This is a genomic window from Azospirillum sp. NS33, from assembly GCF_059703765.1.
On record NZ_BAAKJB010000014.1, the window covers coordinates 1 to 55,816 of the forward strand.

The 55,816-nt window shown below is 72.3% G+C and carries 51 protein-coding genes (1 of these 51 cut by a window edge); 23 read left to right on the forward strand and 28 right to left on the reverse strand.

The features are described 5' to 3' along the window. Positions 1-641: 641 nt before the first annotated feature. Complete coding sequence (locus tag AC6H2I_RS13870) at positions 642-2,390, forward strand: methyl-accepting chemotaxis protein (protein WP_497501242.1); 1,749 nt, start codon at positions 642-644, stop codon at positions 2,388-2,390. Between the two features lie 283 nt (positions 2,391-2,673). On the opposite strand, the gene AC6H2I_RS13875 is transcribed toward AC6H2I_RS13870, so the two are convergent. Beyond that, on the reverse strand, positions 2,674-2,865 hold the full coding sequence (locus tag AC6H2I_RS13875) for a hypothetical protein (RefSeq protein WP_497501243.1): 192 nt from the start codon (positions 2,863-2,865) through the stop codon (positions 2,674-2,676). Between the two features lie 314 nt (positions 2,866-3,179). Here AC6H2I_RS13875 and AC6H2I_RS13880 point away from each other — a divergent pair, with 314 nt between their 5' ends. Next, positions 3,180-4,604, forward strand: coding sequence for a sigma-54 interaction domain-containing protein (locus AC6H2I_RS13880; protein ID WP_497501244.1), 1,425 nt, complete (start codon positions 3,180-3,182; stop codon positions 4,602-4,604). Between the two features lie 123 nt (positions 4,605-4,727). On the opposite strand, the gene AC6H2I_RS13885 is transcribed toward AC6H2I_RS13880, so the two are convergent. The 14 genes from AC6H2I_RS13885 to budA all read right to left on the reverse strand — a co-directional run bounded on the left by AC6H2I_RS13885 (position 4,728) and on the right by budA (position 22,037). Continuing rightward, on the reverse strand, positions 4,728-5,903 hold the full coding sequence (locus AC6H2I_RS13885) for an acetyl-CoA C-acetyltransferase (protein WP_497501245.1): 1,176 nt from the start codon (positions 5,901-5,903) through the stop codon (positions 4,728-4,730). A 13-nt stretch (positions 5,904-5,916) separates the two neighbouring features. Further along, positions 5,917-6,174: a hypothetical protein gene (locus tag AC6H2I_RS13890; RefSeq protein ID WP_497501246.1), complete on the reverse strand. Its 258-nt coding sequence runs from the start codon at positions 6,172-6,174 to the stop codon at positions 5,917-5,919. 45 nt (positions 6,175-6,219) lie between these two features. Next, the gene (locus AC6H2I_RS13895; RefSeq protein ID WP_497501247.1) at positions 6,220-6,873 is read right to left on the reverse strand and encodes a 3-oxoacid CoA-transferase subunit B; all 654 of its coding nucleotides are present in this window, start codon (positions 6,871-6,873) and stop codon (positions 6,220-6,222) included. Then, on the reverse strand, positions 6,866-7,528 hold the full coding sequence (locus AC6H2I_RS13900) for a CoA transferase subunit A (protein ID WP_497501248.1): 663 nt from the start codon (positions 7,526-7,528) through the stop codon (positions 6,866-6,868). Before AC6H2I_RS13900 ends, AC6H2I_RS13895 begins: the two co-directional genes overlap by 8 nt. Before the next feature lie 134 nt (positions 7,529-7,662). Further along, positions 7,663-8,601, reverse strand: a complete 939-nt coding sequence (locus AC6H2I_RS13905) for a beta-keto acid cleavage family enzyme (RefSeq protein WP_497501249.1) — start codon at positions 8,599-8,601, stop codon at positions 7,663-7,665. Between the two features lie 36 nt (positions 8,602-8,637). Beyond that, positions 8,638-10,035, reverse strand: a complete 1,398-nt coding sequence (locus AC6H2I_RS13910) for a GntP family permease (RefSeq protein WP_497501250.1) — start codon at positions 10,033-10,035, stop codon at positions 8,638-8,640. A 99-nt stretch (positions 10,036-10,134) separates the two neighbouring features. Continuing rightward, entirely contained in the window at positions 10,135-10,914 is a 780-nt protein-coding gene (locus AC6H2I_RS13915) for a 3-hydroxybutyrate dehydrogenase (RefSeq protein WP_497501251.1), read from the reverse strand. Positions 10,915-11,509: 595 nt separating this feature from the next. After that, positions 11,510-12,316, reverse strand: coding sequence for an enoyl-ACP reductase FabI (gene fabI / locus AC6H2I_RS13920; protein WP_497501252.1), 807 nt, complete (start codon positions 12,314-12,316; stop codon positions 11,510-11,512). A gap of 91 nt (positions 12,317-12,407) precedes the next feature. Beyond that, complete coding sequence (locus AC6H2I_RS13925) at positions 12,408-14,264, reverse strand: bifunctional enoyl-CoA hydratase/phosphate acetyltransferase (protein WP_497501253.1); 1,857 nt, start codon at positions 14,262-14,264, stop codon at positions 12,408-12,410. A gap of 546 nt (positions 14,265-14,810) precedes the next feature. Continuing rightward, positions 14,811-17,471: a tetratricopeptide repeat protein gene (locus AC6H2I_RS13930; RefSeq protein ID WP_497501254.1), complete on the reverse strand. Its 2,661-nt coding sequence runs from the start codon at positions 17,469-17,471 to the stop codon at positions 14,811-14,813. A 34-nt stretch (positions 17,472-17,505) separates the two neighbouring features. Then, positions 17,506-19,071, reverse strand: a complete 1,566-nt coding sequence (locus tag AC6H2I_RS13935) for a tetratricopeptide repeat protein (RefSeq protein WP_497501255.1) — start codon at positions 19,069-19,071, stop codon at positions 17,506-17,508. A 145-nt stretch (positions 19,072-19,216) separates the two neighbouring features. Beyond that, positions 19,217-20,230: a DUF6352 family protein gene (locus tag AC6H2I_RS13940; RefSeq protein WP_497501256.1), complete on the reverse strand. Its 1,014-nt coding sequence runs from the start codon at positions 20,228-20,230 to the stop codon at positions 19,217-19,219. A gap of 7 nt (positions 20,231-20,237) precedes the next feature. Next, a complete protein-coding gene (locus AC6H2I_RS13945; protein ID WP_497501257.1) occupies positions 20,238-21,218 on the reverse strand; it encodes an alpha/beta fold hydrolase in 981 nt (326 codons plus the stop codon). Positions 21,219-21,308: 90 nt separating this feature from the next. Continuing rightward, a complete protein-coding gene (gene budA / locus AC6H2I_RS13950; protein ID WP_497501258.1) occupies positions 21,309-22,037 on the reverse strand; it encodes an acetolactate decarboxylase in 729 nt (242 codons plus the stop codon). A 188-nt stretch (positions 22,038-22,225) separates the two neighbouring features. Between budA and AC6H2I_RS13955 the strand changes: the two genes are divergently transcribed. Continuing rightward, the gene (locus AC6H2I_RS13955) at positions 22,226-25,549 is read left to right on the forward strand and encodes a hybrid sensor histidine kinase/response regulator (protein WP_497501259.1); all 3,324 of its coding nucleotides are present in this window, start codon (positions 22,226-22,228) and stop codon (positions 25,547-25,549) included. Between the two features lie 9 nt (positions 25,550-25,558). On the opposite strand, the gene AC6H2I_RS13960 is transcribed toward AC6H2I_RS13955, so the two are convergent. Further along, positions 25,559-26,419, reverse strand: a complete 861-nt coding sequence (locus tag AC6H2I_RS13960; RefSeq protein ID WP_497501260.1) for a branched-chain amino acid aminotransferase — start codon at positions 26,417-26,419, stop codon at positions 25,559-25,561. Between the two features lie 132 nt (positions 26,420-26,551). Between AC6H2I_RS13960 and AC6H2I_RS13965 the strand changes: the two genes are divergently transcribed. Beyond that, a complete protein-coding gene (locus AC6H2I_RS13965) occupies positions 26,552-26,725 on the forward strand; it encodes a hypothetical protein (protein WP_497501261.1) in 174 nt (57 codons plus the stop codon). Positions 26,726-26,749: 24 nt separating this feature from the next. On the opposite strand, the gene AC6H2I_RS13970 is transcribed toward AC6H2I_RS13965, so the two are convergent. After that, a complete protein-coding gene (locus AC6H2I_RS13970) occupies positions 26,750-27,379 on the reverse strand; it encodes a trimeric intracellular cation channel family protein (RefSeq protein WP_497501262.1) in 630 nt (209 codons plus the stop codon). A gap of 138 nt (positions 27,380-27,517) precedes the next feature. On the opposite strand from AC6H2I_RS13970, the gene AC6H2I_RS13975 reads away from it, so the two are divergent. From AC6H2I_RS13975 to AC6H2I_RS14005, 7 genes are all read left to right on the forward strand, one after another. Beyond that, positions 27,518-28,231 (forward strand): class I SAM-dependent methyltransferase, encoded by a 714-nt coding sequence (locus AC6H2I_RS13975; protein ID WP_497501263.1) that lies wholly within the window; start codon positions 27,518-27,520, stop codon positions 28,229-28,231. 63 nt (positions 28,232-28,294) lie between these two features. Further along, a complete protein-coding gene (locus AC6H2I_RS13980; protein WP_497501264.1) occupies positions 28,295-29,143 on the forward strand; it encodes an alpha/beta hydrolase in 849 nt (282 codons plus the stop codon). 82 nt (positions 29,144-29,225) lie between these two features. Further along, a complete protein-coding gene (def, locus tag AC6H2I_RS13985) occupies positions 29,226-29,744 on the forward strand; it encodes a peptide deformylase (RefSeq protein ID WP_497501265.1) in 519 nt (172 codons plus the stop codon). Positions 29,745-29,767: 23 nt separating this feature from the next. After that, the gene (gene fmt, locus AC6H2I_RS13990) at positions 29,768-30,745 is read left to right on the forward strand and encodes a methionyl-tRNA formyltransferase (RefSeq protein ID WP_497501266.1); all 978 of its coding nucleotides are present in this window, start codon (positions 29,768-29,770) and stop codon (positions 30,743-30,745) included. Further along, positions 30,727-31,464, forward strand: a complete 738-nt coding sequence (truA, locus tag AC6H2I_RS13995; RefSeq protein WP_497501267.1) for a tRNA pseudouridine(38-40) synthase TruA — start codon at positions 30,727-30,729, stop codon at positions 31,462-31,464. The genes fmt and truA overlap by 19 nt, the downstream gene beginning before the upstream one ends. A gap of 341 nt (positions 31,465-31,805) precedes the next feature. Continuing rightward, positions 31,806-32,192 (forward strand): EF-hand domain-containing protein, encoded by a 387-nt coding sequence (locus AC6H2I_RS14000; protein ID WP_497501268.1) that lies wholly within the window; start codon positions 31,806-31,808, stop codon positions 32,190-32,192. A gap of 96 nt (positions 32,193-32,288) precedes the next feature. Then, the gene (locus tag AC6H2I_RS14005; protein ID WP_497501269.1) at positions 32,289-33,620 is read left to right on the forward strand and encodes a branched-chain amino acid ABC transporter permease; all 1,332 of its coding nucleotides are present in this window, start codon (positions 32,289-32,291) and stop codon (positions 33,618-33,620) included. A gap of 28 nt (positions 33,621-33,648) precedes the next feature. On the opposite strand, the gene leuC is transcribed toward AC6H2I_RS14005, so the two are convergent. Then, positions 33,649-35,052 (reverse strand): 3-isopropylmalate dehydratase large subunit, encoded by a 1,404-nt coding sequence (gene leuC / locus AC6H2I_RS14010; protein WP_497501270.1) that lies wholly within the window; start codon positions 35,050-35,052, stop codon positions 33,649-33,651. Positions 35,053-35,304: 252 nt separating this feature from the next. Between leuC and AC6H2I_RS14015 the strand changes: the two genes are divergently transcribed. Next, a complete protein-coding gene (locus tag AC6H2I_RS14015) occupies positions 35,305-36,036 on the forward strand; it encodes a GntR family transcriptional regulator (protein WP_497501271.1) in 732 nt (243 codons plus the stop codon). Between the two features lie 10 nt (positions 36,037-36,046). Here AC6H2I_RS14015 and AC6H2I_RS14020 read toward each other — a convergent pair whose 3' ends face one another. Beyond that, positions 36,047-36,520 carry a nuclear transport factor 2 family protein gene (locus AC6H2I_RS14020; RefSeq protein ID WP_497501272.1) on the reverse strand — a complete coding sequence of 158 codons (474 nt, stop codon included), beginning with the start codon at positions 36,518-36,520 and terminating at the stop codon, positions 36,047-36,049. A 241-nt stretch (positions 36,521-36,761) separates the two neighbouring features. Between AC6H2I_RS14020 and AC6H2I_RS14025 the strand changes: the two genes are divergently transcribed. From AC6H2I_RS14025 to AC6H2I_RS14045, 5 genes are all read left to right on the forward strand, one after another. Continuing rightward, positions 36,762-37,967, forward strand: coding sequence for an ABC transporter substrate-binding protein (locus tag AC6H2I_RS14025; RefSeq protein WP_497501273.1), 1,206 nt, complete (start codon positions 36,762-36,764; stop codon positions 37,965-37,967). 16 nt (positions 37,968-37,983) lie between these two features. Then, positions 37,984-38,856 carry a branched-chain amino acid ABC transporter permease gene (locus AC6H2I_RS14030; RefSeq protein ID WP_497501274.1) on the forward strand — a complete coding sequence of 291 codons (873 nt, stop codon included), beginning with the start codon at positions 37,984-37,986 and terminating at the stop codon, positions 38,854-38,856. Between the two features lie 4 nt (positions 38,857-38,860). Beyond that, the gene (locus tag AC6H2I_RS14035) at positions 38,861-41,386 is read left to right on the forward strand and encodes a branched-chain amino acid ABC transporter ATP-binding protein/permease (RefSeq protein ID WP_497501275.1); all 2,526 of its coding nucleotides are present in this window, start codon (positions 38,861-38,863) and stop codon (positions 41,384-41,386) included. Between the two features lie 29 nt (positions 41,387-41,415). After that, positions 41,416-42,660 (forward strand): amidohydrolase family protein, encoded by a 1,245-nt coding sequence (locus AC6H2I_RS14040; RefSeq protein ID WP_497501276.1) that lies wholly within the window; start codon positions 41,416-41,418, stop codon positions 42,658-42,660. Positions 42,661-42,764: 104 nt separating this feature from the next. Further along, complete coding sequence (locus tag AC6H2I_RS14045; protein WP_497501277.1) at positions 42,765-43,532, forward strand: TrmH family RNA methyltransferase; 768 nt, start codon at positions 42,765-42,767, stop codon at positions 43,530-43,532. A 49-nt stretch (positions 43,533-43,581) separates the two neighbouring features. On the opposite strand, the gene AC6H2I_RS14050 is transcribed toward AC6H2I_RS14045, so the two are convergent. From AC6H2I_RS14050 to AC6H2I_RS14080, 7 genes are all read right to left on the reverse strand, one after another. Continuing rightward, positions 43,582-44,799: an amino acid aminotransferase gene (locus AC6H2I_RS14050; protein ID WP_497501278.1), complete on the reverse strand. Its 1,218-nt coding sequence runs from the start codon at positions 44,797-44,799 to the stop codon at positions 43,582-43,584. Between the two features lie 194 nt (positions 44,800-44,993). Further along, complete coding sequence (locus tag AC6H2I_RS14055) at positions 44,994-45,527, reverse strand: hypothetical protein (protein ID WP_497501279.1); 534 nt, start codon at positions 45,525-45,527, stop codon at positions 44,994-44,996. A gap of 130 nt (positions 45,528-45,657) precedes the next feature. Continuing rightward, positions 45,658-46,419 carry a helix-turn-helix domain-containing protein gene (locus AC6H2I_RS14060; protein WP_497501280.1) on the reverse strand — a complete coding sequence of 254 codons (762 nt, stop codon included), beginning with the start codon at positions 46,417-46,419 and terminating at the stop codon, positions 45,658-45,660. A gap of 178 nt (positions 46,420-46,597) precedes the next feature. After that, positions 46,598-46,984: a response regulator transcription factor gene (locus AC6H2I_RS14065; protein WP_497501281.1), complete on the reverse strand. Its 387-nt coding sequence runs from the start codon at positions 46,982-46,984 to the stop codon at positions 46,598-46,600. A gap of 167 nt (positions 46,985-47,151) precedes the next feature. After that, a complete protein-coding gene (locus AC6H2I_RS14070; RefSeq protein ID WP_497501282.1) occupies positions 47,152-47,604 on the reverse strand; it encodes a hypothetical protein in 453 nt (150 codons plus the stop codon). Next, positions 47,601-48,041: a hypothetical protein gene (locus AC6H2I_RS14075; protein ID WP_497501283.1), complete on the reverse strand. Its 441-nt coding sequence runs from the start codon at positions 48,039-48,041 to the stop codon at positions 47,601-47,603. The genes AC6H2I_RS14070 and AC6H2I_RS14075 overlap by 4 nt, the downstream gene beginning before the upstream one ends. A 146-nt stretch (positions 48,042-48,187) precedes the next feature. Then, on the reverse strand, positions 48,188-48,586 hold the full coding sequence (locus AC6H2I_RS14080) for a RidA family protein (RefSeq protein ID WP_497501284.1): 399 nt from the start codon (positions 48,584-48,586) through the stop codon (positions 48,188-48,190). A 137-nt stretch (positions 48,587-48,723) separates the two neighbouring features. On the opposite strand from AC6H2I_RS14080, the gene AC6H2I_RS14085 reads away from it, so the two are divergent. After that, a complete protein-coding gene (locus AC6H2I_RS14085; RefSeq protein ID WP_497501285.1) occupies positions 48,724-49,314 on the forward strand; it encodes a TetR/AcrR family transcriptional regulator in 591 nt (196 codons plus the stop codon). An 18-nt stretch (positions 49,315-49,332) separates the two neighbouring features. On the opposite strand, the gene fixJ is transcribed toward AC6H2I_RS14085, so the two are convergent. Next, the gene (gene fixJ / locus AC6H2I_RS14090) at positions 49,333-49,980 is read right to left on the reverse strand and encodes a response regulator FixJ (protein WP_497501286.1); all 648 of its coding nucleotides are present in this window, start codon (positions 49,978-49,980) and stop codon (positions 49,333-49,335) included. Next, positions 49,970-51,547: a PAS domain-containing sensor histidine kinase gene (locus AC6H2I_RS14095; protein WP_497501287.1), complete on the reverse strand. Its 1,578-nt coding sequence runs from the start codon at positions 51,545-51,547 to the stop codon at positions 49,970-49,972. The genes fixJ and AC6H2I_RS14095 overlap by 11 nt, the downstream gene beginning before the upstream one ends. Positions 51,548-51,764: 217 nt before the next feature. Between AC6H2I_RS14095 and AC6H2I_RS14100 the strand changes: the two genes are divergently transcribed. The 5 genes from AC6H2I_RS14100 to napH form a co-directional block, all read left to right on the forward strand. Next, complete coding sequence (locus AC6H2I_RS14100) at positions 51,765-52,097, forward strand: 4Fe-4S binding protein (RefSeq protein WP_497501288.1); 333 nt, start codon at positions 51,765-51,767, stop codon at positions 52,095-52,097. Beyond that, positions 52,088-52,411: a chaperone NapD gene (locus AC6H2I_RS14105; RefSeq protein WP_497501289.1), complete on the forward strand. Its 324-nt coding sequence runs from the start codon at positions 52,088-52,090 to the stop codon at positions 52,409-52,411. The genes AC6H2I_RS14100 and AC6H2I_RS14105 overlap by 10 nt, the downstream gene beginning before the upstream one ends. Beyond that, entirely contained in the window at positions 52,408-54,903 is a 2,496-nt protein-coding gene (napA, locus tag AC6H2I_RS14110; protein WP_497501290.1) for a nitrate reductase catalytic subunit NapA, read from the forward strand. Before AC6H2I_RS14105 ends, napA begins: the two co-directional genes overlap by 4 nt. 61 nt (positions 54,904-54,964) lie before the next feature. Continuing rightward, positions 54,965-55,741 carry a ferredoxin-type protein NapG gene (gene napG / locus AC6H2I_RS14115; RefSeq protein ID WP_497501291.1) on the forward strand — a complete coding sequence of 259 codons (777 nt, stop codon included), beginning with the start codon at positions 54,965-54,967 and terminating at the stop codon, positions 55,739-55,741. After that, positions 55,738-55,816, forward strand: the 5' portion of a protein-coding gene (gene napH / locus AC6H2I_RS14120; RefSeq protein WP_497501292.1) for a quinol dehydrogenase ferredoxin subunit NapH. 836 nt of this gene lie beyond the right edge of the window; only the first 79 of its 915 coding nucleotides appear in the window; it begins with the start codon at positions 55,738-55,740; its stop codon lies off the right edge, out of view. The genes napG and napH overlap by 4 nt, the downstream gene beginning before the upstream one ends.

The following is a 55,816-nucleotide window of genomic DNA, read 5'->3' on the forward strand; positions in this document are numbered from 1 at the left end:
CCATCCTGCTCGAGCAAAACGATGAATGGGCCGTCCAGCGCGCCCGCTACATGACCCTGGAAACCATCGCTCCACTGGGCGATGATCCCGCCATCATGCTGCCCGCCGTGGCCGTATGAGCAACCCGGCCAGATCAGCCGGAGACCTCGCCGACAAAGCGCGAGCTACACCACTCAGCGGGACACGACCCCGGCGCCACGTCTCATCAGGCTGAGACACCTCCGTCCCCGTCACCGGGGCACCAACCGCAAGATCCTTGAACAGAACCCGAGGAACGTTCGTTCGGCCGCCCGCCAGCGTCGTGCTCAGACGCGCGTGCGCACAAGAACGACGTCGTCCCGCAAATAATCCATCGAGTCTTGATTCCACCCGATGCGACCAAACGCTTCGGACAACCGCATGGCTGGCGACGCGCCGCCGCGATATCGGATACCGCGCAAACACGACATTCGAAAAGCGGCATTCCCTCCGATTCAATTCATGAATCGGCAAATATTTATCTTTCTAATTCCGACACTTATGCGTCAAACCGTCGCATCAATGGCGATCCAGCAGGATGTGAACAATTCCATGACTGAATCGCCAACGATATGCCGTATAAGATACGCGTCACTTACTCCAAGCGGAAGGTGATTTGTGTCATGAATATTCTGTCCTGTCTTAGACTTCGAACCAAGCTTGCGTTGCTGCTTGGCCTGTCGATCGCCGCGGTCGCCACCATCGGCGCTCTCGGGGGCATGACGCTGCACAAGCGCATGCTGGACGACCGCATGGACAAGTTCCGCGCCATTGTTGCGTCCACGATTTCGATCGCCACCAGCCTCGAAACGAGAGTCGGCACGAACGAAATGTCGCGGCAGGAGGCGGCCGACCTCTTTCGGCGGAACATTCACGCCATCCGCTTCGATGGTGGGACCGGGTATCTGTCGGTCATCGATGCGGGCACCGGCGAGGTGCTCATCCACGGCGTCAACCCGCAGTTGGAGGGAAAGCCGTCGGCCGTCGACACCGCGACGAAGCGGCCCATCTCCCGGCTGGTCATGGAGGCCGTGCAGGCCTCCGACGAAGGCATGGCGAGCTACATGTTCCCGAGGCCGGGCGAGGCCGAGCCGATTCGCAAGATCGTCGCGGTCGGCAAGTTCTCGCCGTGGAACATGGCGGTCTATGGCGGCGCCTACATCGACGACCTGGAAGCGTCGTTCACCGCGTCCCTTTTGAACATGGGCGCCGCCGGTGGAACCATCCTGTCGGTCACGCTGCTGGCCGCATGGCTGATCAACCGCGATATCACGGGGTCGCTCGGCAGGCTGAAGACGGCGATGGATCGGCTCGCGAAAGGTGATCTGGCGGCCGCCGTCCCCGGCACGGCGCGGCGCGACGAGGTCGGCGGCATGGCGGCCGCGGTGGTCGTGTTCAAGAACAGCCTCATCGAAACGGGACGGCTCCGCGCCGAGCAGGAGCAGGCCAAGCGTCGGGCGGACGCCGACAAAAAGGCTGTGCTGAGCAAGCTGGCCGACGATTTCGAGACCGGCGTGCGCGGTTCGCTCGATGCGCTCGCGGCGGCATCCACCGAGATGCGGGCGATCTCGCAGAGCATGTCGGCGACGGCGAGGGGAACCAGCGCGCAGGCGACCACCGTCGCGGCCGCGGCAGAGCAGGCGTCGACCAACGTGCAGACCGTCGCCGGGACGACCGAGGAGCTTTCCTCCTCGATCTCCGAAATCGGCCGTCAGGTCGACGAAGCAGCCAGGATCGCCGGACGGGCGGTCGATGAGGCCGGACACACCAACACAACCGTGCAAGGACTCTCCGCCGCCGCACACAAGATCGGCGACGTCGTCAAGCTGATCAGCGACATCGCCAGCCAGACCAATCTCCTCGCCTTGAACGCGACGATCGAGGCGGCGCGCGCGGGCGAAGCCGGCAGGGGGTTCGCCGTCGTGGCCGCGGAGGTCAAATCGCTCGCGAACCAGACCGCCGTGGCGACCGAAGAGATTGCCGCACAGGTGGCGGCGATGCAGCGCGCAACCAGCGAAGCGGTTGCGGCGATCAAGGGAATCGGCGCAACCATCGGGACGATCAACCAGATCGCCACGACGATCGCTTCGGCGGTCGAGGAGCAAGGCGCGGCGACGCAGGAAATCGCGTGCAACGTCCAGGAAGCGGCGCGCGGAACCCAGGAGATGTCGAGCAACGTCGTCGGCCTGAACCGGGCCGCAGCGGAGACCGGCGGCGCCGCCGCCCTCGTGCTGACCTCTGCCGAGGGTCTCGGCGATCGGGCGGAGGGGTTGCGCGCCGACGTGAGCCGGTTCCTCGCCACCATCAGAGCGGTGTCCGACCGCGGGGACCCGGACTCGACGCAGCACCATCCAGTCGCCACGTCGGGTTGACTCCGTCGCTCTGGTCGTGCGGAGGTGCGGGGACAGCCGCGTGGCGGGATGCGCCCCTGCCCTCCGCTGGCGCGGTGCGGACGGTACGGTCACCGCGGTGGCCGCGGTGGCCGCGCGTGGCACGGCCACCACCACCCGGTCCAACGCCGTCGCTTGGGTGGAGCGACCGGATCAGCCGGGCCGCACGTCGAGTTCGCCCACGTTGCCCGCCATTCGAATCCGGCCGGCGCAGCGGCAGCGAGCGCGGCCCCGGCCGGACAGGGCGGCGCGCTCCGCCCGCTCCCTAGGACGCCTGCCCGCGCTCCGGCGCGGCCCCGGCGATCGGCCGCAGCGCGGCGGCGGGGGTCGGCTCCGGTCCCCGCGCGCTCTTGAGAATGGCCGCCTGCAGCGCGGGAATGGTTCCGAGCCCGTGGAGGTTCGACAGGTCATTCGGTTCGACGTCGCTGAACGCCAGACAGTCTTCGAAAGTCAACATCGTGCGGTATCCTTATCATGTCCGCGGCCGCTCAAGTGATCGGCCGCCACGGCCCGCGGCTGCCGCAACACCGTTCTGCATGCCATGCATGCCGCGTCAGCCCCCACACGCAAGGAACGCGCCAGGCACGTAAATTGATATTTTTCAATATGTTATGCCCTGTCTTCCGGGGCGCATCCCTGGGCGTGTCCACATCCGGCACAGGGGCCCCTCCGGACTGTATGGCGCCCAAAGAAATCTGCGCCATCGACGTGTGAGGAATATTGACGGATACTGACCAGTGTTCTGACGAATAGGCACCGAAAGGTTGCGCCATGCTGACGGACGTTAACGAACAATTTGATGCGGCTCGCGCTCTGTTGGGAATGATCGACGAAATGGTCGACGGCGCCCTCCTGATCGACAAGGATGCGCGCATCGTCTGGCTCAACGACCGGCACGTCTGGTTCAGCGAAAAGCAGAGGGCGTTGCTGGGGCTTCAGTCGTTCCAGGACGCGGTCGGCAAGCCGGTCGAACGACTCATTCCGCACAGCCGGATGCGCGAGGTGGTGGAAACCGGGCGCTCGCTTCCCCTCGACATCATGCAGTACGGCGAGCACACGCTGCTGGTCAGCCGCCTGCCACTGCGCAACAAGCGGGGGGAAGTGATCGGCGCCATTTCATTCGCCTTGAAGAACAGCGTCCCCTACCTGCGCCCCATCGCCGATCGATTCAAGAAGCTGCAATCGCGCCTCGTCCACATGGAGCAGGAACTCGCCGCCACCCGAACATCGAAGTACACCGCGGAAAATCTCGTGGGCTTCAGCGCGGCGATGCGTCAGGTGAAGCGCTTGGTGCGCAAGGCCGGGCAGATCAACTCGCCGGTGCTGCTGCTGGGGGAGACGGGAACCGGCAAGGAACTGGCGGCCCACGCCATCCACGCCGCCTCGGATCGCGTCGACCGCCCCTTTATCGGCTTCAACGTCGCGGCCATTCCGGAGAACCTTCTGGAGGCCGAGTGCTTCGGCGTGGCGCCGGGCGCCTACACCGGTGCCAGCCGCCATCCGCGCCCCGGCAAGTTCCAGCTGGCCCATGGCGGCACTCTGTTCCTCGACGAAATCGGTGACATGCCCCTGTCGCTCCAGGCCAAGCTGCTCCGCGCGCTGCAGGAGCACGAGGTCGAGCCGCTCGGGTCCAACCAGATCGTCAAGGTCGATGTCCGCATCATCGCTGCGACCAGCCGACCGCTTGCCGAGATGATCAAGAGCGGAACCTTCCGCTCCGACCTCTTCTACCGGCTCAACGTCTTCCCGCTTCACCTGCCAGCGCTGCGGGACCGCAAGGAAGACCTGGAGATCCTCGCCTCCCTCTTCTCGGAGAGAACGGCGGCAAGCCTTGACCAACCCATGCGTAATCTCGCGCCTGAGGCGCTCGACCTGCTCCACGCCTACGACTGGCCGGGCAACATCCGCGAACTCGCCAATGTGATCGAGCAGGCATACGTGCGCACCGACGGTGAGCACCTCGCGGCGGAGGACTTCATCGACATCCTCCCGAACGCCACGGTCGTCCCCGCGCGATCGAGCGGGAGGCGGCCGCTCCCCGAGGCCATCGATGAACTGGAGCGATCACTCATCCTCGCCGCGCTCGACGAAACGAAAGGCAACAAGCTCGAGGCCGCCCGGAGCCTCGGCCTGTCGCGGACCAACCTCTACGCGAAGTTGCGCAAGCACGGCATTCCTCTCGACACGCCGGTGTGACCCTGTGGGTCGAACGCCCCCGGTCGCGATCGCCTCCCGCTCCGAAGGTCCGGGGGTGGAAACGACCGGTGTCCTCCCTCTCCCGAAGCGGGAGAGGGAGGACACCGAGTCCGCGGCGACCGGTCAGTCGCGCTGGACGCAAAGGGCAATGCCCATCCCACCACCGATGCACAGGGTGGCCAGGCCGCGCTTGGCGTCCCGACGCCGCATCTCGAACAGCAGCGTCGTCAGCACCCGCGCCCCGGACGCGCCGATGGGATGCCCCAGCGCAATCGCGCCGCCGTTCACGTTCACCCGGGCCGCATCCCAGCCCAGCTCCCGATTGACCGCCAGGGCCTGAGCGGCGAAGGCTTCGTTGGCCTCGATCAGGTCGAGGCTGTCGATGGTCCAACCAGCCTTCTGGAGGGCGAGGCGGGAGGCCGGGATGGGGCCCGTGCCCATGATCTGCGGATCGACGCCGGCGATGGCCCAGGACGCGATGCGCGCCAGCGGGTCGACGCCGCGCCGCGCCGCATCCCCAGCCGTCATCAGCACCAGAGCCGCGGCGCCGTCGTTGATGCCGGAGGCGTTGCCGGCCGTCACCGTGCCGTCCTTGGCGAAGGCGGGACGCAGCGTGGCCAGCGCCTCGACCTTGGTGCCGAACTTGGGGTGCTCGTCGGTGTCGACCAGCACGGTGCCCTTGCGCCCCTTGACCGTGACCGGGGCGATCTCGTCGCGGAACCGGCCGCCCGCAATGGCGGCCTCGGCCTTCTGCTGGGAGTCCGCGGCGAACGCATCCTGCTCCTCCCGGGTCAGCTTCCAGGCGCGGGCGACGTTCTCGGCCGTGGTGCCCATGTGATAGCCGTGGAAGGCTTCCCACAGGCCATCCTTGATCATGGTGTCCACCAGTTCGGCCGAACCCATCTTGGTGCCGGTGCGCAGGTGCATGACGTGGGGCGACAGGCTCATGCATTCTTGCCCGCCGACCACCATGACCTCGGCGTCGCCTTCACGGATCGCCTGGTAGCCCAGCGCCACCGCTCGCAGCCCGGAGCCGCAGACGAGATTGATGCCGAAGGCGCTCTTCTCCACCGGGATTCCGGCGTTCACCGCCGCTTGGCGGGCCGGATTCTGGCCCTGGCCGGCGGTCAGCACCTGGCCGAGAATGACCTCCGTCACCTCGGCCGGGTCCGTCCCGGCGCGGGCCAGGGCCTCGCGGATGACCACCTCGCCCAGTGCGTGTGCCGGAAGGGAGCTCAGCGCACCGTTGAATGCGCCGATCGGGGTGCGGGCGGCGCCTGCGATGACGATAGCGTCCATGAACATGGTCTCCTCAGCCGGTGTGTCCGGCGTCATGCACAATGCTGGTGACGCTGCGGATGGTGCCGACGCTGCCATTGCGGAGGCCGTTCACCGTGTTGAAGGCGCGGATCTCCGCTTGGCCGGCATGGACGAAGTATTCCGTGGCCCGGCGGGCCACCGAGCGGGCCAGCGCCGACGCTTCGGACGAGACCGGACCCGCGAGGTCGACCTCGATCCTCAGCGTCACGGGAACATCGACCACCACATGCGGGGTGGAAGTGGAAGGCATGGAAAGTCTCCTGAGATCGCGATTCCGCGGACGATGAACGGACGCTCAGCCGACGAGCATGACCGGCACGCTGGAGGGAACGATGAGGTCGGCGTCGGTGGCGGCGATCACCTCTTCGACGGACACGCCGGGCGCGGTCTCGCGCAGCCGCAGCCCGTCTGCGGTCGGTTCGATCACCGCCAGTTCGGTGACGATCAGGTCGACCCTGCGCACGGACGTCAGCGGCAAGCGGCACCGCTTGAGAATCTTCGGGGCCCCCTTGGCCGTGTGGGTCATGGCGACGATCACCCGACGGGCGCCGGACACCAGGTCCATCGCCCCGCCCATGCCCGGCACCATCTTGCCCGGCACCATCCAGTTGGCGAGCCGACCCTCCTGGTCGACCTGAAGCCCACCCAGCACGGTGACGTCCAGGTGGCCGCCGCGGATCAGGCCGAACGACATGGCGCTGTCGAAGGCGGCCGCCCCGGGGACGGCGCCGATCGGGCTGCCGCCGGCGTCGGTCAGGTCGTCATCCGCCAGACCTTCCTCCGGCAGCGCCTGCATGCCGACGACGCCGTTCTCCGACTGGAACAGCACGTCCACGCCGGCCGGCAGATGGCGCGCCACCAGGGTCGGCAGGCCGATGCCCAGGTTGACCAGGTTGCCGTCGCGCAGTTCCAGCGCCACGCGCTTGGCGATCAGGGTTTTCTCATCCATGACGACGCTCCTTGGCGATGAGGTGATCGACCACGACGCTGGGGGTGACGACGGCGTCGGGCGGGATGACTCCGACCGGCACGATGTCCTCGGCCTCGGCGATCACCGTGTCGGCCGCCATCGCCATCACCGGGTTGAAGTTCCGCGCGGTCAGCGCGTATTCGAGATTGCCCAGGTGGTCGGCCCGCTTGGCCGCCACCAGCGCCACGTCGGCCTTCAGCGGGGTCTCCAGCAGGAAGGTGCGGCCGTCCACCTCGACGGTGCGCTTGCCCTCCTCGACCACCGTGCCGACCCCGGTGGGGGTGAGCACGCCGCCCAGCCCGAAGCCGCCGGCGCGGATGCGCTCGGCCAGCGTGCCCTGGGGCACCAGCTCCACCTGGATGTCGCCCTGGATCATCTGCTTCTGCGTCTCGGGATTGAGGCCGATGTGGCTGGCCACGACGCGGGCCACCAGGCGCTCGCAGATCAGCTTGCCGATGGCGATGTTGGGCCACGCGGTGTCGTTGGCGATCACCGTCAGCCGGTCTTTGCGCTGGCGCACCAGCTCGTCGATCAGACGCAGGGGCGAGCCCACCCCCATGAAGCCGCCGATCATCAGCACGGCACCGCTGGGGATGCGTTCGACCGCCTCCTCCAGCAAAATCACCTTTTTCATGGCCGACCCTTTCTGCCGCGACTTCGAGAAGCCCGGTTTTCTGGTGAAAAGGGGCGCCACGCCCGTGTCCTGCCAGGAGCACGGGCGTCCGCCGTTGCGTTTTGCTCGTGATCAGAGAGGTGGATGGGAGCCGGTCAGAGACGCTCGGCCCAGCCGACCGCGGCGCGGCCCTTGAGCCCGAGGGTCTGCCGGGCCTCGTCCGGGGAGGCGATCTCGAAGTTCAGCTCCCTGGCGATGCGGGAGATCTTTTCCACCTGCTCGGCGCTGCTGCGGGCGAGGCGGCCCGGGCCGATGTAAAGGTTGTCTTCCAGGCCGACCCGCACGTTGCCGCCCAGCGTCATCGCCAGGCACAGCAGCGGCATCTGCATCTTGCCGGCGGCGCAGCAGGACCACACGAAGTTCTTCTCGCCGATGAGCTTGCGGGCGGACTCCACCAGGAAGAGCAGGTTCTCCGGGGTGGCCGGGATGCCGCCGAGGATGCCCATCACGAACTGCATGTAGACCGGGGTCTTCAGCACCCCCGTGTCGATGAGATGGCGGATGTTGTTGATCATGCCGACGTCGTAGACCTCGAGCTCCGGCTGTGTCCCGGCCTCGTACATGGCGCCGGCGAACACCTTCAGGCTGCGGAAGGTGTTGGGGAAGACCAGGTCCTCGGTCGACTCCAGGTAGGGGATCTCCCAGTCGAACTTCGGCTGCTTGACCTTGGCGGCCAGGGGATGGATGGCGAAGTTCATGGAGCCGGCGTTCAGCGACGCCAGTTCCGGGCGCAGGATGCCCACCGGCTTGACCCGTTCCTCCGGGGTCATGCCCAGGCCGCCGCCGGTGGTGACGCAGATGGCGACGTCGCACTGCCGGTGGATGGCGCTGCAGATGTCCTCGAACACCTGGACGTCGCTGCTCGGCCGGCTGTCCTTGGGATCGCGGGCGTGGATGTGGACCACCGCGGCGCCGGCCTTGGCGGCGCCCACCGCCTGTTCGATCACCGTCTGCGGCGTGTGTGGGAAGTACGGCGACAGGCTGGGCACGTGCACTCCACCCGTGATGGCCGCCGTGATGACAAGCTTGCTCATAGTCGTTTTCTCCGTGTTAGGCATGTGTCTTCGTGATCAGACCCAGCCGGTGAGGTAATAGACGCCGATCACGCCAAAGGCTGCGAGGGTCTTGCAGATGACGATGCCGAAGATGTAGGGGTAGGCTTCTTTGTGATTGAGGCCACAGACGGCCATGATGGTGATCACGGCACCGTTGTGGGGCAGCGAGTCCATGCCGCCACTGGCCATGGAGGCGACGCGGTGCAGCACTTCCAGAGGGATGCCGGCCGCGTTGGCGGTGGCGATGAAGCTGTCGGCCATCGCCGCGAGGGCGATGCCCATGCCGCCCGACGCCGAGCCGACGATGCCGGCGAGCGCGTTGATGGTGATGGCTTCGTTGAGCAGCGGGTTGGGGATCGAGGTCAGGGCGTCGCGGATGACGATGAACCCGGGCAGGGCCGCGATCACCGAGCCGTAGCCGTACTCGGTCGCCGTGTTCATGGTCGCCAGCATGGCGCCGCCGACCGCCATCTTGCTGCCCGCCGAGAACTTCTCCTTCAGGGTCTTGAAGGACACGGCGACCAGGAACAGGCAGGCGATGCCCAGCGAGATCTCCACCGACCAGATGCCGATGACGCCGGCCAGCTTCACCGTGAACGGCTTGGTGATGGCGTTCATGGTCACGGCGATCTCGGCCGGGTACCAGACCGGCAGCATCTTGGTGAAGACCAGGTTGAGCGCACCGACCAGAACCAGCGGGCTGATGGCCAGCCACGGGTTCACCAGCTTCTCGTCGGATACCGGCTCGGGCTCCTCGCGCAGCTCGCAGGTGCCGGCGTAGCCCTTGCCCCGGGCCATCAGGCGGCGGCGTGACCACTCCAGATAGATGAAGCCGCTGCTAAAGATGAAGAAGGCGCCGATCAGCCCGAGGATCGGGGCGGCGTAGATGGTGGTGTGGAAGAAGGTGGTGGGGATGATGTTCTGGATCGCCGGCGTGCCGGGCAGGGCGTCCATCGTGAAGGTGGCGCCACCGAAGATGATGGTGGCCGGGATCAGGTTCTTCGGCACGTCGCAGGACCGGAACATCGCCGCGGCGAACGGATAGACCGCGAACACCACGACGAACAGCGACACGCCGCCGTAGGTCAGCAGGGCCGAGACGATGCAGATCGCCAGGATGGTGCGCTCGCGGCCGATCAGGCGGAGCACCGCCGTGACGATCGACTGGGCGAAGCCTGACATCTCGATGAGCTTGCCGAAGACGGCGCCCAGCAGGAAGATCGGGAAGTAGTTCTCGACGAAGACCACCATCTTGCTCATGAACAGGCCGCTGTAGACCGGCAAGATGTTGGCGGGATCGGTGAGCAGCACCGCGCCCAGCGCGGCGATCGGCGCGAACAGGATGACGCTGAAGCCGCGGTAGGCCACGTACATCAGGAACGCGAGCGAGAGGATGCAGACCAAGAAGCTCATGTTTGACCTCCACCGGTGGTGGGACGGCGGATCACGGTCGGCCGTGGGGGTGCCCGGCCGGCTGCGGACCCGTCGGTCGGCGCGGCGACGCGGGGCGCGTCAATGGGCCGTGTAGCCGCCGTCCACGGCGAAGGTGGCGCCGGTGATCGAGCCCGCCTCTTCCGAGCACAGGAAGGCGATGGTGGCCGCCAGGTGTTCGGCAGGGATGAACTTGCGCGTCGGCATGTTCTGCAGGAACACGGTCTTCATGACCTCCTCCTGCGACAGACCGGTGACCTGGGCCTGCTGGGCCAGTTGCTTCTCGATGATGCCGGTCAGCACCGTGCCGGGACAGACCGCGTTGCAGGTGATGCCGTGCTCGGCCACCTCGATGGCGACCGACTTGGTCAGGCCGATGAGTCCGTGCTTGGTGGCGACGTAGGCCGGCTTGTGGGGCGCGCCCACCATGCCCAGCACCGAGGAGGTGTTGACGATGCGGCCCCACTTCCGCTCGATCATCGCCGGCACCGTGGCCTTGATGATGTGGAAGGCTGCCGACAGGTTCACCGCCAGCAGCAGGTCCCACGCCTCGTCGGGGAATTCCTGCACGCTCGCGACGTGCTGGGTGCCGGCGTTGTTGACCACGATGTCGAGGGGTCCCAGGGCCTCGGCGGCCTGGGCCATCATGGCGCGGATCTCCGCCGGCCGGCTGAGATCGGCCCCGGAGTAGACGACCGTGGTGCCGCTCTGTTCCGCCATCTCGGCGCACAGGCGGTCGATCGCCCTGGGCTCGCCGAAGCCGTTGATCATGACGTGGCAGCCACGACGGGCCAGTTCACGGGCGGTCGCCAGACCGATGCCGCTGGTGGACCCGGTAACAAGGGCGCTTCTGTTCCTCATCATTTTTGTCCTTGAGCGTTTGACAGTCGGGTGCGCGCCACGGCATCGGGACGCGGCGCGGGCACGAGACGCCATGCCTGCGGCGTTCACGGGTCTGGACGGATGGTCTTCGACGGCGCTGTCCTGCAGGGACCGGCGGTCGATGGCCGCGCCAACACCTCGGTGCGTGCGGTGCGCGGTGCGCAGACACACATTTGCAAGCACCACGCCAAACGAGATAACCCCTATGGAATAAGGCGTTTAGGCGGTGGAGGTCGCCGCTCGGGTCGCCGTGTGTCGGCGATCCGGCACAGCGGCCTGGGGCGGACGGCGTGCCAACCAGCAAATCCGCGCCGTCGCGGTGCACCAGTTTTTGACACCGGATGTTCGCGATCGTGACGGGCGCAGGACGAACACCGGCCGGACGGCCCGGACGGGGACTCCGGCCGCCACCCCGTGGCGGATCGCCGCGGCGCGACCCACGCGGCCAACGCAAACAGCACCGCGCCGGCCGGGGAAGACACCCGGCCGGCGCAGTGCCGGACCCTTGCTGGTGGAAGGGAGCAGGTCTGGAGGAGACGGGCCCCGGGACCCGGGCCCGTCTCCTCCCGCCGCCTCAACCGACGGTGTTGTAGCCGCCGTCGATGTAGTGAAGTTCACCGGTCACCGAGCGGGCCGGGTCGGTCATGAGAAAGGCCGAGTACGCCCCGACCTCATCGATCGTGGTCAACTGGTGGGTTGGCGCCCGTTCCGTGACCTTGGTGATCAGCTCGTCGAAGTGACCGATGCCGCTCGCGGCCCGGGTCATCAGCGGTCCCGGCGACAGCGTGTTGACGCGAATGTTCTTCGGGCCGAGTTCGGCGGCGAGGTAGCGGGTCACGCTCTCGAGGGCGGCCTTGACCGGCCCCATGAGGTTGTAGTTGTCGACCACCTTGTCGGCCCCGAGATAGCTGAGGGTCTGGAGGGATCCGCCGTTCGGCATCAGGGGTTCGGCCAGCTTCGCCATGCGGATGAACGAATGGCACGACACGTCCATGGCCAGAGTGAAGCCCCCGCGGGAGCAATCGGTGACACGTCCGTGCAGATCGGCCATCGGGGCGAAGGCGATCGAGTGCAGCAGGCCATCCAACCGGCCCCATGTGCGGCCGATCGCGTCGAACACGGCCTCGAGTTCGCCATCCTGCGTCACGTCGGCCTTCGCGATGATCGACGCCTGGAGCTGCTCCGCGAGCGGACGGACGAACCGTTCCGCTTTGTCGTTCAGATACGTGATGGCGAGGTCCGCACCCAAGGCGCGGTACGCCTTCGCACATCCCCAGGCGATCGAGTTCTCGTTGGCGATGCCGACGACCAGGATCTTCTTGCCGGCAAGGCTGAACAGAGGCTGGGTCTGGGGCAGCGTCGAAATGGAAGTGTCGAGCATTTTCGTGTTCTCCCGCTCTCGGCAGAGAGCCTGTTCAATGGTGGGGGTGTGCCGACCGGACCGGTCGAGGAAAAGAGGAAGGATGGCGGCGTCAGCCCTGACCCTTGGCGTGGGTGAGCAGCACCGCAATGGCGCACGAGGCCACGCGGGACCGTTCGTCGTCGGCGCGCGATGTCAGAATGACCGGGCAGCTGGCACCAAGCACGATGCCGGCCCCGTCGGCGCTGGCGAGCTTCGACAGTTCCTTGGCGATCATGTTGCCGGCCTCGAAGTTGGGCGCCACGAGGATGTCGGCGCAACCGGCCACCTCGGACGTGATCCCTTTGATGCGTGCGGCATCCGGGTCCACGGCGTTGTCAAAGGCCAGTGGCCCGTCGACGATGGCGCCACTGATCTGGCCCCGGGCGGCCATGATCGTGAGCGCGGCGGCATCGAGGGTGCTGGGAATCTTCGGGCTGACGGTCTCGACGGCCGAGAGCACCGCGACGCGCGGCCGCTCGATGCCCAGGGCATGGGCCAGATCGATGGCGTTCTGCGTGATGTCGACCTTGTCTTCGAGAGTCGGGAACATCATGACCACCGCGTCGGTCACCAGCAACGGCGCCCCGCGCCCCTGCGGGTGCATGACGAACACATGGCTGATCTTGCGACCGGTGCGCAATCCGGTGTCACGACGAACAACTTCTGCAAGCAGGACATCGGAGTGAAGGCTTCCCTTCATCACGGCGCCGACCCGTCCGTCCCTGGCCAGCGAAACGGCGGCGGCCGCCGCCGCCCGGTCGTTGCCGGCCTCGACGATCTCGATGCCCGAGATGTCGAGCCCGTTCTGAGCGGCGATGGCGGCGATCGTCGCCCGCGGACCGACCAGAACCGGGACGATCAGAGCACGCCGATAGGCCTCCAGGGCGCCGCGCAAGGCAACGACGTCACAAGGATAGGCGACCGCGGTCCGGACCGCCGGCAGGTTGCGGCAGCGCAGGAGAAGCGCCTCTTGCCCGCAATGGCTGAACACCTGCAGTTCCGGCAAGGGCTGGCGCTGGCGCAGGATCTTCTCGACCGGCGCGATGACGACGGCCCTCCCGGTGACCACGTCCTTGCCGCCTTGGTTCACGCAGCGGCAATCGAGCGTCACGCGCTTCTTTTCGTCGTCCTTCGCCACCACCGTGACGCTCACAGTGATCTGATCGCCGGGCTTGACCGGGCGGCAGAAGCGCAGGTCCTGGCTCAGGTAAATCGTGCCCGGACCCGGCAGGGTGGTTCCGAGGACCGCCGAAATGAATCCTGCGGACAGCATGCCATGGGCAATGACCCCATGAAACATGGACGCGTCGGCGTACTCCTCATCAAGATGTGCGGGGTTCACATCGCCCGAGACCGCGGCGAAGACCGCGATGTCGCGCCGGGTGACGGTGTGCTCCAGGCTCGCCGAGCGGCCCAGTTGCAGTTCGTCGTAGGTGACGTTCTCGATGGTGCCGGGCGACCCGAGGGCGGGCAGCGCCGCGTCGGGGTAATGGGTGTCCATGGTGGTCGGTTCCTGATGCCTGCGACGGTGTGGTGGTGTGGTGACGGTGGCCCCCCGAATGGCCGCGTTCGCGGCGCGTCCGACGGTGCTCGCGTCTGGGGGTGCGGGGTGCGCGAAGGCGGCGCAGCGGATCGCCCGCCGGGGGCGCCGTCTTGGACGCGCACGGGCCGTGTGGCAGCCGACCGCGGCGACGCTGGCGTCGGTGGAGGAGCCGGCGTCCTTCGAGAGCAGGACGGCATGGGTGGCGGCGGAGCGAATGACGGCCAAGCCGCCTTTCGCCGCGACCTCGAGGTGCCTGCCGCCGGTCTCCCCGGGGACGCCGACGCCGGTGCGCACGCCGACACGGCCGCGACAGGCCGCGTCACGGACGGCGGCCAGCCCGATGCCACCGGCGTTGCCGAAACCAAGGGCGCTTCTGGTCCTCATTCCCATCGTCCTCGAGCGTCTGGAGGGTCTGGCGGGTGTCGCGGCCGCCGAGCCTCACGCGGTCACGGCGCCCCACGGCGGCCGCCACCCAGTGGCCTGGACGGACCGCCGTCGACGGTCCTGCCCGGCCGGGACGACGGTCGGGACGACGGTCGGGAACCGTCCGGAGCCCGTGCGCGTGCCGTGCGTTCTGCGCAAAACGCCTAAGTGCAAGCACCACGCCAAAGCGGATGACCCTTGCTGGACAAGGGAATTGGGGTGGCGGTGGCAGGGGGTCGGGGCCGGGCGTGTCTGCAATCCGGCACAGTGGCCGCGTCACACGCACGGCCCGTCCAGGAACCGTGCCGCATCGCGGCGCACCGAATTCTGACGGGCGCTGTTCAGGATCGTGACGGACCAGCCGGGCGCGCGAGACGGCGCGGTCCGCAGCCGCCATCCTGGCGTGGCGCGACGACACCCGCGTCGTCTGGCGTCATCGGCCCGGGCAGTCCACCACCCGAAGACGCACCGCCGCAGGGCGCGCGCCCATCGCCCGCGGGTGCTGCCCTACCCCGCCGCCACCGCGAACGCCGCCGGCGCCTCGCCGGCGCAATGGCGGCGCCAGGCGGTGCGGCAGGCCGCCTCCACGGCGCGGGCGTAGCCGGCCTCGTCCATCAGCGGCGAGGCCGCCATGCGGGCGCGCAGCCCGCCGCGGCACGCCTCGAGATGGGCCCGGTCGCCGGCCAGCCGCACCGCCTGCGCGACATAGGCGTCGGCGTCGCCGGTCACCAGCTCGTCGAGCCCGACCGCGCCGAGGAACGTCGCCCCCCAGCGCGAGATCGTCGCCTCCCCGGCCAGGTTGAGCACCGGCACCCCCATCCACAGGGCGTCGCAGATGGTGGTGCCGCCGTTGGCGAAGACCGGGTCGAGGGCGACGTCGACGTGCCGGTAGTCCTCGTAGGGGTCGGCGGTGACGCCGCGCAGGTCGAGCCGGGCGCGCGCCACGCCATGGCCGGCGAAGGCGTCGAGCAGGCGCCGGCCGAGCCCGCTGGCGGCGGAGACGCCGCGCCATTTCAGGCGCAGGCGCGCCCCCGGCACCGCGGCCAGCACCCGCGCCCACAGCGCGATGGTGGGGGCGTTGACCTTGGTGATGTTGTTGAAGGAGCCGAAGGTGAACACCCCCGCCGTCGCCACCGGCGGGTGCGTCGGCGGCACGAAGGCCGAGTCCGCCGGCCGGTAGCAGAGCACGCAGCCGGGCAGCCGGATCAGCCGCTCGGCCCGCCGGGCGTCGGCACCGGGCGGCGCCACGCGCGGGTCGGCGAACTGGTAGTCCATGGCCGACAGGCCGGTGGTGTTGGGGTAGAGCGGCAGGCTGAGCTGCAGCGGCGCGGCGCGGCGGGCGAACAGCGCCATGCGGTTGCGCGACATGTGGCCGTCGCAGTCGACCAGCACGTCGATGCCGTCCGCGGCGATGCGGGCGGCCAGCGCGCCGTCGTCCAGCCCGGCCACGTCGCGCCAGCGGTCGGCCGCCGCCTGGAACCGCGCCGTCACCGTGTCGCGGCGCACGTCGTTGTAATAGCCGGTGACCTCGACCACGGCGCGGTCGTGGCGCTCGATCAACGGCAGCAGGAAATGGAAGCCGGGACCGGGGTAGCGCTGGAAGTCCGGGGAGAGGTAGCCGACGCGCAGGCGCCGCTCCGGGTCGCGGTCGCCCGCCGTGGCGGCGGTCCGGGGGGCGGCCGAGGGGACGGCCGGTGGGAGGGCGGGAAGCGGCGCCACGAAGCGCTCGAAGGCGCGGTGCTCCCGGTACACGGCGTCGAGGTCCGCCGTCTCGTCGAAGCACAGGCAGAACAGCAGGTTGGAGCGGATCGCCGGGTCGCCGGGCCGCCGCGCCAGCGCGGCCCGGAACTCCGCCGCCGCCGCCGCGTTGGCGCCCAGCGCCATCAGCGCCACGCCGAGGTTGGAGCGCGCCAGCGCCGCGTGCTCCGCGGCGCCGACCGCCAGGGCGCGGGCGAACAGGGGGATCGCCGCCTCCGCCTCCTGGCGCTCCAGCAGGGCCATGCCGGCGTTGATCCAGCCCGCCGCGGTGGCCGGGGCGAGGGCCAGGGCGCGGCGGTGCCAGGCCGCCGCCTCGTCGACCCGTTTCAGGGCCAGCAGCACCGCCCCGGCGTTGGCCGCGGCGTCGGCGTCGGCGGGCGCCAGGCGCGGCGCGCGCAGGGCCAGGCGCACCGCGGCGTCGCCGCGGCCCAGACCGGCCAGCGCCAGCGCCAGCCCGGACAGCGCCGCCGCCGCCGCAGGCTCCAGGGCCAGGGCGCGGTCCAGGCAGGCGGCCGCGGCGGCGGGCCGGCCGGCGGCGTGGTGGCGGGTGCCGAGAAGGCGCAGCGGGTCGGCCGCGCCGGGGCGCAGGCGGACGGCGCGGCCCAGCCAGCGCACCGCGGCCTCGTCCTCCAGGGCGGCGCCCAGGACGGTCGCGCCCTCGCCGTGACCGGGGACCAGGGCGAGCACGCGCCGGCAGGCCGCCGCCGCGCCCCGCCGGTCGCCGGCGCCATGGCAGAGGCCGGCCACCTGCTCGTGCGCCTCGACCAGCAGCGGCGCCCGCTCCGCCGCGGCCCGGAACGCGGCCAGCGCCGCGCCCGGCCGCCCGGCGTCGCGCAGGGCGGCACCCCGGTTGAAGGCGGCGGCCGTCAGGTCGGGGCGCAGGGCGACCGCGCGGCCGTACCAGCCGGCCGCCGGCCCCGGCCGCCCCTGGTCGTAGAGAAGGTCGCCCAGCACGGCCGCCGCCTCGGCGTCGTCCGGGACCAGCAGGGCGAGGCGCCGCCAGGCCGCGACGGCGGCCTCGGACCGGCCGGCGCGGGCGGCGGCGCGGGCGGCCAGACGGTGGTGCTCCGCCTCCAGCGGCGCCAGCCGGGCCGCCCAGGCGAAGGCGTCGGCAGCCTCCGCCGCACGCCCCGCCGCCTCCAGCATCAGCCCCAGGGTCACCCGGAAGGTCGGCTGGCGCGCGTCGCCGGCGACGGCGCGGCCGACCCGGTCGATGCCACCGGCGACGTCGCCGGCCTGGGCGAGGATGCGCCCCAGCAGGTGCAGCGCGTCGACCTGCCCGGGCGCCCGGCGCAGCACCTCCTCGTAGAGCGGCTGCGCCGCCTCCGGCCGTCCCTCGCGGTGGTGTGCCACGGCGCGCACCAGCAGATCCTGCACGGCGGCGGACGGGGGGCGGGGGGCGGGGGGCATGCGCGCCTCGGTGTCGTTTCGCGGTCGGATCGGATCAGTCCGCGGCTCGCGCCGCCACGTCCGCCAGCGCCGCCGCGACCCGGCCGATCACCTCGTCCCAGTCGCCGGGGCGGCGCTGGTGGAACAGGCGCATGGTCGGGTACCAGGGGCTGTCCTCGCGGCCCAGCAGCCAGCGCCAGCAGCCGTCGAAGCGGGAGAGCACCCACACCGGCTTGGCCATGGCCCCGGCCAGGTGCACCACCGCGGTGTCGACGCCGATGACCAGGTCGAGGGCGTCGACCAGCGCCGCGGTGTCGGCGAAGTCCGCCACCGCGTCCATCCAGTCGATGCGGTCGGGGCCGCCCGCCGCGGCGCCCGCCGCACCCTTCTGCAGGCTGACGAAGCGCACGCCCGGCACCGCGGCCAGCGGCGCCAGCCGCTCCGGCGTCACCGACCGGCGGTGGTCGAAGTCGTGGACGTTGCCGGCGTTGCCCGCCCACACCAGCCCCACCGTCAGGGCCGGGGCGGGGCCCAGCCGCTGCCGCCACGATTCCGCCAGCGCCGGATCGGCGGCGAGGTAGGGCGTGCGGGCGGGGATCGTCTCCAGCCGGGTGCCGAGCAGCTGCGGCAGGCTGAGAAGCGGGGCGTGGACGTCGAACGCCGGCGGCGCGGTGCCGCCGGCCACCACCGCCTCCACCCCGGGCACGCTCCGGCACAGCCGCACCAGGGGCTCCGGCACGTCGAGGACCACCCGCCCGCCGGCCGCCGCCACCAGCGGCGCGAAGCGGACGAACTGCAGGGTGTCGCCCAGCCCCTGCTCGGCGTGCAGCAGGATGCGCCGCCCCTCCAGCGGCTCACCGCGCCAGGGTGGCTGCGCAAAGCGCCGCAGGGTCGGCCGCATGCTGTCGAGCAGCCAGCGCCACTCGTATTTGGGCCATCCCCGGGCGAAATCGCCCTGGGCCAGCCACACCAGCGCCAGGTGCCACTGCGCCACCACGCACCGCGGGTCCGCCGCCACCGCCCGCTCGAGGACCGCGGCGGCGTCCGCGGCGCGGCGCTGGTCGAACAGGACGGTGCCGAGATTGGCGAGCTGGGTCGGATCGGCCGGCGCCAGCGCGACGATGCGGCGGTAGAGCGCTTCGGCCTCGGCGAACCGGCCGCCCTGGCGCAGCGCGCCGGCGACGTTCGTCAGCGCCTGCGGCGCCGGCGAGGGGCCGGACACCAGGGGCCGCAGCACCTCCAGGGCCTCGTCCGTCAGCCCGGCCGCCCCCAGCGCGGCGCCCAGGTTGTTGCGGGCGTCGCCGTGGCCGCGGTCGTTGGACAGGGCACGGCGGTAGAAGGCGATGGCCTCGTCGCGCCGCCCGCGCGCCTGCATGACCAGCCCGAGGTTGTTCAGCACGTCGGGATCGTTGGGCGCCATGCGCTGGGCCCGCCGCAGCAGCGCCTCGGCCTCGTCGAGCTGGCCGCGGGTCTTCAGCAGGCCGCCGAGGTTGGAGTAGGCGACGCGGGTTTCCGGGCGCCGGGGAAAGGCCTCGATCTGCTGGCGGTAGAGGGCCGCCGCCTCGTCGAGTCGCCCCGCCAGGTGGCTGCGGACGGCGGCGGCCATGTCGATTTTTGCCATGAGAGGGCCGTGGTCTGCGGGCGGTCGGAATCGGCTCCACCCCTCTATACCAGACCGCCCCGCCCCGGCGAAGCCAAACCCCGGCGAAGCCGGCCCCCTGGCGGCGCCGCGCCAAGCAGGTGTGGGCGGCCTTCGGAACGCCCGCTTACGACGGCATCGCCAGGGGCAGGTTGACCAGGAGGTTCTGGGGCTTGAGGCGGAGCCGGCGGTCGGCGGTCATGGCCATGGCCAGGTACACCGGCCGGCCGGCGAGATCGGCGCGCATCACCGCGGGATCGGCGAACTCCAGCCGGTACAGGGCGAGGATGCGGGCCTGCCGTTCGTCGTCCAGCGCGGCGCCGCGGTAGAGGTCGTTGAGGATCGCCGACCCTTCGGCGTCCAGCCCGACATGCCAGACCCAGCGCTCGTCGCGGATGGTCTGGACCGGCTGGATCGACACCCGGACGCCCAGGAAATGGCCCACCCAGGCCTCCAGCACCCGCGCCAGCGCGTCCAGCCCGGCGGCCCCGAAGGTGATGTCGAGCACCGTGTCGTGGCGCCCGCTGCGCGCCCAATAGGCGTCCTGGGTGCGCTCGTCCAGCACGTCCAGGTCGACGCTGCGCGGTGCCGTGCCCGCCTCCACCACCAGCCGGCCGAGGTCGCCGAAACCGCCGGTCGCCGCGTGCATCGCCACCGTCTCGGCGTCGGCCACCCGCACCCGCCCGTCCTGGACCGCCACCGTCTGCTCGCGGAACAGCAATTCGCCGGCCCGCGCCCGCAGCGCCGCGGGCGTGCCGTCGAGCACGCCGCGCAGGATGGCGTGGACCAGGTGGTCGACGAACAGGCCCGGCACGCCCCGCGCCCCCTCGCGGAACAGCGCGAGGTAGGCCGCCTCCAGCGTCCCGGCGGCGCGCAGGCGGTCGCGGAAGGCCAGCCACACCCGCCAGTTCTCGCCCGCGTCGGGGTCGGCCAGCGCCGCCACCTCGGCGTCGGCCACCGCCCGCCCCGGCGCCTCGACGAGGCTGGCGTGCAGCGCCCGCTCGGCCGCGCAGCTCTCGGCGACCGGCGCCATCTCCGGCCGCCCGAGATAGGCGCGCAGGAAGGCGTCGGTCACGGCGAGCCGGCCGTCGCCGTCGCGGCGCAGCAGGTGGAAGCCGGATTCGGTCCAGAAATCGGGCATGACGGTCCTATGGCGGGTCGAGGATCGGGGCGAGGAAGGCGTCGATGTCGCGCCACGCCCGGTCGCGGACGGCGTCGGCCTCCATCAGGATCTCGTGGCGGGCGTCGGGGTAGAGGGCCAGCGTGCACCGGCCGAAGCGGCGGGCCACCTCGGCATGGCGGGCGCCGTCGACGATGGCGTCCCCGGGGGCGCTGAGGAGCAGGGCGGGGGCGGTCACCCGGCCCAGCGGCAGGCTGCGGCGGACCGCCCGTTCGGCCCGGAAGGCGGCGCGCAGCCACCCGTAGGTGACCCCGCCGACCCGCAGTTCGGGGCGCGCCCGGAAGGCGTCATGAAAGACGGCGTAGCGCCGCGGGTCGCTGGTGATCGGGTTGCCGGGATGGAAGGCACCGTCCCGGGCCGGGTCGTAGTCGCGCTGCCCCGGCGCGTAGGCCGTGGCCGCCCCGACCATGGCGGCGGCCCGGACCAGCCCGCCCGCGGCCAGGCGCAGCCACGCCGGCAGGGCGATGGCGAACATCGGGGCGGACAGCACGGTCGCCGCGAAGCGGTCGGGGTGGCGCGCCAGGTAGAGCGTCGCCACCAGCCCGCCCATGGAATGGGCGACCAGAAGCAGCGGCCCCGCGGCCCGCGGCGCGACGACCCGGTCAACGAAGAGCGCGAGGTCGTCGCGCAGGACCGCGAAATCGGTGAGGTGGTGCTTTTGCGGGTTGGCGAGCGGGCGCGACGACAGGCCCTGGTTGCGCCAGTCCAGCGTGGCCACCTGCAGGCCGCGGCGCAGCAGCGCCTCGGCGGTCTCCTGGTACTTCTCGATGAACTCGGCGCGGCCGGTCAGCAGCACCACGGTGCCCCGCGGCGGTCCGGCCGGCCGCCACCACGCGGTGCGCAGGACCGCCCCGTCGCCGGCCGCGAGGCTGCCGAACTCCGGCGCCGCGGCCGCGGTCGCGGACGGCGCGGCCGATGCCTGCGCGGTTGTCGCCGTGCCGTCCGCCATGGTGCCTCCCCCGCCGATGACACCCCATGATGGTCGGGGGGTGGCGCCGCATCAAGCCGGGAATCCGCCGAGCCGCTTGGCGGCGGCCCGTCAGCGCTCCACCGCGGCGAGGTCGGCGGCGAGGTCGCGGCGGCGTTCCATGGTCAGGAAATCGAGGGTCATGGGCATCTCCAGCCGCACCGCGGCGATGTGCTGAAGGCGCACGGTGACGTCGCGCGCCGCCGCCGCCAGCACGTGCCCGCCGCGGGTGCGGTCGTCCGACAGGAAATGGAGATGGAAGCCCTGCACGTGCAGGGAGCTGAGGAAGCCCGGGGTCCAGAAGCCGACCAGCGTGCCGTCGAGGTCGGCGTGGTCGAACACCCGCTGGGCCGCGGCGACCTCCGCCAGCGGCCGGTAGTTCTGCTGGCGCGGCACCGAGCGGACGCGCACGGCGTCGAACCGCCCCTCGACCCGCACGGCGTAGACCAGGTTGTCGCTCGGCAGCAGGCGGTGGAGCGTCGCCTCCAGCGCGTCGGCGGCGACCGGGGTGGCGAGCCGTTCGGCGGTGTCGCCGATGAACCGCGTCACGCAGGCGAACGGCGTTTGCACGGCGTCGTCCACGGTCGCCGCGGTGCCGTCGGCGCGCAACTGCCAGACCTCGCCGTCGAGCACCACCATCTCGCCATCGAGATCGTTGAAGGTGCCAAGCCCGAAATCGCCGTTGGCGCGCACCCGCCCCACCGTCGTGTCCTCGCGATACAGCCCCTCCACCAGGGCGGCGATCGGCGCGGAGAGGAAGAGGGCCGGACGGGACGGCCCGGGCGCATCGCGTTCACTCATTCGGACCCCCGGCGCAGGACGTCGGCGCGGGGTGCGGCCGACGGCCCATTGTCGCATGGGATTCCTTAGAAAACATCCGCGGGGGTTGATAGCATCGCCACGGATGCCGGCCCCGCCGCCGCGGAACCCCTTGCCCGCATGCGCCGCGACACGGCAGGGTGCGCGCGTCGACGGAAGGACGAGAGTGCATGAGCGCCGGTGACACCGCCAGCAGACGAGTCGTGCCCGCGCCGGGCCTGCGCAGCCGTCTGCTCCTCGGCTTCCTGGTCTGCGTCGCCCTGATCGCGGTGGTCGGCGGCCTCGGCTGGTACGCCCTCGACCGCACCGTGCACCTGTCGCGCAGCTTCTCCGACGTCTCCTCGCCCCTGCTGCAGGTCAGCGGCAGCGTCGCCGGCAACCTGACCCGGGCCGAGCTGGCGGTCGCGCTGGCGCTGCGCGACGCCGATGCCGACGCCGACGCCGCCATCGCCGAGATCGACGCCCTGGCCGACGCGACCGACCGCGACCTCGCCCGGCTGACCAGGCTGGCGGCGGCGTTCCCGGGGCGGGTCGAGGTGGACGAAACCGCGGTGCTGGCGCGGCGCTTCTTCGACCAGGCGCACGCCACCCTCGAGACACGCTCCGTCAGCAACGCGCGCCTGGCGCAGCAGGGGGCGACGCACGAGCGGGTCGTCTCGCTGATCACCGGCATGGAACGGCGCATCCGCCACTTCGTGCAGGACCTGGAGATCGCCGTCAACGAGCTGGAGGACAGCACCAAGACCTCGATCCAGGCGGGCCGCGCCGGCGTCGCCGAGCTGGGCGCCGTGGTCGAGCGGATCTTCTACGAGATGTTCCAATCCCTGCAGAACGCCAACCGCAGCCTGGAGTATCTCGGTGACGTCGAGGCGACCGCCGCCGTCCTGGTCCGGGAAGGCGACACCGGCCGCATCGCCGCCCTGGACAAGGCCCTCCAGGGGGCGTTGCGCGGCCTCGACGCGCGGCTGCGCCGCCTCGCCGCCCGGGTGCGCGACCCGGAGACACGGGCCATGGTCGACGCCCTGCGGGAGGATTCCGCCACCCTGCGCGGCCTCGTCACGTCCGACACCGGCGTCGTCGCGGCGCACCGGGCCTACGTCGCGGCCAGCGCCGACGCCCGGCGCGACGAGGCCGCGCTGAACGCCACCGGCAGCCGCCTGGCGCCGCGCCTGAAGGCGCTGGAGGAGTCGGCGCTGGCCCTCAACGACGAGAGCCGCGACCGCCTGAGCCGGGCCGCCGCGACCTCCAGCGTGACCATCGCCGCGGTGGTGCTGCTGGCGTCGCTCGGCGGCATCGTCTTCTCAGTGGTGTCCGCCAACGGGCTCACCCGTCCCCTGCTGCAGCTGAAGGCGGTCATGGACCGCCTGTCGGGCGGCGACTACGGCGTCCGGGTGCCGGCCACCGGCGGCATCCCCGAGGTCGCCGCCATGGCCCGTTCGGTCCAGGTGTTCCAGCAGCACATCCGCCAGCGCATCGAGGCCGAGGAGGCGCTGGCCCGGGCCAAGCGGGCGGCCGAGGCGGCGAACCGGGCCAAGAGCGACTTCCTGTCCAACATGAGCCACGAGATCCGCACGCCGATGAACGCGGTGATCGGCTTCTTCTACCTGCTGGAGCAGACCGCGCTGCAGCCGGTGCAGCGGGACTACGTGGCCAAGGCGCGGATGTCGGCGCAGTCGCTGCTGGCCATCCTCAACGACATCCTCGACTTCTCCAAGATCGAGGCCGGCCGCATGGACCTCGCCGCGGAGCCCTTCCTGCTCGACGAACTGATGAAGACCCTGGCGGCGATGACCGCGATGAACGCGCGCGGCAAGAACATCGAGGTGCTGTTCCGCATCGCGCCGGGCACCCCGGTGTCGCTGGTCGGCGACGCGCTGCGGCTGCAGCAGGTGCTGACCAACCTTGCCGGCAACGCCATCAAGTTCACCGAGGAGGGCGAGGTCGTGCTGTCGGTGGAACCGGCGGAGAGCGGCGCCGACCGCACCATGCTCGCCTTCGCGGTCCAGGACACCGGCATCGGCATCACCGCCGAACACCAGGGGATCATCTTCGACGCCTTCTCCCAGGCGGAGACCAACACCACCCGCCGCTTCGGCGGCACCGGGCTGGGGCTGGCGATCTGCCGCCGCCTGGTGGAGCTGATGGGCGGCACCATCACCGTGGAGAGCGTCCCCGGGCGCGGCAGCACCTTCCGCTTCACGGTGCCCTTCGCCCTCGGCCCCGGGCGGGCGGAGCCGCGCGAGCCGGCGCGCCAGGTACCCCGCGACCTGAAGGTGCTGATCGCCGACGACAACCCGGTGGCCCGCGAGGTGATGGCGGCGATGGTGGCGCCCTTCGGCTGGTCGGTGGTGGTGGCCGGGTCGGGCCAGCAGGCGCTGGCGGCCCTGCGCGAGGCGGCCGCGGGGCGGCCCTTCGACCTGCTGCTGCTGGACTGGTGCATGCCGGAGATCGGCGGCGGCGACATCGTCCGCCACATCAGGGCCCACTGCCCGCCCGACGAGGTCCCGCTGATCCTGGTGGTGACCGCGTTCGAGTACGAGCGGGTGCGCCAGGAATCCGCCGGCGACACCTTGATCCGCAACATCCTGACCAAGCCGGTGACGCCGTCGATCCTGCTCGACGCGGTCGCCGCGGTGTGCGCCGAGCGCACCACCCCGGACGCCCATCCGGGCGCGGCGCCACCACCGGGGCCGGCGGCACCCGACACGCCGGCCGCCGAGCGCGTGCTGTCCGGCCTGTCCCTGCTGCTGGTCGAGGACAACGCCATCAACCAGATCGTCGCCAGCCGCATCCTGGAATCGGCCGGGGCACGGGTGGCGGTGGCCAGCAGCGGAAGCGAGGCGGTCGAGCGGCTGATCGCCGCGCCGACCGGCTACGACGCCGTCCTGATGGACATCCAGATGCCCGGCATGGACGGCTACGACGCCACCCGGGCGATCCGCGACGACCTGGGCCTGACCGCGCTGCCCATCGTCGCGATGACCGCCAACGCCATGGCCTCGGACCGCGAGCGCTGTCTGGCCGCGGGCATGAACGACCATGTCGGCAAGCCGTTCGAGGCGGCGGCCATGCTGCAGGTGGTGGCCCGCCACGCCCGGGGCTTCCGCGCCACCCGCCCGGCCACGGACGACGGCGGCGGAGACACCGCGTTCGACCTGCGCGACGGGCTGGCCACCACCGCCGGCGACCGCGACCTGCTGCGCCGCCTGATGGGCATCTTCGCCGAAACCTACGCCCCCCTGGCCGCCACGCTGCCGCGGCTGGCGGCCGCCGGGAACCTGGCGGAGCTGGTGGAGAGGGCCCACGATCTCAAGGGGGTGGCGGGCAACCTCGGGGCCCTGCCCCTGGCCGACGCCGCCGACCGGCTGCTCGCGGCGGCCCGCGCCGGCGACGAGGAACGAGCCGGCGCCGCCGCCGCGGAGGTGTGCCGGCGGCTGGAGGCGGCGCTGGCGTCGGCCCGGCGCCTCGCCGGGCAGGAGGAGGTTCTGCCCTGAGCCCCGCCCTCAGCGGTGGGCGAACGCCCAATAGAGGGCGCGGGCACGGGCGGCGATCGGGCCGGGCTGGACATCGCGGTCCTCCACCCGGGTCACCGGAACGACCTTGGCGTAGTTCCCGGTGGAGAACACCTCGTCGGCGTCGAGCACGTCCTGCACGCCCAGCGTGCACTCCCGCACCGTCACGCCGGCGTCGCGCAGCAGCTGGATGACCCGCTGGCGCGTGATGCCGTTGAGGAAGGTGCCGTTGGGCACCGGCGTCAAGGCGGCGCCGTCGCGGGCGACGAACAGGTTGGCGGTGGCGAACTCGGCCACGTTGCCGATGGGGTCGAGCATGATGGCGTTGTCGAAGCCGCGCGCCCGCGCCTCGCGCAGGGCAAGGCCGGCGTTGGGATAGAGGCACGCGGCCTTGGCCAGGGTCGGCGCGCTGTCCGGTGCGGGGCGGCGCCGGGTCGACAGGCAGGCGGTGAAGCCGCTCGCCGGCGGCATGGCCATCTCGTGCACGGTGAGGGCGAAGACGGTGCTGTCCGGGTCGGGTGCCACGAAGCCGGACTCGGCGTAGAACATCGGCCGGACGTAGAGCTCGGCCCCGGCGGGGAAGCGGCGGATGCCGTCCCAGCACAGCTCCTCGATCTCGCCGGCGGTGACCATCGGCGCCAGCCCCATGGCGTGGGCGGAGCGGATGGCGCGCTGGCAGTGGAGGTCGAGGTCGGGCGCCACCCCCTCGAAGGCGCGGGCGCCGTCGAAGACCGTCGACGCCAGCCACATCGCGTGGCTCATGGGGCCGACGATGCCGGGATTGCCGTCCAGCCATTCCCCGCGGAAATAGGTGAGGGCGCGCACGTCCCCACCGCTGCCGTGCCCGGCCATCGTGTGTCCTCCCTTGCAGCGCTGCGCCTTTGCGCAAAGCATACCCCCTCATGGCGGCCGGTCAACGGCGACCATTGGCCGCTCACCCTGTTGGGAAGACTCTTGCCGAACGTGAGAGGAGGCCTTAGCGCCATGCCGACCCAGACTCCGCGCCCGCTGCGCCCGTCCCCGGCGCCCAACGAGGACCTGCCGACCCGTCGCCCGGCCACCGACAACCCCGACCTCGCCAACCCCGGTCCCGGCCTGGGCGACGTGCCCGGCCCGGCCACCGACGTGCCGCCCGCGACCGAGCCGGGCCGGCCCTGAGCGGGGCCGTCCGGAGCCGGGCGGTCAGGAGCCCCGGGCCCGGGGTGCGCTCCAGTTGCGCAGCACGCTGACCACGCGCACCAGGAAGGCGGCGGCGACCGCGGCCGCCGCCACCGGCAGGTCGGGAAGGCCGAGGTGGTGGCCGGCGATCACCACCACGGCGGCCAGCAGCGCCGCCGAGGCGTAGATCTCCTCGCGCAGGACGCGCGGGATCTCGCTGACCAGCACGTCGCGCGCCACCCCGCCGCCAACGCCGGTGATCACCGCGATGAGCGCCGCCGGCAGCGGCTCCAGACCGTAGATCAGCGCCTTCTGGCAGCCCGCCACGGCGAACAGGCCGAGACCGAGGGCGTCCAGAACCATGACGGGCTTGCCCAGCCGGTTGACCGCGGGGTGGAAGAAGAACGCGACCAGGCCGGACGCCACCGCCGCCCACAGGTAGCGGTCGTCGCGGAAGGTGGCCGGCGGCACCGAACCCAGGATCACGTCGCGCAGCACGCCGCCCGCCAGGGCGGCGGCGAGCGCGAGCACCAGGACACCGAAGATGTCGAGGCGGTGGCGCACCGCCAGGGTGCCGCCGCTCAACCCGAAGACGAAGACCCCGATGAGGTCCATCCACAGCAGCAGGGTGGGCACGTCGAGGGTGTCGGGCATGGTGCGGCCGGCGGGTCGGGGGAGGACGGTTCGGGGTGTGTCATAGCGCGGATTCCGCCGTCTGTCGAAACTCCGCTGGGCTGGCCCGCGGCGCGCGGCCGGCGTAGTGTGGCGCATCCGCCCCAGGGAGCCGCCGCCATGACCGGACATCCGACAGAGGCCCCCGCCGCGCCGCCGGTCGTCGACCACATCGACCTGATCGCCGAGCACGTGGCGCTGGCGGGATGCCGCGCCGTCGACATCGGCTGCGGCACGGGCGCCCTGGTCCGCCAGCTGGCGGCCCGCGGCGCGGCGGTCACCGGGATCGAGATCGCCGCCGACCGCGTGGCCGCGGCCGGCGCCGTCGCCGCGGTGGCCGGCGAGCGGTACCTGGAGGGCCGGGCCGAGGCGCTGCCGCTGGCCGACGCCAGCGCCGACCTCGCGGTGTTCCTGTTCAGCCTGCACCACGTGCCGGAGGCGGTGCACGGCGGCGCGCTCGCCGAGGTGCGCCGGGTTCTGGTTCCCGGGGGCATCCTGTGCATCGCCGAGCCGCTGCCGGCCGGCCCCTTCTTCGAACTGCTGCGGCCCGTGCACGACGAGACGGCGGTGCGTGCCGTCGCCCAACGCACCGTCGCCGCGGCGCCCGGGCACGGTTTCTCCCCCGTGACGACGCGGCACTACCGCCGTCCCCGCGCCTTCGTCGATTTCGCCGCCCTCAAATCCCAGGTGGTCGGCGTCGACCCCGCCCGGGCGCCCGCGTTCGCGGCCCATGAAACGGCGCTGGAGACCGCGTTCCGGCGTTTGGCGGCGGGGGCCGGCGGCCGTGTCGTGCTGGACCAGCCCTGCCGCATGGATGTCTTTCGCCGCCTGTAGGCGCGCCGCCGCGCCGGCGCCGTCCCCCCGCCCCCGCCGTCCCCCGCGATAGGACCGCCCACGATGCCCTCCGACGCCCCGCTCCACCGCGGCCTGTCCGCCGCCGAGATCGACCGCGAGTACAATTTCCGGGTCCTGGTCCCGGAACACCCGGCTCACTTCGCCCGCTGGGCGCGCCGCAGCGACGCCACCCGCGCCACCGTGCGCGGGGTGCTCGACGTGGCCTACGGCGATCATCCGCGCGAGCGCCTCGACCTGTTCCCGGCGGGGGCCGGGGCGCCGCTGCTGGTTTTCTTCCACGGCGGCTACTGGCGCGCCATGGACAAGGAGACCTTCGCCTTCCTCGCCGAGCCGTTCGTCGCCGCCGGCATCGCCGTCGCCAACGTCGAGTACGCGCTGTGCCCCACCGTCACCCTCGACGTCCTGACGGCGCAGGCGGTGGCGGCGGTGCGCTGGCTGGGCGCCAACGCCGGCCGTCACGGCGTCGACGCGGGCCGTCTGGTGGTCAGCGGCCATTCCGCCGGCGGCCACCTCGCGGTCAGCCTGGCGGAGACCCTGCCGGGGCTGGTGGCGGGCGCGGTCGGCATCAGCGGCATCTACGACCTGGAGCCGATGCGGTTCTTCGAGGCCAACGAGCAGTTGCGCCTGGACGAGGCGGCGGCGCGGCGCGCCAGCCCGCTCCACCACGTGCCGACCCGGCCGGCGGCGCCGCTGCTGCTGACCCTGGGCGCCCGCGAGACCGCCGAGATGCACCGCCAGAGCCGTGCGATGGACGAGGCGTGGCGCGCCGCCGGCCACCGCGCCACCCTGCGCAGCGAGCCCGGCGCCGACCATTTCACGGTGCTGGACCACCTGGCCGATTCCGCCGGCGCCCTCCACGCGGCGGTGCGGCGCTTCGTGGAGCGGGCATAAAGCTGCGGTGGCTTCCTTGACGCACCGTCGCCCCCTGCATATTTTTCTCGTTTCAAACGCCACAGCCCCGTAGCGAAGCCCCATGGCCATCCTGCCGATCCTCGTCGCCCCCGATCCGCGCCTGAAGCAGAAGGCGACGCCCGTCGACACCGTCGACGCGCGCATCGCCACGCTGATGGACGACATGCTGGAGACGATGTACGACGCCAACGGCATCGGCCTGGCGGCCCCGCAGATCGGCGTTCTGGAGCGTGTCATCGTGGTCGACGTCCAGGAGCGCGACCAGCCCCGCGCGCCGCTGCAGATGGCCAACCCCGAGATCGTCTGGTCCGCCGAGGAGACCGTGCCGTGCGAGGAGGGCTGCCTGTCGGTGCCCGAGCAGTACGCCGAGGTCATCCGGCCCAGGGCGGTGCGGGTGCGCTACCGCGACAAGCAGAACGAGGTCCGGGAGCTGGAGGCCGACGGCATGCTGGGCGTGTGCATCCAGCACGAGATCGACCACCTCGACGGCACCCTGTTCGTCGACCGGCTGTCGCTGCTCAAGCGCAACATGATCATGCGCAAGCTGCAGAAGCAGCAGCGCCAGAAGGCCACGGCCTGATCCCCCTGCCACTCACGGTGTCCATGGCCCCGCTCCGCCTCGTCTTCATGGGCACGCCCGACTTCGCGGTGCCCAGCCTCAAGGCGTTGACCGACGCCGGACACCACGTGGTCTGCGCCTACAGCCAGCCGCCCCGCCCGGCCGGCCGCGGCCAGCAGGTGCAGGCCTCGCCGGTCCACCGTGCCGCCGAGGCCGCCGGCATCCCCGTGCGCACCCCCCGCACCCTGCGCACCGCCGAGACCCAGGCGGAGTTCGCGGCGCTGGAGGCCGACGCCGCCGTGGTCGCCGCCTACGGCCTGATCCTGCCGCAGCCGGTGCTCGACGCGCCGCGCCTGGGCTGCCTCAACGTCCACGGCTCGCTGCTGCCGCGCTGGCGCGGCGCGGCGCCGATCCAGCGCGCCATCCTCACCGGCGACGCGGAGACCGGGATCACCATCATGCAGATGGACGCCGGGCTCGACACCGGGGCCATGCTGGTGGCGGAGCGCACGCCGATCACCGCGGCCACCACCGCCAGCGCCCTGCACGACACGCTGGCGGCGATGGGCGCGCGGCTCATCGTCGCCGCCCTCGACGGGCTGGCCGCCGGCCGCCTCCGCGCCGAGCCGCAGCCCGACGCGGGGGTGACCTACGCCGCCAAGCTGACCCGCGAGGACGGCCGGCTGGACTGGGGCGTCGACGCCGCCGGCATCGACCGCCAGGTGCGCGCCCTCACCCCCTGGCCCGGCTGCTGGTTCGAGGCGGGTGGCGAGCGCATCAAGGTGCTGGCCGCCGCGCCGGTGGCGGGCGCACCGGCGGCGCCCCCGGGCACCGTGCTGGACGGCGCGCTGACGGTCGCCTGCGGCGGCGGCGCGGTGCGGCTCGACCGGGTGCAGCGCCCGGGCAAGGCGCCGGTGGACGGCGCGGCGTTCCTGCGCGGCTTCCACCTGGCGCCGGGCAGCCGCCTCGACCCGCCGCCGGCCCCCGCCCAGGACGCCCCGCCGTGCCCCGCTGGAAGCTGACCGTCGAGTACGACGGGCGGCCCTTCGTCGGCTGGCAGAGGCAGGACAACGGCCCGTCCGTGCAGCAGGCGCTGGAGGAGGCGTTCGCCCGCCTCACCGGCGCCGCCGTCCGGGTGCACGGCAGCGGGCGCACCGACGCCGGGGTGCACGCGCTGGGCCAGGTCGCCCACGCCGACGTGGAGAAGCCCTTCACCGCCGACCGCATCCGCGATGCCCTGAACTTCCACCTCCGGCCCTGGCCGGTGGCGGTGCTGCTGGCCGAGCCGGCGGCCGACGACTTCCATGCCCGGCTGACCTCGGTGGGGCGCAGCTACGTCTACCGCATCCTCAACCGCCGGCCGCCGCCGACCCTCGATGCCGGGCGCGTCTGGCACGTGCAGCGTCCCCTCGACGCGGCGGCCATGAACGCCGCGGCCGCCGTCCTGGTCGGCCGCCACGACTTCACCAGCTTCCGCGCCGCGTTGTGCCAGGCGCGCTCGCCGGTCAAGACGCTCGACCGGCTGGAGGTCGTGCGAGACGGCGCGGAGATCCACGTCCACGCCGCCGCCCGCTCCTTCCTGCACCACCAGGTCCGCAACATGGTCGGCACCCTGGAACTGGTGGGCGCCGGAAAATGGAGCGCCGACCGCGTGCGCGGCGCCCTGGCGGCGTGCGACCGGGCCAAGGCCGGCCCCACCGCCCCCCCCGACGGCCTCTACTTCGTGGCCGCCCGCTACTGACGATCGGGTGGGGCCGCACCCGTTCGGCTGATTGCCTTTGGAGCGGTTGCGGTGCGGCGGTTTTCCGGCCCATAGGTGGGATGGTCGAAACCGCCGCCCAAGGGGGGCCCGCCATGATCGCCAAGCTGATGAGCCTCGGCACCTTCGCCACCGTCGCCCTGCTGTTCCCGGTGATCTGGGCCGTGACCTCGCTGGACGCCGACGACGCCCCGGGACCCCTCCCGCCCGCCTGAGGGCGGACCCGTTACACTCGGTTACCAAGAGACCCGCCGACGGACACACCCCGGTTACGCGACGGGCGCCTAATACCCTCATGGCGCCAACGTCGAAAGGAGTGTGCCATGAACCGCATCCTTCGCATCGCCGCGCTGGCCGGCACGGCCGTCGTGCTCGCCGGTGCCCTTGCCTCCACCGACGCCGTGGCCCGCGGCGGCTACGCCGGGACCGGCGGGTGCTGGCTGTCCGCCCAGGCGCAACCGGGTGCCGGATCCGGCACCGGCCAGGGGCTCGGCCGGGGCGCCGGGATGGGCCGCATGTTCGCGGTCCTCGACACCGACCGGAGCGGCACCGTCAGCCTCGAGGAGTTCCAGGCCGGGCCGCAGGGCCGGTCGGTCGTCAGCCCCGAGCTGACCGTCCAGCACCGTGCCCAGCGGTTCCAACAGCTGGACCGCGACGGCGACGGGGCGCTGACCCCGGACGAGCTGGGCCCGGGCTCCTGGGCGCAGTGACCGTCGCCCCGCCGGCCGCCTGACGCCGGCGGGCTGACGCTGGCGGAGGGGCCGGGGGCGCTGCTAGGGTGGGTGCAAACCGCCCGAGCCCCGCCCTTGGCCCGCCCCTTCCCCACCGCGCTGGCGATCCTTCTCCTCACGGTGCCGGCGCTCGCCGGATGCGGCGTCGACCAGGCCCAGGTCGACGCCTGCCGCCGTTTCGTCCACGCCTTCGAGGCGTCCCCGGTCCGCCTGCTCGACGCCGCCCCCGATGCCGACGGCGCGCTGCGGCTGCGCTACGCCACGCCGGACGGCGACGCCGGGCACTGGATCGCCTGCCGCTTCGCCGACGGGCACCATGCGGAGGGGCGGCTGCGTGTGACCGGCGTGGCCACCGACCGGACTGGCCCGGTGACCGGCATGCGCTGGCTGATGCTGCGCCTGTGGGCCGCTCTTCCCGGTCCGCACGGGCCGCTCTCCGGCGCGGCGGAGGCCGCGCCGACGCCGCGCGCGGCGCCCACGCCGTGGACGCCGGTGGCGGTGTTCGCCCAGCAGACCATCAACGCCGCCACCCTGGCCTGCGTCTACGGGCTGCTGGCGGTCGGCTACACGGTGGTCTACGGCATCCTCGGCCAGATCATCCTGGCGATGGGCCAGCTGACCATGATCGGCGCCATGACCGCGGCCCTGGTCGCCGCCGTCCTCGCGGCCGCCGGGCTGGCCACCCAGCCGGCGGCGCTGGGTGCGGCGCTGGCGGTGGTGATGCTGTTCACCGCGGCCCATGGCTGGGCCATGGACCGCCTGGTGTTCCGGCATGTCCGCGGCGTCCGCACCCATGCGCCGCTGATCGCCGCCATCGGCCTGTCCATCGCCCTGCAAGAGGGCGTGCGCCTGCTGCACGGCGGGCGCGACTGGTGGCCACGGCCCGCGTTCGCCGGCCGCCACGACCTGTGGACGGAGGGGCCGTTCACGGTGACGGCGCTGACCGCGCACGGGGTGATCCTGGGGCTGACGGCGCTGCTCTTCCTCGTCCTGCGCCACGTCATGGCGCGCACCGCCTACGGCCGCGCCCACCGCGCCTGCGCCGACGACGTCGGCGCCGCGGCCCTGATGGGCCTGGACATCGACCGCACCGTCGCCACCACCTTCGCGCTGGGCGCGGCCTACGCCGCGGCGGCCGGCTTCGTCATCGCCATCCACTACGGCGGCGTGACCTTCTTCACCGGCTATCTCATCGGCTTCAAGGCGCTGGCGGCGGCCGTGGTGGGCGGCATCGGCTCGGTGCCGGGCGCCCTGCTGGGCGGTGCGCTGCTGGCGCTGGTGGAGACCTACTGGTCGGCCTACGGGCCGCTCGCCTACAAGGACGTCGCCGCCTTCGGCCTGCTGACCGGGTTCCTCATCCTGCGCCCGCACGGGCTGCTGGGGCGGCGGGCGGGCCGCGGCGACTGACCGCACCGCGCCGCCCGTCGCCCGGCGGTCAGAGCGACCGGACGTCGGTCAGGTGGCCGGTCACCGCGGCCGCCGCGGCCATGGCCGGGCTGACCAGGTGGGTGCGCCCACCCCGGCCCTGACGCCCCTCGAAGTTGCGGTTGGAGGTGGACGCACAGCGCTCGCCCGGCGACAGCCGGTCGGCGTTCATGGCCAGGCACATGGAACAGCCGGGCTCGCGCCACTCGAAGCCGGCCTCGGTGAAGACCTTGTCCAGCCCCTCCTCCTCGGCCTGCTCCTTGACCAGGCCGGAGCCGGGGACGACCATCGCGCGGATGCCCTCGGCCACCTTGCGGCCCTGGGCGATGGCGGCGGCGGCGCGCAGGTCCTCGATGCGGCCGTTGGTGCACGAGCCGATGAAGACGGTGTCCACCTTGACCTCGTTCAGCGGCTGGCCGGGGGCCAGCCCCATGTATTCCAGCGACCGCTGGACCGCGGCCCGCTTGCCGGCGTCGGCGATGTCCTTGGGGTCGGGGACGACGGCGGTGATCGGCAGCACGTCCTCGGGGCTGGTGCCCCAGGTCACCTGCGGCACGATGTCGGCGGCGTCGAGCACCACGGTGGTGTCGTAGGCGGCGCCGTCGTCCGACGGCAGCGTCTTCCAGTACGCCACCGCCTGCTCCCAGGTGCCGGCCTTGGGCGCCAGGGGGCGGCCCATGAGGTACGCGAAGGTGGTCTCGTCCGGCGCGATCAGGCCGGCGCGGGCGCCGCCCTCGATGGCCATGTTGCAGACCGTCATGCGGCCTTCCATGGACAGGCCGCGGATCGCGTCGCCGGCGAACTCGATGACGTGGCCGGTGCCGCCGGCGGTGCCGATGCGGCCGATGATCGCCAGCACGATGTCCTTGGCGGTGACGCCGGGCGGCAGCGTGCCGTCGACCCGGACCAGCATGTTCTTGGCCGGCTTCTGCTGCAGCGTCTGGGTGGCCAGCACGTGCTCGACCTCGGAGGTGCCGATGCCGAAGGCGAGCGCGCCGAAGGCGCCGTGGGTGGCGGTGTGGCTGTCGCCGCAGACGATGGTGGCGCCGGGCAGGGTGAAGCCCTGCTCCGGGCCGACGATGTGGACGATGCCCTGGCGCACGTCGTCCATCGGGAAGTAGCGGATGGCGAAGTCGCGCGCGTTCTTGTCCAGCGCCGCGACCTGGATCCGGCTCTCCTCGTCGTCGATGCCCTTGGAGCGGTCGGTGGTCGGCACGTTGTGGTCGGGCACCGCCAGCGTCTGCTCCGGCTGGCGCACGGCGCGGCCGGCCATGCGCAGCCCCTCGAAGGCCTGGGGACTCGTCACCTCGTGGACGAGGTGACGGTCGATGTAGAGGATGCAGGTGCCGTCGTCCTGGCGGTGGACGACGTGGCTGTCCCAGATCTTGTCGAAGAGGGTGCGGGGCTTGGACATGGTGACTTCTCTCTGGCGGAGCGCTGGCCGGACGGCGGGGGTGTGGGCAGTCCGGGGGACTGCACAATAGCCATGTGCACCGTCCCGGACAAGCGGGCGCCAAACCCCATCGACGACAAGGGCGCCGGGACCCTGCCCGGCCGACGGCGCCGGCCGGCGCCAGGCGCGCCCGGCTTGCCGTGCCGGCGCCCCTGGGATATGACGACGCGATCGCATGCACTTGGGCGGCGCGCGGCGAGGGGGCCAGCTTCGGTGAAAAAGCCATCGGTTCGGCAGGACGGCGATCGCGCCGCGGCCATCGCCCGCGCCCTGCGCAACGCCATCATCGACCAGGCGCTGGCGCCCGGGGTCAAGCTGCCGGAGGACACCATCGGCGAGCGGTTCGGCGTCAGCCGCACCATCGCCCGCCACGCCCTCGGGCAGCTCGCCGCCGAGGGCCTGGTGGAGCTGCGGCACAACAAGGGGGCGGCGGTCGCCACGCCGAGCTGGGACGAGGCGCGCGACGTGTTCGAGGTGCGCGTCGCGGTCGAACGCATCGTCGTGACGCGGCTCGCCGGGCGGCTCACCCCACGCCAGGCGGCCGCACTCCAGGAGCACGTCGACCGCGAGGAGGAGGCGCGCGGGCGGCACGAGGCGCTCTCCATCCGGCTGGCCAGCGAGTTCCACATGCTGCTCGCCGAAATGGCCGGCAGCCCGGTGCTGACCCGCTACGTCCGCGAGCTGGCGTCACGCTGCGGCCTGACCCTGGCGCAGTTCCAGCGGCCGCATTCGAGCGACTGCGCGGTGAGCGAGCACCGGGCGCTGATCGCCGCCCTGGAGGCCGGCGACGCCGGACAGGCGATCGCCATGATGGACGCCCATCTCGACGCCGTGATGAAGCGCGCCCTGATCGAGCCGGCGCGGCGGAACGAAACCGACCTCAAGGCGATCCTGGCGCCCTACGCGGAGGACGACCCGGCCGCGCGCGCCGCCGCGGCCGGGTGAGCCGCCGCGCCTACCCGGCGATGCCGTTGCGCTCCAGCAGGCGCTCGGCGCTGTCGTTCCACACGTCCATCGCCACGATCCGGCCGTCCCGGACGACGAAACGGTCGAGGTAGCGGTTGCCCTCGAACGGCGCACCGTCCGGCCATTCGCCGTAGAGCGTGCCGGTGTTGTAGACGACGACCTCGCCGGGGCCCGCGACGGCGTCCGTCCGCTCCATGCGCTTCTTGACCCAGCGGTAGCGCATGGCGTTGAACGCCGTCGCCTCCCGCGGATGGGAAAAACGGCGCCCCCCGGTGAAGGTGATGCGCACCCCGGGCGCCAGGAAGCTGGCGGCGGTCTCCGGATCGGGCACCATGGACGCCTCCAGATAGCGCTCGACGACGCGGGCGGCGCGCGCCGTCTCCTCCGGCGTCGCCCAGGGGGCGCCGTCGGCATCGGGTGCCGGTGTCGGGGTCGCGGTGGTCACGTCGTCCTCCGGGGTCATGGTTCGCAGTCCATGGTTCATGGATGATCGCATACACTATCGCGTGGCGGTCGCATGCAATCAAGCGCGGCGGCCATCCCGCGCGGTGCCCCGATTCACTGCCCAAGGAACGGGCGATTGCGCGCCGATGCGGCACGGGGCGCGGCCCATCCACCGGCACGGGCGCGGATTCCGGGTGCATGCATGTTGGCATATGGAGTGCATGCACTTCAGCAACGCTCGAATGACGGAGGTGCCCCCGATGCCACTGCGGTTCCGCCTGCCAGACCTCACCCGCCGCGCCGTGCTTGCCGGCGCCGCGGTCACCGCGCTCACCCTGGCGCCCCTGTCCGGCGCCGCGCCGGCCAACGCCCAGGACACCATCGCCCTCGGGCTCGTCGCCGCCATGTCCGGGCAGTCCGCCAAGTCGGGTGAGGCCATCGTCCGCGGCCTGACGGTCGCCATCGACGAGATCAACGCCAAGGGCGGCGTGCTCGGCAAGCCGCTGACGCTGATCGTCCGCGACGACGAGAGCAACCCGGCCAAGGGTGTCGTCGCGGCCCGCGAACTGGTCCAGCGGGAGCGGGTCGCCGCCCTGTTCGGCGGCCTCGACACGCCGGTGTCGCTCGCCATCGTGCCCTTCGCCAACAGCGCGAAGGTGCCCTTCGTCGGCGTCTGGGCCGCCGGCACCCCGATCACCCGCAACGGCGCGGCGGAGAACTACGTGTTCCGCGTGTCGGCGGTGGACGAGATCGTCGGCACCGCGCTGGTGGACTACGCGGCGACGGTCCACGGCGCCAAGACCCCGGGCATGATCCTCATCAACAACCCCTGGGGTGAGTCCAACGAGAAGGGCCTGAAGGCGGCGCTCGCCGCCAAGGGCATGCCCTTCGCCGGGGTCGAGAAGTTCGAGACCAACGACGTCGACGTGGTGCCCCAGCTCAGCCGGCTGAAGGCGGCCGGTGCCGACACCCTGTTCCTGGTCGCCAACGTGGCGCCCTCGGCCCAGGTCGTCAAATCGCTCGACCGGATGGGCTGGGACGTGCCGATCGTGTCCCACTGGGGCCCGGCCGGCGGCCGTTTCAGCGAGCTGGCGGGGCCGAGCGCCGCGCGCGTCCACTTCATCCAGACCTACACCTTCCACGGCGAGCAGTCGCCGAAGGGCCAGTCCGTGCTGACGGCGCTGAAGGCGACTTTCCCGGAGATCGAGACCCTGGCCGACATCACGCCGGCGGTCGGCATCGCCAACGCCTACGACGCGCTCCACCTGACCGCGCTGGCGATCGCCAACGCCGGTTCGACCGAGGGGCCGGCGATCCGCGAGGGCTTCTACCGGATCGAAGGGCACGACGGCCTGATCAAGACCTACAGCCGTCCCTTCACGCCGGCCAACCACGACGCGCTGGACGCCGGGGACTACATCTTCACCCACTTCGTGGACGGCGCCATCGTGCCGCTGGCCCGTTGAGACCGGGCCGGGCGCGATGCTGATCGTCTCCACCCTCGTGACCGGGCTGGCGCTCGGCAGCATGTACGGTCTGATCGCGCTCGGCTACCACGTGACCTATGCGGTGTCGGGCACGGTCAACTTCGCCCAGGGCTCGTCGATGATGCTGGGCGCGGTGCTCGGCTACGCGTTCGCCGTGCGTCTGGGCCTGCCGGTGCCGGTCGCCGTGCTGCTGGCCCTTCTCGCCTGCGCGGTGTTCGGGCTGGCGGTCGAGCGCTTCCTGGTGCGCCCGTTCGTCGTCCGGGGCTCCAACGCCTGGCTGATGGCCACGGTGGCCGGCGGCATCGTGCTCGACAACGTCGTGCTCTTCACCTTCGGCAAGGAGCCGCGCAGCTTCCCCTCGGCGCTGGCGGCGGAGCCGGTGGCGCTGTTCGGGACCGGCGTCTACCCGCTCCAGCTCCTCATCCCGCTGGTCGGGCTGGGGATCACGGCCGCCCTCACCCTGGTGGCGCGGCGCACCCGGCTCGGCACGGCGATGCTGGCGGTGGTGCAGAATCCGGCGGCGGCGCGGCTGATGGGGATCGACGTCACCCGCGCGGTGGCCGCCGCGTTCGCGCTGTCGACCCTGCTGGCGGGGCTGGCCGGCCTGCTCATCGCGCCGCTGTTCAACGTCCATTCCGACATGGGGACGCTGTTCGGCATCAAGGCCTTCGCCGTGGCGATCCTCGGCGGCATCTCCTCGGCGCCCGGGGTGATGCTGGCCGGCCTGCTGTTCGGGGTCACCGAGGCGCTGGTCACCGCCTATCTCGGCTCGATCTACACCCAGATCGTCGTCTTCTCCATCCTCATCGTCGCCCTCGCCGCCATGCCGAACGGCCTGCTCGGCCGCGCGGCCGTCAACAAGGTGTAAGCCCATGGACGGCTCGTCCCCCCTGCGCGACCGGCCCCTGCGCGACCGGGCGGTCCCGGCCGCCGTCCTGGCCCTGACGGCCGCCGGCGTCGCCGGGGCGCTGGGCAGCGGCGGCTACACCGCCTTCGTGCTCGCCCTGGTGGCGCTGACGGGCACCGTCGGCGTCGGCCTCAACGTGCTGGTCGGGCTGACGGGGCAGGTCTCGCTGGGCCATGTCGGATTCTACGCGATCGGCGCCTACACCACCGCCGTGCTGGGCGTGAACGGGGTGTCGTTCTGGCTGGCGTGGCCGGTGGCCGGGGCGCTCGCCGCCGCGGTCGGCCTGGTGCTCGCCCTGCCGGCGCTGCGGGTGAGCGGCCCCTACCTGGCGATGGTGACCATCGCCTTCGCCTTCATCGTCCACAGCGTCGCCATCGAGTGGCGCCCGGTCACCGGCGGCGCCAACGGGCTGATGGGGATCGAGGCGCCGACCCTGGGCGGCGCGCCGCTGACCGAGAGCGGCATGGCCGCCCTGGCGGTGCTGCTGTTCGGCGGCTCCCTGTGGCTGTTCCACCGGCTGGCCGAAAGCCCCTGGGGCAAGGCCATGCTGGCCGTCCGCGACGCCGAGGTGGCGGCGCGCTCCATCGGCCTCGACCCGACCGTGGTCAAGACGGCCGCCTTCGCGGTGTCCGCCGCCTGCGCCGGGCTGGCGGGGGGCGTGTTCGCGCCGTTGATGCTGTTCGTGGCGCCCGACAGCTTCCCCTTCTCCCAGTCCATCCTGTTCCTGCTGGCGGTCATCGTCGGCGGCGCCGGCTGGACCCTCGGCCCGGTGGTCGGGGCCGTCGTCGCGGTGGTGCTGCCGGAGCTTCTGGCCGGCCTGGCCGAATACCGCCTGCTGTTCTTCGGCGCCCTCCTCCTGGTCGTGCTGTGGGCGGCCCCGCAGGGGGCCGTCGGGACGCTGGCCCGGCTCCTGCCGCGGCGTGCCGACCGCGCGCCGGCCGGCGGCGGGGTGGACGTGGCGTCCTTCCTGCGCCCGGACGGCGCCGCCACGGCCCTGGAGGTCGCCGGCCTCGGCATCTCGTTCGGCGGCGTCCGCGCGGCGTCGGGCGTGTCCTTCACCGCCCGGCCGGGGGCGGTGACCAGCGTCATCGGCCCCAACGGGGCGGGCAAGACGACCGTTCTCAACATGGTCGGCGGTTTCTACCGGCCGGACTCCGGCAGCGTTCGCCTGGGCGGGACGGAGCTGGCCGGGCGTCCGGCCTGGGCCGCGGCGCGCGGCGGCATCGCCCGCACCTACCAGACGACGCAGCTCTTCGGCACCCTGGGCGTGCTCGACAACGTGCTGATCGCGCTGCGCCGCGGCCGCCTCGGCAACCCGCTGGCCCGCCGCGGCACGGCGGCGGAGCGCGCCACGGCCGAGGCGCTGCTCGCCTTCGTCGGCTACCGCGGCGGCATCGCGGTCGCGGCCGAGGCGTTGCCGCACGTCGACCGGCGGCTGGTGGAGATCGCCCGCGCGCTGGCCACGCGGCCGCGCGTGCTGCTGCTCGACGAGCCGGCCGCCGGCCTGATGCGGGCGGACAAGGATTCGCTCAGCGTCCTGATCCGCCGCATCGCCGACCTCGGCATCGCCGTGGTGCTGGTGGAGCACGACATGGCCCTGGTCATGGCGATCTCCGACCGGGTGGTGGTGCTCGACGCCGGCACCGGGATCGCCGACGGCCTGCCGGCCGAGGTGCAGCGCGACCCGCGCGTGCTGAAGGCCTATCTGGGCGACGGCAGCGGCGGGGTGCACGCCCGCCCCCGCCCCGCGCCGTGGGACGGCAGCCGGGACGCGGTGCTGACGACGCTGCGCCTGACGGCCGGCTACGGCGCCGCGCCGGTGCTGGAGCGGGTCGACCTGACGGTGCGGCCGGGCGAGCTGGTGGCCGTCCTGGGCGCCAACGGGGCCGGCAAGTCCACCGCCATGCGGGCGCTGGCCGGGCTGCTGCGGCCGATCGGCGGCAGCGTGGTGCTGGACGACACCCCCATCGACGGCCTGTCGGCCCACGCCATCGCCCGCCGCGGCCTGGCGCTGGTCCCGGAGGGACGCCAGGTGTTCCCCGAGCTCACCGTCCTCGACAACATCCGGCTGGGCGCCTTCACCCGGGGTGCGGGCGACCGCACCGCCGAGATCGCCGCCGTGCTGGAGCGCTTCCCGCGCCTGAAGGACCGGCTGGACAGCCGCGCCGGCCTGCTGTCCGGCGGCGAGCAGCAGATGGTGGCGATCGCCCGCGGCCTGCTGGCGCGCCCGCGCATCCTGCTGCTCGACGAGCCGTCGCTGGGGCTCGCCCCCGCCATGGTGAACGAGCTCTACGACGTGCTCGCCACCTTGCGCGACGAGGGGACGACCATCCTGCTGGTCGACCAGATGGCCAATCTGGCGCTGACCGTCGCCGATCGCGGCTATGTGCTGGAATCCGGCCGGGTGGTCGCCACCGGCGCCGCCGCGGCGCTGGTCCACGACCGCGCGCTGGAAGCGGCCTATCTCGGCCACGCCGCCGCCGCGGACTGAGCCTCCATTCCAACCGTCCGGACCCGACCATGGCCTTCGATCTCATCCTGCGCGGGGCGCGGCTCGACCGCTCCGCCGCGCGTGTCGACATCGGCATCCGCGACGGGCGGATCGCCGCGGTGGAGCCGCACCTCGCCGCCGACGGCCCGGCCGTCACGCTGGAGGGCCGGCTGGCCATGCCGGGCTTCGTCGAGACCCACATCCATCTCGACAAGTCCTGCATCCTGGAGCGCTGCACCTGCCGCGAGGGCACGCTGGCCGAGGCGATCCGCGAAACGGCGGCCGCCAAGCGCTCCTTCACGGAGGAGGACGTCTACGCCCGCGGCCGCCGCACCCTGGAGCGCGCGATCGTCCAGGGCACGACGAGCATGCGCACCCATGTGGAGGTCGACCCGCGGGTCGGCCTCGCCGGCTACCGCGGCGTGCGCCAGCTCGCCCGCGACTACGCCTGGGGGATCGACCTGGCGCTGTGCGTCTTCCCGCAGGAGGGGCTGCTCAACGATCCCGGCTGCGAGGAGCTGCTGGAGGCGGCGTGCCGCGAGGGCGTCGACGCGATCGGCGGCTGCCCCTACACCGACAGCGACCCGCACGGCCAGATCGCCCGCATCTTCGCGCTGGCCCGGCGCTACGACCTGGACGTCGACTTCCACCTGGATTTCGACCTCGACCCCCGCTGGATGCACCTGGACGAGGTCTGCCGGCAGACCGTGGCCCATGGCTGGGAAGGCCGGGTCACCATCGGCCACGTCACCAAGCTGTCCATGGTCCCGCCGGCCGAGCTCCGCCGCATCGGCGCACGGCTCGCCGACTGCGGCGTCGCGGTGACGGCCCTGCCCGCCACCGACCTGTTCCTGATGGGGCGGGAGCACGACCACGCCGTGCCCCGCGGGGTGACCCCGGTGCACCGCCTCGCCGCCGACGGCGTCACCTGCTCGCTCGCCACCAACAACGTGCTCAACCCCTTCACCCCGTTCGGCGACGCCTCGCTGCTGCGCATGGCGAACCTCTACGCCAACATCGCCCAGACCGGGCGGCCGGAGGATCTCGCCGCCTGCTACGACCTGGTGACCACCGCGCCGGCCCGGCTGACAAACCGGGCCGGCTACGGCATCCGCCCGGGTGCGCCGGCCGATGTGGTGGTGCTCGACGCGCCCGATCCGGCGACCGCGGTGGCCACCCTGGCGCAACCCGTGTTCGGGTGGAAGGCCGGGCGGCGCAGCTTCAGCCGGCCGCTGCCGGAGCTCCACCCGCCCGCCGCGGCCGGCTCGTTCTGACGCCGCCCACCGCCCCGGCGGGCACCGCCGCCATGGACAGCGGTCGCCGCCTGGGGCATGACGGGGCGGTTCGTGCCGCAACCCCCGCCAGGACCCGCCCCGCCATGCCCCGGCCGCCCCTGCTGATCGAGAGCCCGCAGAACCCGAGGTTCAAGCTGTGGGAATCCCTGCTGGAGAGCCGCGGCCTGAAGAAGCACGGCCAGTTCCTGTTGGCCGGGCTCAAAACGGTTCCGGAAGCGTTGGCTCATCATGGCGATCGTTTCACAGCCGTTCTAATCGACACCCCGGAGCCTCCGACCGGCTTGCCGATTCCCGAGGGGCTTGAGGTGGTGCACCTCGCCCCGGCCCTGTTCCGCCGGCTCGACGCCGCCGGCACCGGTTTTCCCCTGCTGCTGGGCGCCGTTCCGGCGATGCCGGCGGCGGATCTGGCCGCCCCGCCGCGCGGCCTGGAGCTGGTGTGCGCGTTGAGCGATCCCAGCAACCTCGGCGCCCTGCTGCGCAGCGCCGCGGCCTTCGGTGTCGAACGGGTGGTGCTGCTGGAGGAGTCGGCCCACCCCTTCCATCCCAAATGCCTGCGCGCCGCCGCCAACGCCCAGTTCGCGCTGGAGCTGCGGCGCGGGCCGCGCTGGCCGGCGCTGAGCGCCGCCGCCGGCCCGCTGGTGGCACTGGACGGCGGCGGCAGCGACCTCAGCCGTTTCGCCTGGCCGGCCGGCCTGCGCCTGGTGCTGGGGGAGGAGGGCCAGGGCGTGCCGCCGGACCTGCCGGCGGTGCGGCTCGCGGTGCCGACGACAGGGGCGGTGGAATCCCTGAACGCCACGGTCGCCGCAAGCGTCGCCCTGTACGCCTGGCGCGCCGCGACGCGGCGTCCCTGACGCCCCCCGGCCGCCGGAAGCGGCGCGCCGGAGAGCGTCAGGCGCCCGTTCAGCGCGTCAGGGCCGTGGCGATGGAGTCCACCACGTAGTCCACGTTGCCGGAGTTCAGCGCGGCGACGCAGATCCGCCCGCTGTCGAGGGCGTAGATGGAGAAGTCGTCGCGCAGGGTGTGGACCACCGCCACCGGCAGGCCGCTGTAGGAGAACATGCCGTTCTGCTGGGCGATGAAGCCGAAGTCGCGGCCGGGCACACGGGCGGTCAGCCGCTCCGCCAGCACGGCGCGCATGGCCTTGATGCGGTCGCGCATGCCGGCCAGCTCCTGCTCCCACAGCGCGCGCAGGGCCGGGGTGCCCAGCACGGTGGAGACCAGCTTGGCGCCGTGGGTCGGCGGACTGGAATAGGTGGTGCGCGCCACCCGCTTGAGCTGGCTGAGCAGCCGCGTCTTCTCCTGGGCGTCGGCGGCGACCACGCTCAGCGCCCCGACGCGCTCGCCATAGAGGGACATGGACTTGGAGAAGGAGTTGGCGACCAGCAGCGGCCCCTCGCTCGCGGCGAAGGCGGTCACCGCGGCGCCGTCCTCGGCCAGCCCGGCGGCGAAGCCCTGGTAGGCCATGTCGAGGAAGGGCACCAGGCCACGCCCGCGCACCACCGACACCACCTCCCGCCACTGGTCGGGCGTCAGGTCGAGGCCGGTGGGGTTGTGGCAGCAGGCGTGGAGCACGACCACCTCGCCCGCCGGCAGGCCGGACAGGCAGGCCATCATGCCGGCGAAGTCGACCCGGTTGCCCTCGCCCAGGTAGGGGTAGGTGTTCACCGCGAAGCCGGCGCCCTCGAAGATGGCGCGGTGGTTCTCCCAGCTGGGGTTGCTGATCCACACCCGCGCGTCCGGCAGGAAGCGGCGCAGGAAGTCCGCGCCCAGCTTCAGCGCGCCGGTGCCGCCCAGCGACTGCACCGTCAGGGTCCGTCCCTCGCGCAGGGCCGCGCACCCGTCGCCGAACACCACGGCGCCCACCGACTGGTCGAACACCGGCAGGCCGTCGATCGGCAGGTAGCCGTAGGGCTGCTGCGTCTCGACGAGCTGCGCCTCCGCCTGGCGGATGCACTCCAGGAGCGGCAGGCGCCCGGTGTCATCGGTGTAGACGCCGACCCCCAGGTTCACCCGGCGCGGGCTGGTGTCGGCGTTGTAGGCCTCGGTGATGCCCAGGACGGGATCACGCGGCGCGGCCTCGATGTGGGCGAACACGGACGGTTGCGGTGCGGTGCTCATGGCAAATGGCGGGCCTCTCTCACCCTTGTCGGACGGTCGGCCGTGATGGCGCCGTCGGTGTGGCTTGGCGGTACGGCTGAAATCGCGGGTCCCATGGGCCCGGGCGGCGCGGCGCCCGTCGGCGGGGCGGCGACGTCCGAACGCGCCGACCTTAGGCACGGGCGGAGGCGACGCGCAAGGCGCTTGGCGGCAACTCAGCGCTGCCCGCCGGCGCCCTGGGTGGGGAACAGGGCCGAGGTGAGATCGCCGACGAGGTGGCGCAGGCGCGGGTCGTCGGGTCCCTGGGGTTCGTCGAGCCATCCCGTCGCCGAGGTCAGGGCCCGCCCCTGCCGGCAGAAGGCGGCCTGAACCGTCAGTGTCTTGCCCTCCCGGGCGCGCGTCGGCACCACGCCCATGCTGCACAGCCGGGCGTTCAGGGTGGGTTGGACCGCCTCGAAGGCGATCACCACACGGTAGTCCGGGCGGGCCGACGGGCCGGGCCGGGTGGTGGGATTGGTGCGGACGCCGTGGATGCGCTGGCCCATCACCGTGGTGACGGTGCGCGCCAGTTCCGCGGGATCGCTGGCGAAGGGGTTGCCCTGGAGGACCACGTTCAGGTCGCGGTCCCCGGCGGCGTAGGCCAGTTCCTGAAGCGACCAGGCGACGTCGGGCTCGTCGCCGACGACGCGGCTGCCGTCGCACCCCGCGAGCGCCGCCGCCGCCGCCGCCAGGGCCGCGCTTGCCACCATCCGGAAAACCCGTCCACCCGCCATCGCCGTCCCCGCTCGCGTCCGCTCCGACGCCCTATCTGGGGACGCCGGCGCCGCACGCCAGGGACAATCGACGGGACTCGGGCGCCGCCTCGCGATGCGCGCGGGCTCAGGCCGCGGCTTCGGTGCTGGTGGCCAGGCGGGCGCGGTCGGGGATCTCCACCAGCCCGCCCTCCAGCAGGCGGATGACGCCCCCGGTCTTCAGCTTGGTGAAGGCGCGCGACACCGTCTCGGTGGTCAGGCCGAGGTAGTCGGCGATGTCGCAGCGGCTCATCGGCAGGCGCACACGCCGGCCGTCGCCGCGGGCGCGCTCGACCAGGCGCAGCAGGAACGTGGCCACCTTCTCCACCGCCGTCTTGCGGCCGAGCAGCACCATGTGGTCCTGGGCGGCCATCAGTTCGGTGGCGATCGTCGCGCTGAGGCGCCGCGCCAGGCCCGGCTGGGCGTCCATCAGCGCGTCGAAGCGGCTGCGCGAGATGCGCTGCAGCGTGCAGGCGGTGACGGTCTCGGCGGTGTAGAGCTGGCAGGCCCCGAGGGTCAGGCCGATCATGTCGCCACCCTGCAGGAAGCCGACGATCTGGCGCCGCCCGTCGGGCAGCAGCTTGTAGACCCGGACCATGCCGTCGACCACCCGGTAGAGATCGCCGGCGCTGTCGCCCTCGGCGAAGAGCATGGTCTCGCGGTCCGCCACCACCGTCTCGGCGACCGCCTCCAGCGGGTCGGTGGTGCGCGGGTCGGGGAAGGAGACCACCGTGCCGCCGGCCGGACGCACGCTGCGCCGCGCGGGCGGCGCCGACGACGCGGCCGCCTGCGGAACGAAGGCCCGGCGGGCGGCGTCGGCGCTGTCGAGTGCGGCGAGATGGGCGGCCATGGCGGTGTCTCCTGCGAGCGGCGGCGGGGCCTTGGATCGGCTCCGCCTCGGTGTCCGTGACAGAAACCTAGCCCCTTCGGCCCTGCCGCCGTAATTCGGAACATTACGTAAGGGAGACTACGTATGGCCCGCGCATATGACATTGGTCATATTTGCCGCGGGGCGGCGGCGGCCGGTCTCAGGCCGCCAGAACGCGCTCGATGGCGTCGAGAAGGGTGTCCTCCTCGAACGGCTTTTCCAGGACGGTGACGACGCCGGCGTCGCGCACCCGCGCGTCGGTCGCGGCGTCGCTGCGCCCGGTGATCAGGATCACGGGCAGGCCGCCCAGCGTGGCGCCGTGGCGTTCCATGAATTCAAGACCGCTCATCACCGGCATGTGCAGGTCGAGCAGGACGCAGCCGCGGCGGCCATCCGCCGCGGCCGCGTCGAACCCGTCCATGAAGGCGCGGCACGACGGGTAATCCTGCACCTGATAGTCGCACGTCTCCAGCAGAGTCCGCACGGAGTCGCGCACCGGCTCGTCATCGTCGATGACATAGACGAGTTTGCCGTCCGTACCGCCCAAGACCGCCTCCAACACCGAACGGTGTCCCGGTGGCACATCGCACCACCGCACCGACGGCAAAGATACCGTCGAGGGGTGGCGACAAATATACGGGTTTCCCCTTACGGACCCCATGTTTGATCGAGATCAGCCCGGCCGCCCGTGCCGGCGGCGGCGGCCGGCCGATGCTAGGGCGCCTCGAGCGGAACGCGCCGGACCAGCCGGAACGTCTCCTCGGCCTCCTCCTCCTCGATGACCCGGAGGTAGACGTCGACGTGTGCGGGGCCACGGATCGCGTAGAGGACCTCGCCGCGGCCGGCCCACCAGCCGAGGCAGGCGATGGTCGCGTCGTCCGGCACCGACCAGGCGCCGGGGCTCAGGTCGCGGTAGGAGACGGGCTCGTTCTCGCGGATCGGGACGGTCCGGTCCCCGACCGCCAACGCGAGCGTGCCGTGGGGATTGCCCATGCCGTCCAGCGTTTCGGTGATCCGCCACGCGACGGGAGGGTGGGCGGCCGCCTCGGCCGGCGCGGGATTGCCCGGCGCGGGATCGGCCGGCGGTTGCGACCGGGCCGCCCCACCCGTGACGCAGAGCGCACCCCCCAGCAGGAGGATCGCCGCGGCGGCACGAGCGCCCGTCATTCGGCCCTCCCGTGGATCTTCTCGTCCTGCTCCTCGTCCCAGTACCAGAACGTGCGGGTCGCGAAGTCCCACTCGCCACCGCAGCAGAAGCTCGCCCCTGTCTCCGCCCAGCGGAGATCGTAGACAAAGGACACCATGGGCACCGGGATCGCACCGTAGTTGGTGCCGTCGACGCCTTCGATCCGGATGTGGCCGCTCTTGTCGCCGGACTGACCGGGGAAGCGCGCGACGGTGAGTTCCCACAGCGGAAAGGTGGCGATGGCGACGTAGCGCCCGTCCGGCGACTCCACCCGTTTGTACTCCCCCTCGCCCACTCCCCCCATGCCGACGAGCCCCAGCAGGAGGAGCCCGCCGAGGACCACGACCACGGCGAGGGCGGCGAGGGCGGCGATCCACCGGACGGCTCTCCATGGAAACGATGACGCCGTCGCGGGCATCCGGGCCTCCTGGTCGGCGAAGGGGGGCGACGAACGCCGCAATCTCGACGACCATGCCGCAGATCGGTCGGGTGGCGCGAGACCTTTTCGTCTTGCGCACGCCTTGGCCGGACGGGCGCGATGACTTCCGCACCGCCCACCGCCGGCTACGCGGCGGCGGGAATGCGCGCGATCACCTTGATCTCGAAATCGAAGCCGGCCAGCCAGGTGACGCCGACGGCGGTCCAGTTCGGGTAGGGCGGGGCGCCGATCACGGTGTCGCGCACCGCCATGATCGTGTCGAGTTGGTTCGCCGGATCGGTGTGGAAGGTGGTCACGTCGACGACGTCGTCGACGGTGCAGCCGGCGGCGTCCAGGACGGCCGCGAGGTTGTCGAAGGCGCGGCGCACCTGGTCGGCGAACACCGGCTCCGGGGTGCCGTCGGGCCGGCTGCCGACCTGCCCGGACACGAACAGGAGGTCGCCGGAGCGGATGGCCGCCGAATAGCGGTGGGCCTCGTAGAGCGCGTGCCGGCCGGCCGGAAAGACCGCGTCGCGGTGGGTCATGGTCGCTGTCCTCGTGTCGTTGCCGCTTCACAGGGTGGGCCGCGCGTTGATATACGCAGCGTATGCGACCAGAACATACATACGCTGCGTATGTCAATTCGCAAACGCGGCGTCTGCGAACCGGGGAGGCGGGCGGTATGGCGAGACGGCGTTCGGAGATGATGGAGGAGACCCGCGCCAAGCTGATCGGCGCGGCGCGCGCGGCGTTCGCCGCCCAGGGCTACGCGGCCGCGTCGATGGACGACCTGACGGCGGCGGTGGGGCTGACGCGCGGCGCGCTCTATCACAATTTCGGCGACAAGCGCGGCCTGCTGCACGCCGTGGTCGACCAGATCGACGCGGAAATGGCGGCCCGGGCGCGCGCCGCCGGGGCCGGGGCCGCCACGGTGTGGGAGGGGCTGCTGGCGGAAGGGGCCGCCTACATCGCGATGGCGCTGGAGCCGGAGGTGCAGCGCATCGTGCTGCTCGACGGGCCGGCCGTGCTTGGCGACCCGTCGACCTGGCCGAGCCAGAACCGCTGCCTTCAGGAGACCATGGGCGCGGTGGCGACGCTGATCGAGCAGGGCGTCGTCAAGCCGGTGGATGCCGAGGCCGCGGCGCGGCTGCTGAACGGCGCCGCCCTCACCGCGGCGCTGTGGGTGGCCGCCAGCGATGACCCGCCGGCGGTTCTGGCCAAGGCCGTCGAGGCGTTCCGCTGCATGGCCGCGGGGCTCCGGACCGAGGGCTGAGGGCGCGGCCGGCCGCTCTCACGCCTCGTCGGGCGCCAACCCCGCCGCCAGGGACAGGCGCACGAGCTGCGGCAGGCTGTCGGCCTGCATCTTGTCCATCACCCGGGCGCGGTGGATCTCCACCGTGCGCGGGCTGATGGCGAGATCGTAGGCGATCACCTTGTTGGACTTGCCGGCGACCATGCCGGCGAGCACCTCGCGCTCGCGCGGCGTCAGGCTGGACAGCCGCTCCAGCACCTCCGGCGGGCACGCCGGAAGGCCCGCCGCCGCACCCGCGGGCGGCGCCTCGCCGGTGGCGGCGCGGGCCAGCGCCGTGCGCACCCCGGCGATCAGCGTGTCGTCGTCGAACGGCTTCTCGATGAAGTCCACCGCGCCCGATTTCATCGCCCGCACCGCCAGCGGCACGTCGGCGTGGCCGGTGATGACGATCACCGGCAGCGCCGCGCCGCGCCGCGCCAGCGTCTCCTGAAGGTCCAGGCCGCTCATGCCGGGCATCCGCACATCGGTCACCAGGCAGCCGGGACGCGACGGCGCGTCGGAGTCCAGGAAGGCGGCGGGCGAGGCGAAGGCCTCCACCACGAACCCGGCGCTGTCCAGCAGCACGGCCAGGGAGTCGCGGACGGCGTCGTCGTCGTCGATCACGAACACCGTCGGCTCAATGGCCATGATCGGCCTCCTCATCCGCCGGTTTCGCGCCACCCGGAGCCTCGGCGTCCGCGATCTCGCCGGACTGCACGGTGAAGCGGAACACCGTGCCGCCCTCGGCCCGCGCATCCGGCCACAGCCGGCCGCCATGGGCCTCGACGATGGAGCGGCAGATCGACAGGCCGAGCCCCATGCCCTTCTCCTTGGTGGTCACGAAGGGCTGGAAAAGCTGGGCCATCACCGCCGCGTCGATGCCCGGCCCGGTGTCCGACACCGCGACCTCCAGAAGGTCGGGCTGCTCCGCCGACCACCCGGTGCCGATCACCATTTCGCGCCGCGCCCCGCCGGCCATCGCCTCGGCCGCGTTGCGCACGAGGTTGAGCACCACCTGCTGGATCTGCACCTTGTCCACCAGCACCAGGGGATCGTCGGGGTCGAAGGCGTAATGGACGCGGATGCCCGTCTCCTTGGCGCCGACCAGGGCCAGGGAGGCCGCCTCCTCCACCACCTTGTTCAGGGGCTCCACCGTGCGATCGGTGTGGCCCTTCTCGATGAAGGCGCGCAGGCGGCGGATGATCTGGCCGGCCCGCGTCGCCTGGGCCACCGCCTTGTCCATGGTGTCCGCGACCTTGTCCGCCGCCGGCCCCTCCAGGGAGGCCAGCATGCGCTTGACCGCCTTGGCGTAGTTGATCACCGCGGTCAGCGGCTGGTTCAGCTCGTGGGCCAGCGTCGAGGCCATCTGCCCCATCGCGCTGACCCGGCTCACGTGCAGCAGCTCGCCCTGCAGCTCCTGCAGGCGCTTCTCCGTGGCCTGCCGTTCCGTGAGGTCGCGCACGAAGCCGGTGAACAGGCGCCGGCCGCCGATCGACACCTCGCCCACCGCCAACTCCATCGGAAACACCGAGCCGTCGGCCCGCCGCCCCGACACCACCCGGCCGATGCCGATGATCCGCCGCTCGCCCGTGGCCAGGTAGCGCGCGAGATAGGCGTCGTGCTGGTCGCGGTAGGGCTGCGGCATCAGCACGCTGACGTTGCGGCCCAGGACCTCGGCGGCGGTGAAGCCGAACAGCCGCTCCGCCGCCGGGCTGAAGGACTCGATGGCGCCGCGCTCGCCGATGACGATGATGGCGTCGGGCACCGTCTCGAGAATCGAGGTGAGCCGCGCCTCGCGCTCGCGCACCTCCGACTCCGCCCGCTTGCGCTCGGTCAGGTCGCGGACGATGCCGATGAAGGCGGGTGCGCCGTCCTGCCCCGCCTCGCCCACCGCCAGCTCCATCGGGAAGGTCGAACCGTCCTTGCGCAGGCCGGTGACCTCGCGGCCGATGCCGATGATCCGCCGCTCCCCGGTGGCGAGGTAGCGGCCGAGATAGCCGTCGTGCTCCTGGCGGTAGGGCGCCGGCATCAGCATCGCCACGTTCCGGCCGAGCACCTCCTCGGCCCGCCAGCCGAACAGGCGTTCGCAGGCCGGGTTGTAGTTCTGCACCGTGCCGACGGCGTCGATCACCATCACGCCGTCCGGCACCGTGTCGATCATGGCCTGGAAACGCGCCAGCAGGTTGCCGGCCCGCCCCTCCTCCTCACCCCGCACTGCGCTTCACCCTCGACGTGTGTTGCCGCCCGCAAGTGAGCATAGTTGACTCTCGTGAAGGGTCAACGACGGCCTGCGTGCCGGGCCGCCACGCCGCCAAAGGCCGAGCCCCGCCCTGCGGTAAAAGTGTCGCACGGACGGGCTTGACCGCCGTCAAGCTCCACCGTTCCCGCGGCGCCGACACTCCCGGACATCGCCACCGGGAGTGCCCCACGCCATGGCCGGGATCAGCCGCGCCGCTCTGTTCCGACGACACCGTCCCGCCGCCCCTGCGGCGCTCCGGCCGATGCCGTTGCCGGTGCCGGCACCGGCGCCGAAGGCCGAGATCGGGCGGCGCTGCCTCGCCGTGGGGTCGGTGGAGTGCCGGGTCTGCGGCGAGCACTGCCCGGCCGGCGCCATCCGCTTCCGTCCGCTTGGCCGCGGCCGCTGGCTGCCCGACGTGGACACCGCCCTGTGCACCGGCTGCGGCGCCTGCGTCGGACCCTGCCCGACCGCCGCGATCGCCCTTCGCGCCCCCCTTGCCGAGGAGGAGACCGCCCCATGCGGGTGACCCGTTTCGCCACCGAGGCGGCCCGGCCGCCGGGCCGCCGGCCCCCCGGCGGGCACAACATCTGCGGCGTCCTCGTGCACGCCGCGCCCGGGCAGGACGCCGCGGTGCGCCGCGCCCTGGCCGCCCTGCCCGGCGTCGAGATCCACCTCGCCGGAGGCGACGGCCGTCTGGTCGTCACCGTCGAGGACACCGCCGGAACGCCGGCCGCGCTGACCCTGACGACCCTCACCAAGACCGAGGGCGTCGCCTCGGCCGCCCTGGTCTACCACCACTGCGAGACGGACGACGACGCGTCCGGGGAGATGCCCTCATGACTCTCAACAGGCGTGACTTCGTGAAAGCCAACGCCGTCGCCGCGACCGCGGCGGTGGCCGGCCTGCCCGTCACCGCCAAGGCCGCCGCCGCGGCCGGGCGCGACGGCATCCGCTGGGACAAGGGGGCCTGCCGCTTCTGCGGCACCGGCTGCGGCGTGCTGGTCGGCGTCAAGGACGGCCGCATCGTCGCCACCCAGGGCGACCCCGACGCCCCCGTGAACCGCGGCCTGAACTGCATCAAGGGCTATTTCCTGTCCAAGATCCTGTACGGCGAGGACCGGCTGACCCGGCCGCTGCTGCGCAAGAAGGACGGGGTCTACGCCAAGGACGGCGCCTTCGAGCCGGTGTCGTGGGACGAGGCGTTCGACATCATGGCGGCGAAGTGGAAGGAGACCCTGAAGGCGTCCGGCCCGACCGCCGTGGGCATGTTCGGCTCGGGCCAGTGGACGGTGTGGGAGGGCTATGCCGCGGCCAAGCTGATGAAGGCCGGCCTGCGCTCCAACAACCTCGACCCCAACGCCCGCCACTGCATGGCCTCGGCCGTCGCCGGCTTCATGCGGACCTTCGGCATCGACGAGCCGATGGGCTGCTACGACGACCTGGAGCACGCCGACGCCTTCGTGCTGTGGGGCTCCAACATGGCGGAGATGCACCCCATCCTGTGGTCGCGCCTGACCGACCGGCGGCTGACCCACCCGGACTGCAAGGTCGCCGTTCTCTCCACCTTCGAGCACCGCTCCTACGAGCTGGCCGACATCCCCATCACCTTCAAGCCGCAGACCGACCTGGCGATCCTCAACTTCATCGCCAACCACATCATCCAGACCGGCCGCGTCGACGAGGCGTTCGTCGCCAAGCACCTGAACTTCAGGCAGGGCGTCACCGACATCGGCTACGGGCTGCGCCCCGACCACCCGCTGGAGGTGGGGGCCAAGGACGCCAAGGACGCCAACGCCTCGGCGCCCATCGACTTCGCCGCCTTCAAGGCCTTCGTCGCGGACTACACCGTCGACGCGGTGGCGGAGCTGTCGGGCGTGCCGCGGGAGCGGCTGCTGGCGCTGGCCGAGCTCTACGCCGACCCCGCCGTGAAGGTGGTGTCCTACTGGACCATGGGCTTCAACCAGCACACCCGCGGCACCTGGGCCAACAACCTCGTCTACAACGTCCACCTGCTGACGGGAAAGATCTCGAAGCCGGGCTGCGGGCCGTTCTCGCTGACCGGCCAACCCTCGGCCTGCGGCACGGCGCGCGAGGTCGGCACCTTCTCCCACCGCCTGCCCGCCGACATGGTGGTCGGCAACCCCCGGCACCGCGCCATCGCCGAGCGGATCTGGAAGCTGCCCGAGGGCACGATCCCGGAGAAGCCCGGCTACCACGCCGTGCTGCAGAGCCGGATGCTCAAGGACGGCAAGCTGAACTGCTACTGGACGCTCTGCACCAACAACATGCAGGCCGGGCCCAACATCAACGACGAGATCTATCCGGGCTGGCGCGACCCGCGCAACTTCGTGGTGGTGTCCGACGGCTACCCCACGGTGTCGGCGCTGGCGGCCGACCTCATCCTGCCCACCGCCATGTGGATGGAGAAGGAGGGTGCCTACGGCAACGCCGAGCGGCGCACCCAGTTCTGGCGCCAGCAGGTCAAGGCACCCGGCGAATCGCGGTCCGACCTGTGGCAGATGATGGAGTTCGCCAAGCGCTTCACGGTCGAGGAGGTGTGGCCGGAGGAGCTGCTGGCCAAGGCGCCGGAGCTGCGCGGCAAGACCCTGTTCGACGTGCTCTACGCCAACGGCCAGGTCGACGCGCACGGGCTGGACGAGCTGCAGGAGGGGTTCGACAACGACGAGTCCCGCGCCTTCGGCTTCTACGTGCAGAAGGGGCTGTTCGAGGAGTACGCCGCCTTCGGCCGCGGCCACGGCCACGACCTCGCCGCGTTCGGTCTCTACCACAAGGCCCGCGGCCTGCGCTGGCCGGTGGTCGAGGGCAAGGAGACCCTGTGGCGCTTCCGCGAGGGCTACGACCCCTACGTGCCGGCCGGCGAGGGGGTGCGCTTCTACGGCCACAAGGACGGCCGCGCCAACGTCTTCGCCCTGCCGTACCAGCCGCCGGCCGAGAGCCCCGACGACTCCTTCGACCTGTGGCTGGTGACCGGCCGCGTGCTGGAGCACTGGCACACCGGCTCGATGACCCGCCGGGTGCCGGAGCTGCACCGCGCCTTTCCCAACGCCGTGGTGTTCATGCACCCCGACGACGCGGCGGCGCGCGGCCTGCGCCGGGGCATGGTGGTGAAGCTGTCGACCCGGCGCGGCGCGGTGACCAGCCGTGTCGAGACCCAGGGGCGCAACAAGCCGCCCAAGGGGGTGGTCTTCATCCCCTTCTTCGACGAGAGCCAGCTGGTCAACAAGCTCACCCTCGACGCCACCTGCCCGATCTCCAAGGAGACGGACTTCAAGAAATGCGCCTGCAAGGTCGAGAAGACCGACCAGGCGTGAGGTATCCCTGCCCTCTCCCCCGGCGCCGCCGGGGGAGAGGGACCGGATCGGAGTGCCCTCCATGAGCGCGCATCACGACAAGCCCGCCCCCGACCGGCGGCGCGTCATCGCCGGGGCGGTGGCGGTGGCGTGCGGCACCGGGTGCCTGGCTCTGCTGCTGGGCCGCGTCGCCGCCCCGGCGCGCAGCCTCGCCGCGACGGCGCTGCGGCCGCCCGGCGCCCTGGCCGAGGCCGAGTTCCTCGCCGCGTGCGTGCGCTGCGGCCTGTGTGTGCGGGCCTGCCCCTACGACACCCTGCGCCTGGCCGACCTCGGCGAGGCGGCGGCGCCGGGGACACCCCATTTCGAGGCGCGGGCCGTGCCGTGCGAGATGTGCGAGGACATCCCCTGCGTCGCCGCCTGCCCCACCGGGGCGCTGGCGCCGACGCTGACCGACATCGACGACGCCCGCATGGGCAGCGCCGTGCTGGTCGGTCATGAAACCTGCCTGAACGCCCTCGGGCTGCGCTGCGACGTCTGCTACCGCGTCTGCCCGCTGATCGACCGGGCGATCACCCTGGAGCTGCGCCACAACGAGCGCACCGGCCGCCACGCCTCGATGCTGCCGGTGGTCCACACCGACGTCTGCACCGGCTGCGGCAAGTGCGAGGCGTCCTGCGTGCTCGAGGAGGCGGCCATCAAGGTGCTGCCCGCCGAACTCGCCCGCGGCCGGCTCGGCGCCCATTACCGCCTGGGCTGGGAGGAGCAGCGGCGGAGCGGCCGGCCGCTGGTGGACGGCATCATCGACCTGCCCGACCGCGGCTACACGCCGCCGGCCCTGGACCGGGAGTTCCGGCCATGAGCGCGCCTGCCAAGCGGCGGCCCGGCCCGGCGGCGGTGCGGGCCAAGGGCTGGTGGCGCTCGCACCGCTGGCTGG

What these genes read in the sequence shown, in the direction of transcription:
- AC6H2I_RS14105 (WP_497501289.1), top strand. Translation starts at nt 52,088, where the DNA reads ATGCGGGTGACCCGTTTCGCCACCGAGGCGGCCCGGCCGCCGGGCCGC.
- AC6H2I_RS14025 (WP_497501273.1), top strand. Translation starts at nt 36,762, where the DNA reads ATGCCACTGCGGTTCCGCCTGCCAGACCTCACCCGCCGCGCCGTGCTT.
- AC6H2I_RS13895 (WP_497501247.1), bottom strand. Translation starts at nt 6,873, where the DNA reads ATGGATGAGAAAACCCTGATCGCCAAGCGCGTGGCGCTGGAACTGCGC.
- AC6H2I_RS13885 (WP_497501245.1), bottom strand. Translation starts at nt 5,903, where the DNA reads ATGGACGCTATCGTCATCGCAGGCGCCGCCCGCACCCCGATCGGCGCA.
- leuC (WP_497501270.1), bottom strand. Translation starts at nt 35,052, where the DNA reads ATGTCCAAGCCCCGCACCCTCTTCGACAAGATCTGGGACAGCCACGTC.
- def (WP_497501265.1), top strand. Translation starts at nt 29,226, where the DNA reads ATGGCCATCCTGCCGATCCTCGTCGCCCCCGATCCGCGCCTGAAGCAG.
- AC6H2I_RS13980 (WP_497501264.1), top strand. Translation starts at nt 28,295, where the DNA reads ATGCCCTCCGACGCCCCGCTCCACCGCGGCCTGTCCGCCGCCGAGATC.
- AC6H2I_RS13915 (WP_497501251.1), bottom strand. Translation starts at nt 10,914, where the DNA reads ATGAGGAACAGAAGCGCCCTTGTTACCGGGTCCACCAGCGGCATCGGT.
- AC6H2I_RS13910 (WP_497501250.1), bottom strand. Translation starts at nt 10,035, where the DNA reads ATGAGCTTCTTGGTCTGCATCCTCTCGCTCGCGTTCCTGATGTACGTG.
- AC6H2I_RS14085 (WP_497501285.1), top strand. Translation starts at nt 48,724, where the DNA reads ATGGCGAGACGGCGTTCGGAGATGATGGAGGAGACCCGCGCCAAGCTG.
- napG (WP_497501291.1), top strand. Translation starts at nt 54,965, where the DNA reads ATGAGCGCGCATCACGACAAGCCCGCCCCCGACCGGCGGCGCGTCATC.
- budA (WP_497501258.1), bottom strand. Translation starts at nt 22,037, where the DNA reads ATGAGTGAACGCGATGCGCCCGGGCCGTCCCGTCCGGCCCTCTTCCTC.
- AC6H2I_RS14080 (WP_497501284.1), bottom strand. Translation starts at nt 48,586, where the DNA reads ATGACCCACCGCGACGCGGTCTTTCCGGCCGGCCGGCACGCGCTCTAC.
- AC6H2I_RS13935 (WP_497501255.1), bottom strand. Translation starts at nt 19,071, where the DNA reads ATGGCAAAAATCGACATGGCCGCCGCCGTCCGCAGCCACCTGGCGGGG.
- AC6H2I_RS14060 (WP_497501280.1), bottom strand. Translation starts at nt 46,419, where the DNA reads ATGGCCGCCCATCTCGCCGCACTCGACAGCGCCGACGCCGCCCGCCGG.
- AC6H2I_RS13905 (WP_497501249.1), bottom strand. Translation starts at nt 8,601, where the DNA reads ATGAGCAAGCTTGTCATCACGGCGGCCATCACGGGTGGAGTGCACGTG.
- AC6H2I_RS13890 (WP_497501246.1), bottom strand. Translation starts at nt 6,174, where the DNA reads ATGCCTTCCACTTCCACCCCGCATGTGGTGGTCGATGTTCCCGTGACG.
- AC6H2I_RS14075 (WP_497501283.1), bottom strand. Translation starts at nt 48,041, where the DNA reads ATGCCCGCGACGGCGTCATCGTTTCCATGGAGAGCCGTCCGGTGGATC.
- AC6H2I_RS14030 (WP_497501274.1), top strand. Translation starts at nt 37,984, where the DNA reads ATGCTGATCGTCTCCACCCTCGTGACCGGGCTGGCGCTCGGCAGCATG.
- AC6H2I_RS14000 (WP_497501268.1), top strand. Translation starts at nt 31,806, where the DNA reads ATGAACCGCATCCTTCGCATCGCCGCGCTGGCCGGCACGGCCGTCGTG.
- AC6H2I_RS13930 (WP_497501254.1), bottom strand. Translation starts at nt 17,471, where the DNA reads ATGCCCCCCGCCCCCCGCCCCCCGTCCGCCGCCGTGCAGGATCTGCTG.
- AC6H2I_RS13875 (WP_497501243.1), bottom strand. Translation starts at nt 2,865, where the DNA reads ATGTTGACTTTCGAAGACTGTCTGGCGTTCAGCGACGTCGAACCGAAT.
- AC6H2I_RS14040 (WP_497501276.1), top strand. Translation starts at nt 41,416, where the DNA reads ATGGCCTTCGATCTCATCCTGCGCGGGGCGCGGCTCGACCGCTCCGCC.
- AC6H2I_RS13975 (WP_497501263.1), top strand. Translation starts at nt 27,518, where the DNA reads ATGACCGGACATCCGACAGAGGCCCCCGCCGCGCCGCCGGTCGTCGAC.
- fabI (WP_497501252.1), bottom strand. Translation starts at nt 12,316, where the DNA reads ATGCTCGACACTTCCATTTCGACGCTGCCCCAGACCCAGCCTCTGTTC.
- fixJ (WP_497501286.1), bottom strand. Translation starts at nt 49,980, where the DNA reads ATGGCCATTGAGCCGACGGTGTTCGTGATCGACGACGACGACGCCGTC.
- AC6H2I_RS13945 (WP_497501257.1), bottom strand. Translation starts at nt 21,218, where the DNA reads ATGGCGGACGGCACGGCGACAACCGCGCAGGCATCGGCCGCGCCGTCC.
- AC6H2I_RS13940 (WP_497501256.1), bottom strand. Translation starts at nt 20,230, where the DNA reads ATGCCCGATTTCTGGACCGAATCCGGCTTCCACCTGCTGCGCCGCGAC.
- napA (WP_497501290.1), top strand. Translation starts at nt 52,408, where the DNA reads ATGACTCTCAACAGGCGTGACTTCGTGAAAGCCAACGCCGTCGCCGCG.
- AC6H2I_RS14020 (WP_497501272.1), bottom strand. Translation starts at nt 36,520, where the DNA reads ATGACCCCGGAGGACGACGTGACCACCGCGACCCCGACACCGGCACCC.
- AC6H2I_RS14035 (WP_497501275.1), top strand. Translation starts at nt 38,861, where the DNA reads ATGGACGGCTCGTCCCCCCTGCGCGACCGGCCCCTGCGCGACCGGGCG.
- AC6H2I_RS14045 (WP_497501277.1), top strand. Translation starts at nt 42,765, where the DNA reads ATGCCCCGGCCGCCCCTGCTGATCGAGAGCCCGCAGAACCCGAGGTTC.
- AC6H2I_RS13925 (WP_497501253.1), bottom strand. Translation starts at nt 14,264, where the DNA reads ATGAGGACCAGAAGCGCCCTTGGTTTCGGCAACGCCGGTGGCATCGGG.
- AC6H2I_RS14055 (WP_497501279.1), bottom strand. Translation starts at nt 45,527, where the DNA reads ATGGTGGCAAGCGCGGCCCTGGCGGCGGCGGCGGCGGCGCTCGCGGGG.
- AC6H2I_RS13965 (WP_497501261.1), top strand. Translation starts at nt 26,552, where the DNA reads ATGCCGACCCAGACTCCGCGCCCGCTGCGCCCGTCCCCGGCGCCCAAC.
- AC6H2I_RS13955 (WP_497501259.1), top strand. Translation starts at nt 22,226, where the DNA reads ATGAGCGCCGGTGACACCGCCAGCAGACGAGTCGTGCCCGCGCCGGGC.
- AC6H2I_RS14050 (WP_497501278.1), bottom strand. Translation starts at nt 44,799, where the DNA reads ATGAGCACCGCACCGCAACCGTCCGTGTTCGCCCACATCGAGGCCGCG.
- fmt (WP_497501266.1), top strand. Translation starts at nt 29,768, where the DNA reads ATGGCCCCGCTCCGCCTCGTCTTCATGGGCACGCCCGACTTCGCGGTG.
- AC6H2I_RS14100 (WP_497501288.1), top strand. Translation starts at nt 51,765, where the DNA reads ATGGCCGGGATCAGCCGCGCCGCTCTGTTCCGACGACACCGTCCCGCC.
- AC6H2I_RS13960 (WP_497501260.1), bottom strand. Translation starts at nt 26,419, where the DNA reads ATGGCCGGGCACGGCAGCGGTGGGGACGTGCGCGCCCTCACCTATTTC.
- AC6H2I_RS13970 (WP_497501262.1), bottom strand. Translation starts at nt 27,379, where the DNA reads ATGCCCGACACCCTCGACGTGCCCACCCTGCTGCTGTGGATGGACCTC.
- AC6H2I_RS14070 (WP_497501282.1), bottom strand. Translation starts at nt 47,604, where the DNA reads ATGACGGGCGCTCGTGCCGCCGCGGCGATCCTCCTGCTGGGGGGTGCG.
- AC6H2I_RS13870 (WP_497501242.1), top strand. Translation starts at nt 642, where the DNA reads ATGAATATTCTGTCCTGTCTTAGACTTCGAACCAAGCTTGCGTTGCTG.
- AC6H2I_RS13880 (WP_497501244.1), top strand. Translation starts at nt 3,180, where the DNA reads ATGCTGACGGACGTTAACGAACAATTTGATGCGGCTCGCGCTCTGTTG.
- AC6H2I_RS13900 (WP_497501248.1), bottom strand. Translation starts at nt 7,528, where the DNA reads ATGAAAAAGGTGATTTTGCTGGAGGAGGCGGTCGAACGCATCCCCAGC.